General features: G+C 62.7%; 52 protein-coding genes and 3 pseudogenes. 23 read left to right on the top strand and 32 right to left on the bottom strand.

All coding sequences use genetic code 11. From position 1 onward, the window contains the following. From AQY21_RS16190 to AQY21_RS16130, 13 genes and pseudogenes are all read right to left on the bottom strand, one after another. A pseudogene (locus tag AQY21_RS16190) lies at positions 1-425 on the bottom strand (electron transfer flavoprotein subunit alpha/FixB family protein); the annotation flags it as partial. Next, positions 425-1,183, bottom strand: a complete 759-nt coding sequence (locus tag AQY21_RS16185) for an electron transfer flavoprotein subunit beta/FixA family protein (protein ID WP_058098646.1) — start codon at positions 1,181-1,183, stop codon at positions 425-427. The gene AQY21_RS16185 and the pseudogene AQY21_RS16190, both read right to left, overlap by 1 nt. A 244-nt stretch (positions 1,184-1,427) precedes the next feature. Then, positions 1,428-2,918 carry a class I adenylate-forming enzyme family protein gene (locus AQY21_RS16180; protein WP_058098645.1) on the bottom strand — a complete coding sequence of 497 codons (1,491 nt, stop codon included), beginning with the start codon at positions 2,916-2,918 and terminating at the stop codon, positions 1,428-1,430. 15 nt (positions 2,919-2,933) lie between these two features. Further along, on the bottom strand, positions 2,934-4,097 hold the full coding sequence (locus AQY21_RS16175) for an acyl-CoA dehydrogenase family protein (protein WP_058098644.1): 1,164 nt from the start codon (positions 4,095-4,097) through the stop codon (positions 2,934-2,936). 11 nt (positions 4,098-4,108) lie between these two features. After that, a complete protein-coding gene (locus tag AQY21_RS16170) occupies positions 4,109-4,822 on the bottom strand; it encodes an ABC transporter ATP-binding protein (RefSeq protein WP_058098643.1) in 714 nt (237 codons plus the stop codon). Next, positions 4,819-5,589: an ABC transporter ATP-binding protein gene (locus AQY21_RS16165; protein ID WP_058098642.1), complete on the bottom strand. Its 771-nt coding sequence runs from the start codon at positions 5,587-5,589 to the stop codon at positions 4,819-4,821. Before AQY21_RS16165 ends, AQY21_RS16170 begins: the two co-directional genes overlap by 4 nt. Then, the gene (locus AQY21_RS16160) at positions 5,586-7,439 is read right to left on the bottom strand and encodes an ABC transporter permease (RefSeq protein ID WP_058098641.1); all 1,854 of its coding nucleotides are present in this window, start codon (positions 7,437-7,439) and stop codon (positions 5,586-5,588) included. The genes AQY21_RS16165 and AQY21_RS16160 overlap by 4 nt, the downstream gene beginning before the upstream one ends. Before the next feature lie 137 nt (positions 7,440-7,576). Beyond that, on the bottom strand, positions 7,577-8,785 hold the full coding sequence (locus AQY21_RS16155; protein WP_058098640.1) for an ABC transporter substrate-binding protein: 1,209 nt from the start codon (positions 8,783-8,785) through the stop codon (positions 7,577-7,579). A 60-nt stretch (positions 8,786-8,845) separates the two neighbouring features. Beyond that, positions 8,846-9,655 carry a MaoC/PaaZ C-terminal domain-containing protein gene (locus AQY21_RS16150; protein ID WP_058098639.1) on the bottom strand — a complete coding sequence of 270 codons (810 nt, stop codon included), beginning with the start codon at positions 9,653-9,655 and terminating at the stop codon, positions 8,846-8,848. Continuing rightward, complete coding sequence (locus AQY21_RS16145; RefSeq protein WP_058098638.1) at positions 9,652-10,395, bottom strand: enoyl-CoA hydratase/isomerase family protein; 744 nt, start codon at positions 10,393-10,395, stop codon at positions 9,652-9,654. Before AQY21_RS16145 ends, AQY21_RS16150 begins: the two co-directional genes overlap by 4 nt. Further along, positions 10,388-11,785, bottom strand: a complete 1,398-nt coding sequence (locus tag AQY21_RS16140) for an amidase (RefSeq protein WP_058098652.1) — start codon at positions 11,783-11,785, stop codon at positions 10,388-10,390. Before AQY21_RS16140 ends, AQY21_RS16145 begins: the two co-directional genes overlap by 8 nt. Beyond that, a complete protein-coding gene (locus AQY21_RS16135; RefSeq protein WP_065169949.1) occupies positions 11,778-12,536 on the bottom strand; it encodes an SDR family NAD(P)-dependent oxidoreductase in 759 nt (252 codons plus the stop codon). The genes AQY21_RS16140 and AQY21_RS16135 overlap by 8 nt, the downstream gene beginning before the upstream one ends. Further along, positions 12,533-13,387, bottom strand: a complete 855-nt coding sequence (locus AQY21_RS16130; RefSeq protein WP_065169951.1) for an alpha/beta fold hydrolase — start codon at positions 13,385-13,387, stop codon at positions 12,533-12,535. The genes AQY21_RS16135 and AQY21_RS16130 overlap by 4 nt, the downstream gene beginning before the upstream one ends. Positions 13,388-13,450: 63 nt before the next feature. On the opposite strand from AQY21_RS16130, the gene AQY21_RS16125 reads away from it, so the two are divergent. Further along, the gene (locus AQY21_RS16125; RefSeq protein ID WP_082658149.1) at positions 13,451-14,155 is read left to right on the top strand and encodes a TetR/AcrR family transcriptional regulator; all 705 of its coding nucleotides are present in this window, start codon (positions 13,451-13,453) and stop codon (positions 14,153-14,155) included. A gap of 130 nt (positions 14,156-14,285) precedes the next feature. On the opposite strand, the pseudogene AQY21_RS29850 reads toward AQY21_RS16125, so the two are convergent. Continuing rightward, positions 14,286-14,794 (bottom strand): annotated as a pseudogene (locus tag AQY21_RS29850) (transposase); the annotation flags it as partial. 142 nt (positions 14,795-14,936) lie between these two features. Between AQY21_RS29850 and AQY21_RS16120 the strand changes: the two are divergent. The 5 genes from AQY21_RS16120 to AQY21_RS16100 all read left to right on the top strand — a co-directional run bounded on the left by AQY21_RS16120 (position 14,937) and on the right by AQY21_RS16100 (position 18,925). Further along, complete coding sequence (locus AQY21_RS16120) at positions 14,937-15,554, top strand: TetR/AcrR family transcriptional regulator (protein ID WP_082658148.1); 618 nt, start codon at positions 14,937-14,939, stop codon at positions 15,552-15,554. Positions 15,555-15,698: 144 nt separating this feature from the next. After that, on the top strand, positions 15,699-16,400 hold the full coding sequence (locus tag AQY21_RS16115) for an Asp/Glu racemase (RefSeq protein ID WP_152988258.1): 702 nt from the start codon (positions 15,699-15,701) through the stop codon (positions 16,398-16,400). Between the two features lie 10 nt (positions 16,401-16,410). Continuing rightward, positions 16,411-17,193: an alpha/beta fold hydrolase gene (locus AQY21_RS16110; RefSeq protein ID WP_058098633.1), complete on the top strand. Its 783-nt coding sequence runs from the start codon at positions 16,411-16,413 to the stop codon at positions 17,191-17,193. Positions 17,194-17,213: 20 nt separating this feature from the next. After that, positions 17,214-18,245 carry a hypothetical protein gene (locus AQY21_RS16105; protein ID WP_058098632.1) on the top strand — a complete coding sequence of 344 codons (1,032 nt, stop codon included), beginning with the start codon at positions 17,214-17,216 and terminating at the stop codon, positions 18,243-18,245. Positions 18,246-18,304: 59 nt separating this feature from the next. After that, positions 18,305-18,925 (top strand): isochorismatase family protein, encoded by a 621-nt coding sequence (locus AQY21_RS16100; RefSeq protein ID WP_058098631.1) that lies wholly within the window; start codon positions 18,305-18,307, stop codon positions 18,923-18,925. A 152-nt stretch (positions 18,926-19,077) separates the two neighbouring features. On the opposite strand, the gene AQY21_RS16095 is transcribed toward AQY21_RS16100, so the two are convergent. The 9 genes from AQY21_RS16095 to AQY21_RS16055 all read right to left on the bottom strand — a co-directional run bounded on the left by AQY21_RS16095 (position 19,078) and on the right by AQY21_RS16055 (position 27,598). After that, positions 19,078-20,439, bottom strand: a complete 1,362-nt coding sequence (locus AQY21_RS16095) for an MFS transporter (RefSeq protein WP_161906040.1) — start codon at positions 20,437-20,439, stop codon at positions 19,078-19,080. Positions 20,440-20,634: 195 nt separating this feature from the next. Beyond that, the gene (locus AQY21_RS16090; protein WP_058098629.1) at positions 20,635-21,690 is read right to left on the bottom strand and encodes a 2Fe-2S iron-sulfur cluster-binding protein; all 1,056 of its coding nucleotides are present in this window, start codon (positions 21,688-21,690) and stop codon (positions 20,635-20,637) included. 90 nt (positions 21,691-21,780) lie between these two features. Next, a complete protein-coding gene (locus AQY21_RS16085) occupies positions 21,781-22,851 on the bottom strand; it encodes an aromatic ring-hydroxylating dioxygenase subunit alpha (RefSeq protein ID WP_058098628.1) in 1,071 nt (356 codons plus the stop codon). A gap of 136 nt (positions 22,852-22,987) precedes the next feature. Then, the gene (locus tag AQY21_RS16080) at positions 22,988-23,440 is read right to left on the bottom strand and encodes a MarR family winged helix-turn-helix transcriptional regulator (RefSeq protein ID WP_058098627.1); all 453 of its coding nucleotides are present in this window, start codon (positions 23,438-23,440) and stop codon (positions 22,988-22,990) included. A 12-nt stretch (positions 23,441-23,452) separates the two neighbouring features. After that, entirely contained in the window at positions 23,453-23,896 is a 444-nt protein-coding gene (locus tag AQY21_RS16075; protein WP_058098626.1) for a MarR family winged helix-turn-helix transcriptional regulator, read from the bottom strand. Positions 23,897-24,063: 167 nt separating this feature from the next. Beyond that, complete coding sequence (locus AQY21_RS16070; protein ID WP_058098625.1) at positions 24,064-25,206, bottom strand: FAD-dependent monooxygenase; 1,143 nt, start codon at positions 25,204-25,206, stop codon at positions 24,064-24,066. Positions 25,207-26,135: 929 nt separating this feature from the next. Continuing rightward, on the bottom strand, positions 26,136-26,543 hold the full coding sequence (locus AQY21_RS16065; RefSeq protein WP_058098624.1) for a carboxymuconolactone decarboxylase family protein: 408 nt from the start codon (positions 26,541-26,543) through the stop codon (positions 26,136-26,138). Between the two features lie 51 nt (positions 26,544-26,594). Continuing rightward, positions 26,595-26,894, bottom strand: a complete 300-nt coding sequence (locus tag AQY21_RS16060; protein ID WP_058098623.1) for a DUF1330 domain-containing protein — start codon at positions 26,892-26,894, stop codon at positions 26,595-26,597. Next, positions 26,891-27,598 (bottom strand): GntR family transcriptional regulator, encoded by a 708-nt coding sequence (locus AQY21_RS16055; RefSeq protein ID WP_058098622.1) that lies wholly within the window; start codon positions 27,596-27,598, stop codon positions 26,891-26,893. Before AQY21_RS16055 ends, AQY21_RS16060 begins: the two co-directional genes overlap by 4 nt. 101 nt (positions 27,599-27,699) lie before the next feature. On the opposite strand from AQY21_RS16055, the gene AQY21_RS16050 reads away from it, so the two are divergent. The 9 genes from AQY21_RS16050 to AQY21_RS16010 all read left to right on the top strand — a co-directional run bounded on the left by AQY21_RS16050 (position 27,700) and on the right by AQY21_RS16010 (position 37,836). Beyond that, a complete protein-coding gene (locus AQY21_RS16050) occupies positions 27,700-28,302 on the top strand; it encodes an amino acid synthesis family protein (RefSeq protein WP_058098621.1) in 603 nt (200 codons plus the stop codon). Then, positions 28,277-29,980, top strand: a complete 1,704-nt coding sequence (locus tag AQY21_RS16045) for an alpha/beta fold hydrolase (RefSeq protein ID WP_238986806.1) — start codon at positions 28,277-28,279, stop codon at positions 29,978-29,980. The genes AQY21_RS16050 and AQY21_RS16045 overlap by 26 nt, the downstream gene beginning before the upstream one ends. Then, positions 29,977-31,014, top strand: coding sequence for an LLM class flavin-dependent oxidoreductase (locus AQY21_RS16040; RefSeq protein ID WP_058098619.1), 1,038 nt, complete (start codon positions 29,977-29,979; stop codon positions 31,012-31,014). Before AQY21_RS16045 ends, AQY21_RS16040 begins: the two co-directional genes overlap by 4 nt. After that, entirely contained in the window at positions 31,014-32,477 is a 1,464-nt protein-coding gene (locus tag AQY21_RS16035) for an aldehyde dehydrogenase (protein WP_058098651.1), read from the top strand. The genes AQY21_RS16040 and AQY21_RS16035 overlap by 1 nt, the downstream gene beginning before the upstream one ends. Before the next feature lie 61 nt (positions 32,478-32,538). Further along, positions 32,539-33,546 carry an ABC transporter substrate-binding protein gene (locus AQY21_RS16030; protein WP_058098650.1) on the top strand — a complete coding sequence of 336 codons (1,008 nt, stop codon included), beginning with the start codon at positions 32,539-32,541 and terminating at the stop codon, positions 33,544-33,546. Between the two features lie 112 nt (positions 33,547-33,658). After that, positions 33,659-34,450: an ABC transporter permease gene (locus AQY21_RS16025; RefSeq protein ID WP_203416541.1), complete on the top strand. Its 792-nt coding sequence runs from the start codon at positions 33,659-33,661 to the stop codon at positions 34,448-34,450. Beyond that, the gene (locus AQY21_RS16020; RefSeq protein WP_058098617.1) at positions 34,450-35,250 is read left to right on the top strand and encodes an ABC transporter permease; all 801 of its coding nucleotides are present in this window, start codon (positions 34,450-34,452) and stop codon (positions 35,248-35,250) included. The genes AQY21_RS16025 and AQY21_RS16020 overlap by 1 nt, the downstream gene beginning before the upstream one ends. Then, a complete protein-coding gene (locus AQY21_RS16015) occupies positions 35,247-36,335 on the top strand; it encodes an ABC transporter ATP-binding protein (protein ID WP_058098616.1) in 1,089 nt (362 codons plus the stop codon). The genes AQY21_RS16020 and AQY21_RS16015 overlap by 4 nt, the downstream gene beginning before the upstream one ends. Before the next feature lie 52 nt (positions 36,336-36,387). Next, positions 36,388-37,836, top strand: coding sequence for an NAD-dependent succinate-semialdehyde dehydrogenase (locus AQY21_RS16010; protein WP_058098615.1), 1,449 nt, complete (start codon positions 36,388-36,390; stop codon positions 37,834-37,836). 79 nt (positions 37,837-37,915) lie between these two features. Here the strand turns inward: AQY21_RS16010 and AQY21_RS27965 are convergent. The 3 genes and pseudogenes from AQY21_RS27965 to AQY21_RS15995 form a co-directional block, all read right to left on the bottom strand. Next, a pseudogene (locus AQY21_RS27965) lies at positions 37,916-38,143 on the bottom strand (transposase); the annotation flags it as partial. 271 nt (positions 38,144-38,414) lie between these two features. Further along, positions 38,415-38,990 carry a peroxidase-related enzyme gene (locus tag AQY21_RS16000; protein WP_058098613.1) on the bottom strand — a complete coding sequence of 192 codons (576 nt, stop codon included), beginning with the start codon at positions 38,988-38,990 and terminating at the stop codon, positions 38,415-38,417. 19 nt (positions 38,991-39,009) lie between these two features. After that, on the bottom strand, positions 39,010-39,942 hold the full coding sequence (locus AQY21_RS15995; RefSeq protein WP_058098649.1) for an MDR family oxidoreductase: 933 nt from the start codon (positions 39,940-39,942) through the stop codon (positions 39,010-39,012). A 201-nt stretch (positions 39,943-40,143) separates the two neighbouring features. Between AQY21_RS15995 and AQY21_RS30255 the strand changes: the two genes are divergently transcribed. The 6 genes from AQY21_RS30255 (at position 40,144) to AQY21_RS15965 (ending at position 47,887) form a co-directional block, all read left to right on the top strand. Further along, positions 40,144-40,479, top strand: a complete 336-nt coding sequence (locus AQY21_RS30255) for a hypothetical protein (RefSeq protein ID WP_152988257.1) — start codon at positions 40,144-40,146, stop codon at positions 40,477-40,479. A 343-nt stretch (positions 40,480-40,822) separates the two neighbouring features. After that, positions 40,823-41,464 carry a ceramidase domain-containing protein gene (locus tag AQY21_RS15985; protein ID WP_058098612.1) on the top strand — a complete coding sequence of 214 codons (642 nt, stop codon included), beginning with the start codon at positions 40,823-40,825 and terminating at the stop codon, positions 41,462-41,464. 183 nt (positions 41,465-41,647) lie between these two features. Continuing rightward, positions 41,648-41,830, top strand: a complete 183-nt coding sequence (locus AQY21_RS15980; RefSeq protein WP_152988256.1) for a hypothetical protein — start codon at positions 41,648-41,650, stop codon at positions 41,828-41,830. A gap of 19 nt (positions 41,831-41,849) precedes the next feature. After that, the gene (locus AQY21_RS15975) at positions 41,850-43,535 is read left to right on the top strand and encodes a recombinase family protein (RefSeq protein WP_058098611.1); all 1,686 of its coding nucleotides are present in this window, start codon (positions 41,850-41,852) and stop codon (positions 43,533-43,535) included. Between the two features lie 228 nt (positions 43,536-43,763). After that, a complete protein-coding gene (gene fic / locus AQY21_RS15970) occupies positions 43,764-44,888 on the top strand; it encodes a protein adenylyltransferase Fic (RefSeq protein ID WP_203416539.1) in 1,125 nt (374 codons plus the stop codon). 356 nt (positions 44,889-45,244) lie between these two features. Continuing rightward, positions 45,245-47,887: an AAA family ATPase gene (locus AQY21_RS15965; RefSeq protein WP_058098610.1), complete on the top strand. Its 2,643-nt coding sequence runs from the start codon at positions 45,245-45,247 to the stop codon at positions 47,885-47,887. Between the two features lie 70 nt (positions 47,888-47,957). Here the strand turns inward: AQY21_RS15965 and AQY21_RS15960 are convergent, their stop codons facing one another. The 5 genes from AQY21_RS15960 to AQY21_RS15940 all read right to left on the bottom strand — a co-directional run bounded on the left by AQY21_RS15960 (position 47,958) and on the right by AQY21_RS15940 (position 51,017). Beyond that, positions 47,958-48,125: a hypothetical protein gene (locus tag AQY21_RS15960; protein WP_203416537.1), complete on the bottom strand. Its 168-nt coding sequence runs from the start codon at positions 48,123-48,125 to the stop codon at positions 47,958-47,960. 119 nt (positions 48,126-48,244) lie between these two features. Then, the gene (locus AQY21_RS15955) at positions 48,245-49,459 is read right to left on the bottom strand and encodes an IS256 family transposase (RefSeq protein ID WP_058098608.1); all 1,215 of its coding nucleotides are present in this window, start codon (positions 49,457-49,459) and stop codon (positions 48,245-48,247) included. After that, entirely contained in the window at positions 49,404-49,985 is a 582-nt protein-coding gene (locus AQY21_RS30250) for a cation:proton antiporter (protein WP_203416535.1), read from the bottom strand. Before AQY21_RS30250 ends, AQY21_RS15955 begins: the two co-directional genes overlap by 56 nt. A gap of 48 nt (positions 49,986-50,033) precedes the next feature. Further along, positions 50,034-50,306 carry a co-chaperone YbbN gene (locus AQY21_RS15945; RefSeq protein ID WP_255374810.1) on the bottom strand — a complete coding sequence of 91 codons (273 nt, stop codon included), beginning with the start codon at positions 50,304-50,306 and terminating at the stop codon, positions 50,034-50,036. Between the two features lie 3 nt (positions 50,307-50,309). Beyond that, on the bottom strand, positions 50,310-51,017 hold the full coding sequence (locus tag AQY21_RS15940) for an IS6 family transposase (protein ID WP_058098606.1): 708 nt from the start codon (positions 51,015-51,017) through the stop codon (positions 50,310-50,312). Positions 51,018-51,189: 172 nt separating this feature from the next. Here AQY21_RS15940 and AQY21_RS15935 point away from each other — a divergent pair, with 172 nt between their 5' ends. Next, the gene (locus AQY21_RS15935) at positions 51,190-53,310 is read left to right on the top strand and encodes a UPF0149 family protein (protein WP_152988255.1); all 2,121 of its coding nucleotides are present in this window, start codon (positions 51,190-51,192) and stop codon (positions 53,308-53,310) included. A gap of 157 nt (positions 53,311-53,467) precedes the next feature. On the opposite strand, the gene AQY21_RS15930 is transcribed toward AQY21_RS15935, so the two are convergent. Beyond that, a complete protein-coding gene (locus AQY21_RS15930; protein WP_238986804.1) occupies positions 53,468-54,364 on the bottom strand; it encodes a LysR family transcriptional regulator in 897 nt (298 codons plus the stop codon). A 340-nt stretch (positions 54,365-54,704) separates the two neighbouring features. Between AQY21_RS15930 and AQY21_RS15925 the strand changes: the two genes are divergently transcribed. Then, the coding region (locus AQY21_RS15925) for a TetR/AcrR family transcriptional regulator (RefSeq protein ID WP_058098603.1) at positions 54,705-55,123 on the top strand (419 nt) is incomplete at its 3' end.

Raw genomic sequence — 55,123 nt, 5'->3', positions numbered from 1 at the left:
TTCGCGTCCCGCGACTTCACCACCTGGATGGCGTTGCCGGCATAGATCGGCCGCTCGAAGGTCTCGGCGTCGAGGATGGCCGAGACATCCGACAGCACCATCACGTCGAGCAGCGCCGCGACGCGGGGCATGACGTTCTTGGCATCGGTGGTCGCAGGCGCGGCGATGTGGTCGTAATCGCCGGCCAGGCCCACGATCAGCGCCGCGGTCGGCTCGGCCAGGCGGTGGCCGTAGAGCGGGGCCTCGGCCACCAGCACCTTCGCGACGCCGGCGATCTTCGCGGCCTCCTCGGCGGCGGCCTTGGCCTGCGCGCCGGCGCAGAGCACCGTGACATCGCCCAAGGCCTTGACCGCCTGCACCGCCTTCGCCGTCGCGTCGCGGTTCAGCGCCCCGTTCGTGACTTCCCCAAGCAGCAGAACAGCCATCAGATCACCCCCGCTTCTTTCAGCTTGCCCACCAGCTCGTCCACCGAGCCSACCTTGATGCCGGCCTTGCGGCCCTCGGGCTCGCGCACCGAGACCACCTCGAGCCGCGGCGCGACGTCGACGCCGTAATCGGCGGCGGTCTTTTCATCGAGCGGCTTCTTCTTGGCCTTCATGATGTTCGGCAGCGAGGCGTAGCGCGGCTCGTTGAGCCGCAGGTCGGCGGTGACCACCGCCGGCAGCGCGACCGCGATGGTCTGGAGGCCGCCGTCGACCTCGCGGGTGACTTTCGCTTTGCCGCCCTCGATCTCGACCTTGCTGGCGAAGGTGGCCTGCGCCCAGCCGAGCAGCGCCGCCAGCATCTGGCCGGTGGCGTTCATGTCGTTGTCGATGGCCTGCTTGCCGGCGATGATGAGCTCGGTGCCTTCCGCCTTGGCCACGGCGGCGAGGATCTTCACCACCGCCAGCGGCTCGATGTCGGTCTGCACGTCATCGGCGGCGACCACCAGGATCGCCCGGTCGGCGCCCATGGCGAGCGCGGTGCGCAGCGTCTCCTGGGCCTGCCTGACGCCGATGGAAACGGCGATGACCTCGGAGGCCACGCCCTTCTCCTTCAGCCGGATCGCCTCCTCGACCGCGATCTCGTCGAACGGGTTCATCGACATCTTCACATTCGCAAGATCGACGCCGGACCCGTCACCCTTCACACGGGCCTTCACGTTGTAGTCGATCACGCGCTTCACTGGCACGAGGACTTTCATGGTTGCTCCTGTTGTTTCATGGGCTGCTGCTCCCTGTGGTCGGCGGCTTCATCCGTGGAACCGCAGGCCAGCATACGCGTCTACTAGGATGACCCGATGGCAATCATCTCGGCGCTTCCTGGCAGTTCATAGAGTTCAGGCCTCAGGAGGTCACACCACGCGCTCCAGATCGTCGCGGCATCCACCTCGGCCAGCATGCAAACGATCTTTGCTCCCCTGTCGGAAAGGGCAAAGGCCGACATTCCTATAGCAGTGCGGTTTTGAGAATCTTTCCCGACGGGGCAATGGGCAGCGCATCCATGAAGGTCACGATGCGCGGTACCTTGTATTCGGCGATCCGCCCTGAGCAGTACGAGAGAACATCTTCTACCGAAAGCGAGGGATCCTCCTTCACGATCACCGCCTTCACTACCTGTCCATAAACTGGATCAGGGCTACCTACAACGGCCGCAGCAGCAATGCCGGGATGAGTCAGCAAAGCGTCCTCGACCTCGATGGGTGCGATCTTGGCACCACCACAAATGATCTGGTCCCGGGTCCGGCCAACAATGAAATAATAACCCTCAGCATCGCGCGATACCAGGTCGCCGGTACGGAACCACCCGTCGACGACCGAGTCGGAGGTGCGTTGAGGATCCCGGTAATATGCGCCGGAGAAGCTCGGGCCGCGAACCCAGAGTTCGCCCACTTCGTCGACGCCGGCATCCTGGCCCGTCTCGGTGACCACTCGGACTTGGGTCGGTGCAATCAGCCGACCGACTGAGCCTGCCGGCGGCTCGCCCTCCACACGCAAATCGAAGGAAAAGATCGGACGCACTTCAGTCATGGCATAGTAGGGCCGAACGACGAGGCCCAGCCGGTCGCGGCAATCGGCAATCACCTGTTCGTTCAGCGCGGCGCCCGAGGACGCGGCGAGCCGAAGAGAGGACATATCGTATCTACGCGCGTCCTTGAGTGCGACATCGGCCATCATGGCATACATGGTAGGCACGCCGAGAAAGACGGTCGGGCGCATCGTCTCAATAGCTTCAAGCGCGAGGCGTGGATGGAACTTGGCGGCCAGGAGAACCGTCGCACCGCTGAGCAGCGCCACATAGGTCGCAGCATGGAACCCGTAGCTGAACGACAGCGGCAATGTCACAAGCACTCTATCCTGTGGATTGATGCCCATCATGCCGCCATAGGCCAAGGCCGAGGCCAGTTCGTTTGCATGGCTTGCGGCGACCCCCTTGGGCGTCGAGGTCGTGCCGGAAGTATAGCACAGCAGCGCCAAATCATTGCCCGAGGCGGCTAACGGCGCCGTATGAACAGGAGCGCCTGCCGCCCTTGCGAGCAGGGCTTCGAGATCCTCTACCGGCAGCGGCGTTCGAAGCCCCTTATGCGCTTCGGTGACGGTCTCGGCAAGCTCGCCCGCCCGAATAATGGCGCGCGCTTCGCTGTGCTCCAAGATATAGCGGATCTCATGCGGCGCGAACTCCGCGTTTACCGGTACGATGGCCGCTCCGATCATTGCAAGCCCGAGATAGATCGAAAAGAACTCAGGCCGGTTCGGCGACAGAAGGGCTACACAGTCGCCTTTGGCGATCCCGGCATCGCTCAGAACCGAGGCAAGCCTACACCCCTGATCGACGAGTTCGCCATAGGTAACGATCCGATCCCCGAAAATGAAAGCAGGATGGTCGGGGTCTCGGGCGGCGTGCTGGAGAACCGGAGTAACAACATCGGTAAAACTCATTTCAATCTCCTCCGACTACATAAGCCCGAGCCGATCCGGCCCATCCGCTTTGATCATCTCTCGCGCGATGATGATGCGCTGTATCTCATTCGTGCCTTCGGTCAGGACATATATGGGCGCCTCGCGGTAAAGCCTTTCGATTGGAAATTCGGCGACATAACCATATCCGCCCAAGACCCGCATCGCCTCTTGCGTGATGGTCATCGTTGCCTCGGTCGCGAACAGCTTGGCCATCGAGGACAGCATGTCGGCGCGGCCATACTGCGCCTTGTGCCGCAGGGCTTCGCGGATCATCGCGCGGGCAGCGACAAGCTGCGTCGCCATATTCGCCAAATGGATCTGGACTGCCTGGTGATTGCAGATCGGCTGGCCAAAGGTTTCCCGGTCCTTGGAGTATTGCAGGGCGACCGCCAGCGCGTTGCGCGCCATTCCTACTGCGGTCCCCGCCATCGCCAGCCGACCTGTTTCCAAGATGGACAGAACCTGTGGCAGCCCCTGCCCCGCTAAGCCACCCAAAAGCGCCAACCGGTCCAGTTTCACCCCGTCAAAACGCAATTCGGCGGTATCGACATGCTTGAAACCCATCTTGTGGATCAGACGCGACACCTCGAAGCCCGGCGTTTCGGATTCCACGATAAACAGGCTGATCGGACCCTTACCGTCGGGTGCAGGCTGCCGAGCCAGAACCATGTGCAGCCTCGCACGCTGCCCGTTGGTAATAAATATCTTTTGCCCATTCAGCACGAAGCCGCCATCCTCCTGCGGCACGGCTTGTGTGCGTATCTGTTTCAGGTCCGATCCCGTCGAGGGTTCGGTCAGCACGATCGCACCCCGGCGCGATCCGTCGGCAAGTTCGGGCAGATAACGCTGTTTTTGTTCGTCGGTGCCATAAAGCGAGATCAGCCGCGCCACGGTGCAATGGCTGTTGAGAAAACTCGGCATGGCCGACCAACCCGCCCCCAGTTCTTCCATGATCGCGACATAATCCTCCAACGGCAGGTCAAGACCGCCATAGGCTTGGGGAACGACCATTCCGAACAGGCCAAGCTCAGCCATGGCATCGACAACATGTTGCGGGAAGTCGTCCTGTTCCTCCAGGCGCTGGACATTGGGCACGATCTCCCGCCGAACGAAATGGCGGACACCTTCGACGATTGCGGAAACTTCGGATTCGGACATGACTGATCTTCCTACATTGTCAGGTAAGCGCGGCACACCGCCTCATTGGCGGACAGTTCGGCCATGGTGCCTTCGAAGACGATATGGCCGCGATCAAGCACATAGGCACGGTCGGCCAAGGCAGCGGCAAAGGACAGGTTCTGCTCGGACAACAGAATCGTAAGACCCTTTGCCTTAAGTTCGAGGATCAGCTTTGCCAACCGCTCGACGATGACCGGCGCGACCCCTTCGGAAGGCTCGTCCAGAAGCACGAGATAGGGATTTCCCATCAGCGTACGGGCGATGGTCAGCATCTGTTGTTCGCCCCCGCTCATGTCCGAACCGGGCCGGTTCGGCATGGCCGCCAGATTGGGAAAGACATCAAGCAGCGTCTCCACCGTCCATTCGGCGGCGCCTTCGCGCGGCGGTTGCCGACCCAGATCCAGGTTCTCCAACACGGTCAGGTCGGAAAAGATGCGCCGGTCCTCGGGAACGAAACCCAGACCCCGACGCGCAATCTGATAGACCGGCAACTTTTCGATCGATTCGCCACGGAGCTTGACGGAGCCGGAACGGTTTTTCAGATGCCCCATCAGTGCCTTGAAAGTGGTAGATTTTCCGGCGCCGTTGCGGCCCATGATCGCCACCACCTCGTTCGGGCGGACCTGCAGGTTCATATCGAACAGGATTTGCGCCTGACCATAGGCTGCATTCAGCCCGGTCACTTCCAAAAGCGGGATGGTCATTGTGCGATCTCCGAGCTTTCCAGGAATGCGCCAGTGCCCAGATAAACCTCTTGCACCAACGGATTATCACGAATTTCCAAAGGCTTACCTTTGGCGATCAGCTTGCCGCGCGACATGACGACCACGACATCGGCATGTTCGAACACGACATCCACGCTATGTTCGGTAAACAGCACAGAAAGCCCGCGTTCCCGGACCAGGCTTGCGGTCAGGCGCATCAAGGAATTGCGCTCCTTGGGTGCCATGCCGGCCGTCGGTTCGTCCATCAGCAACAGTTTCGGGCGATTGGCCAGCGCCATGGCCAATTCCAGGCGCTTCACGTCGCCATAAGCCAGAAAGCAGCAGGCCCGTTCCGCCTGATCCTGCATTCCCACGGCCCCAAGCAGCGCGTCCGCCTCCGCTCTGTAGCTGCGCACCAGAGGAGTCCACAGCCCGGACAGACGGTCATGCACGGAATGGAGCACCATCTGCACATTCTCACGTACGGTCATCGAACCGAACGTCTGGGCGATCTGGAAGGTCCGCCCGACGCCCCGCCGCCAGATCTGGTTCGGCTTTTCGCGCGTGATGTCGTAGCCATCGAACACCACTGACCCGCTATCGGCACGAAGCTGGCCGTTCAGCATATTGAAGCAGGTGGACTTGCCCGCCCCGTTCGGGCCGATCAGCGCAACGATCTCTCCGGGTCCGACCGTGAAGGAAACATCCTGCACTGCCTTGACGGCAAAGAATGACTTGCTGATAGAATTGACTGCCAGTGTGCTCATTTCTCACCCTTTCCAAAGCGGTGCATGAACGCGCCCACGATCCCCTGCGGCATCCCCAGCACGAAAGCGATGATGAAAAGGCCCAGGATCAGGCGCCAGTAATCTGCAAGGTTTCGGATCAACTCGACCGCGACGATGTGATAGGCGAATGCCCCGATCAACGGACCGCTGATCGACTGAACGCCTCCCACCAACACCATCACCAAGGCATCAACTGTGGTTGAAACACCGAAATCATTCGGAAAAACCGACCCACGGTGATATGCCATCAGTGCACCAGCAAGTCCCGCAAACGCGCCCGAGACAATGAAAGCAGCCCATTGAATTCGCGCCACATTCATACCGATGGCGGCCGAACGCGGTGCAGAATCGCGACCTGCGCGAAAAGCAAATCCGAAAGGCGAATACAGTGCACGCCGCATGAGCCATGTGGAAACCGTCACCGCAAGAAGCGAAAGATAATAATACCCCGTGTGAGAATTCAGCCAGGCAGGCCGGCTGAGCCCGACGATGCCGTTATCGCCACCGGTAAAGGACACCATCTGGATCGAGAGCGTGAACAGGATCTGTGCAAAGGCCAGTGTCAGCATCGCAAGATATACCCCCTTCAGCCGTGTACAGAACCAACCGAAAAGCAGCCCGCCTGCCGCTCCGCTAAGAATTGCGGCCAGAATGCCTACACCCATCGGCAATCCCAGGCGGGTGGCCACCAGCGCGGCGGCATAGGAACCCAGGCCGAAATAGGCGGCATGCCCGAATGAGACGATGCCGCCCACAGACAGAAGGAAGTGCAGGCTGCCCGCAAAGATGGCGAGGATGAATACCTCGCTCATCACGACCTCGAGATAGGACGAGGCAACCATCGGCAGCAGCATAAGGACTGCGATCACAATCAGCGTGGCAAGTTTCATTCTCTTGCTGGGCAGGCGGAATGGCTGGTCGATCGACAGATCGCCCGGGCGTTGTGGGATGATCCGCCCGCCCATAAGGCCGTTGGGACGAAAGATCAGAACCAGAACCATAACGATAAAGATCAGGACCGAAACAGCCTGCGGAAAGAACAGCACGCCAAAGGCATTGATGACGCCAACCAGAACCGCGGCGAGGAACGCGCCCAGAATCGAGCCCATCCCGCCGATCACGACGATTACGAAGGCTTCGACAACGATATTGATATCCATCTGGAGATTAGCGGATTCCTTGGGGATTTGCAGTGCGCCCGCCAGCCCTGCAAGGAATGTTCCCAGAAAGAACACGACGGTGAACAAGGTCTTCTGGTTCACCCCCAGCGACGCAACCATCTCGCGATCCTGCGTCGCGGCTCGGATCAGCCGTCCCCAGCGTGTCCGATGCGTCAGCCACCACAGCAGGCCCAAGAAGATCGGTCCGACAAAGATCAGCGCCAGGCTGTATTGCGGGATGCGCTCACCAAATATCGACGCCGCGCCCTTCAAACCCGGCACCCTCGGCGCCAGAACCTCGTCTGGCCCCCAGAATTCATAAATGAGGTTCTGAAAAACCAGCACCAGCCCAAAGGTGACGAGGATCTGAAAGACCTCAGGCGCGCTATAGATACGGCGCAGGACTGTCATTTCGATCAGACAGCCGATCAGGCCGACGATCAGCGCAGACAGCAATACCCCACCCCAAAATCCCCAGGAGGTTGACGGCATTGCGCTGGTGATTGTCAACGCGACATAGGCACCCAGCATATAGAATGAACCGTGCGCAAAGTTAACGATCTTTGAAACGCCAAAGATCAGGGCAAGGCCGGATGCAACCAGAAAAAGAGTAGACGCATAGGATAAACCATTCAGAAGCTGTGCAAACAGCGTGGATATGTCATACATGACCTTGAATTCCCTGGGCTGTTATGGGCGCCATGCGTATCGGGCCACACTGGCCGCAATGATCGCAATTCCCGTCATTGTCCTACATGTTTGGCGAATTAGGCTTCCCACCCCGTCGGGAGTGGGGAGACACACATTCACTTCGTAGCTTCTTCGCTGCGAAGGGTCTTCACCACGTCGTCTGGCAGCTGGTAATCGGCTCCATTGTAGGCTTTCCAGTCGACCATCTTGCCCACACCGTCCTCCACCTTCAGCTTGCCGATGAAGAATGCAAAGGTTGACTGGTGATCCTGCCGGCGAAAGGTCAGCGTCCCCACGGGAGAGCCAAACTGGACGTTACGCGCGGCCGCAATCAACGCCTCGGTATCGGTACTGCCCGCCTTTTCGATGATGGCCTTGATCGCAAGCATTTCGGTATAGCCAATCAGAGATCCAACCTTCGGCAATTCGCCATAAGCATCCATATATGCCTCGCGAAAAGCGACATGTTCCGGCGTTTCGATCTGCTCAACGGGATAGCCGGTAACCGTCCAGCCCTCTGGCGCTTCATCGGCCAGCGGCTCGAGGTATTCGGGCAGACCGGTTAGGACCGAATACACCTCGCGGTCTTCGAACAGCCCGCGCATGTTTCCTTCTCGAGCGAATTTTGCCAGATCGGGGCCAAAGGTCGCGTTGAAGATGGCGTCCGGACGGGCGGCAATCATGGCTTGAACGGTCGCCCCGCCTTCGAGCTTGCCGAGCGTTGGCCATTGCTCGTTCACGAACTCGACATCAGGGCGCAGGCGCTGCAATTCTTCGCGAAAACCCGCTACGGCGGACTGCCCGAATTCATAGTTGGGAGCAATAGTTGCCCAACGCTTCGCCGGAAGCTCGGACGCCAGTTGCGCCAAGGCAATCACCTGAGAGCGATTGCTGTTGAACAGGCGAAAGGTATAGCGATTGCCCTTTTCCCAGACCAGCGTGTCGCTTTGCGGTTGACCAACAAGGAAGAATACCTTGTTGGCCTTGGCAAAATCGGCGACAGCTACCGCGACATGCGACAAATAGGTTCCGGTCAGCAACACGACGCCTTCGTTTGTGACCAGCTCCTGCGCGGCGCGCAGCGCCGCGTCTGGCTTGCCGGTATCATCGCGCGAAATCACTTCCAGCGGTTTTCCCAACACCCCGCCCTCATCGTTGATCTCCTTCACCGCCAGTTGCCAACCATTCCGGTAGGCATCGGTCGATTGCGGGTTGGTGGAATAGGAAGACATCTCGCCGATCTTGATGCTGTCGGCGGCGGCAAGACCACCGGACAGCCATGTCATGGCGGCGACGGCCAGCGCCTTTCTCAATCCGTGTTTCATCTTTGACCTCCTGATGGGGTGAGTTTAGTTCTGCGTCTTCCGGTTCTTTTGCCGGTTCTATTACTGCGTGAAGGCCGCGAAGCCGTCCTTCAGGACCGGACGGTCGTTTGCCATCATGTCAAAGGCAAAGCCCTCGGTCAGCGGCGCGGCCCGCAAGGTCAACAGATCGCCGGGTAGGACCGGCGCGCTAAGCTTGGCGGTAGCCTTGGCAAGATCAGCAGGATGGCGACCGAAGGTCGGTCCCAACATGCGCAATGCGATCCCCAAGGTGCAAAGCCCATGCAGGATGGGTCGGTCGAAGCCATAACCCTTGGCCACAGCTGGATCGACATGAACTGGGTGCAGATCCCCGGTCAACCGGTAAAGCACGGCCTGTTCTGGGCTGGTCTGATATTGTCCGACAGCGGCCAGTCCAGGGATGTCGCCTGCTTTTGCGGCAGCGGCCGGCGGGCCGCCCCAGTTCCCGATTCCGGGCAGGAAGATCGAATAGCTCGCGTCGAAGACAGGGCTGCTAACTGCGATCTCGACAATCGTCGCCTTTCCCTTGTCCGTTACGGATTTCACCAACCCATGTGTGCGAACGGCCGCACTGCGGGCGACCGGCGCGTGAACGACCACCTCTTGCGTGACATGCAGCGATTTCTTGCGGTCATAGACTCCAAGGTCGCCGCAGCGTTCCACGGCCCACAGCCCAAGTGCCGCGAACATTCCAGGCAGCGGACGCAGGTCGCGCTCGTAGACCAAGTCCAAGTCATCCGCCTTGGCACCACAAGCCAGCGCGTAAAGGATCGCATCGCGTTCAGTCCAGCGAACCTCAAATTCGCCAAGGTCATAGCCGATCAGTTGGTGAAAATCGGTCGGTCGAGTCATGTCTTTGGTTTCCTTGCAAGTCGCAGGGCGGTGCGGCGTTCGTCGGATGTCAGCAGTTCGGTCCTGCGGGCCTGCCAGTCCTCCGCAGCGAAATCCGGACGATGAAATGCCTTGACGAACGCCTTGCTGGTCCTTTGGGCCAGAGGCGGCAGCCTGGCCGCTCGCGAAGCCAGATCGGTAGCCATGGTCAATGCTTGACCGCTTTGCGCCGGATGGGTCGCGACTCCAGCGGCCAGGGCCTCGGTCTGATCCAGCTTGTCGGCCAGCAGCAGCAAACGCATCGCCGCCGCATGGCTAAACTTGGGCAGGATCTGAGCCAAACGTTGCGGGTTATACAGGATGCCCATCTTGACCGCCGGCAAAGCAAAAACTGCATCCGACGCGGCGACGCGAAAATCACAGGCCAGCGCAAGATCAAGCCCCGCCCCAATGCAGGCTCCCTGCACCGCAGCAACTGAAATCAGAGGGCTTTCCTCAAGCGCCCCCGTCAAGCGCGACATTTCGTCGTCGTAGTCCTGATCCGAACCGTCGCCCTCCAAGCCGCTGAAATCCGCGCCCGCCGAAAAGCTCGGCCCTTCACCGGCAACGACCAATGCGCGGATGCCATCCGTCTCGGCCTGTTGGATAGCGTGACACAGTTCGCTTATCAGGCTGCGTGACAGCGCATTGCGTCTCGCGGATCGTGCCATGGTCAGGACCCGCACCTCCGGCGTTGGCGTTTGCATGACCAACTCAGACATCGCCAGTCCTTTCCCGGTTCGCCTGCGCGTTGATGGTGGCGCGGAAATTCAGCGCCTCCTCAATCTCCTGGGACAGATCCAGAAGGGCCGCGTCCTGGCCAAATGCCGCGACGAGCTGCGCTGAAACCGGGCGACCTTCCGCAAGCCCACAAGGCAACGCGGCCGCTGGCGTTCCCGCCACGTTAAAGGGCGAGGTAAAGGGGAAAGCCCCCCATAGGCGCCCGACCGGCTGACCGTCGATTTCTTCGGGCCGTTCGCCGATGGGGAAGGCAGGCGAAGCAGTGGTGGGCAGCAGCAACATGTCGAACCGTTCGAACAAGGACGCGATGCGAGCCTGATACCGCCCATGCTGGGCGCGGGCCCGGTCTACCTGTTCAGGCACGAGCTTTCCTGCGGCCACGAGGCTTGCTACCTCGTAATCCGTCAGCTCCTCGCAGCAATAGTCCAGTAGATGGCCCCGTTCGCGCCATTCTTCGGCAAGGACCAATGGCCCGAATGCCTCATCCCAGCCTTTCAGATCCAGCCTGATCTCTTCCACCTCGTGGCCCAGTTCGACCAGCAGCCGCGCAACATGCGCTACCGCCGCGCTGATGCCTGGATGCACCGGACGATCATCGGTCGTGGGACAATAGCCAATCCGGTAGATGCGTCGCTTTGCAGCCCGGGCAAAGTCCCGTTCCGCCAGGACCGAGAGAAACAGGCGTGCGTCGGCGACATCGTTGGTCAGGGGGCCCGCGCAGCAAAAATCGCTCATCCCGCGAAAGCCGCCCTCGTCACGGCAAAGACCATAGGAGGGCTTGAAGCCGAACACCCCGCTCATTGCGGCAGGGATACGGATCGAGCCGCCCCCATCCGCCCCGAGGGCCAGCGGCACATAGCCCGCCGCCACCGTCACCGCCGCACCGCCGCTGGAGCCGCCGGGCGTGGTGGCCGTGTCCCAAGGGTTACGGGTAACCAGGGAAAGCCGGTTTTCGCTGGTCGCAGACTGACCGAACTCGGCAGTATTCGTCTTGCCGATGAACACCGCGCCGGCGGCACGCAGCCGCCGCACCACCCCGCTGTCCTCAAGAGCAAGGTTGCGACCGAACACGCGCGAGCCACGCGTGGTCACGCTGCCGGCAATGTCAAAGGTATCCTTGATCGATACCGGCACACCGGCCAAGGGCCGAGCCTCTCCGTCGCGCCAGTTCTCATCGGCTGTACGGGCCTGTTCGCGCGCCAATGCGTCCAAGGTCAACACCATGGCACCCAGCGTTTCGTCACAATCCTGCACACGGTCCAGCGCGGTCTTGACTACCTCCGACGGGGACAGCCTGCGGCTACGAAAATCAGCGATCAGGCTTGTTGCCGAGGCAAAAGCCTGAACCAGCGGCTGGGGGCGATCAAGCATGCGGATGCACTCCGCCGCTGACCCCATAAACCTCTCCGGTCACATAGCCGGCCTTTTCGCTGACCAAGAAGGAAACCAAGTGGGCGACATCTTCGGGCTGGCCAAGACGGTCGAGGAACGCCTTCTTCGCCAGGTAGCCGTCAAAGAAATCGTCCGGGTAAATGCGCCGCAGGAAGTCGTTATAGATCAGGCCGGGTGCGATTGCGTTGACGCGGATGCCGTGCTTGCCGTTTTCTGCCGCCGCGACACGGGTCAGCGCCATGACCCCCGCCTTGGCTGCCGAATAGGCCGCGCCGTGTTCGGTCGTCATTTCCCAGCCCGAGATGGAAGAGATATTGACGATCGACCCGGAATTGGCCGCGATCATGTGCGGCAGGGCATGACGGATGCAGCTGAACGTGCCGGTCAAGTCGATGTCGATGCATTTCTGCCAGGTCTCTAGCGACATTTCGGCCACCGGCTCGATCTTGGACCAACCGGCATTGTTAACCAGAACATCGATGCGTCCATAGCGGCCGGCGACCTGATTGAACACATCCTCAACTGCAGCGTGATCGCTGACATCCAGCCGATACCAGGGGCATTCCGTTCCTACGACCCGCGACAGCTCCTCCGACAGCTTGACCATCCGCCCTTCATGCAGGTCGGTGATGATGACACGCATGCCGTCGGCAGCCAGTTGTCGTGCGATGGCCGCTCCGATCCCTGCACCAGCAGCAGCAGTCACGATGGCGGTTTTAATGTCACTCATTCTGTTTCTCCCGAAAAACTAAGAGTGGTCAATGTGCTGTTGATTTCCAAAGCAAGAAGATCGGGCTGATCCACCGCCAGCAGATGGCCCGCTCCCGGAATTTCTGCATAGGATGCTTGCGGCATCGCCTCCCGCAGGATGTCCGCAGCCTTCTGCGGACAGAACACGTCTTCAACGCCATGGATGATATGAACCGGCACACGGATATCGGACAGCCGATCTGTCAGCGGATCATCGGCCAAGGCCACCATGGCCTTTGCCGCATTCACATAGCCCGCTCCATCGCCCACCGCCGCGATGCGCCGCGCGGCGATTCCGGCAATTCCGTCGCGTTTATGGAAAATCTGCGCGGCGGTATCGGCGGCCAGCCCTTCATGGAACGCAGCAGGATCGGACTGAAGTTGCGAAATGCGTTCCTTGAAGAAGGACGCAGCAGCCCTGCCAACCTTACTGGAGGTCCCGATCACGACGGCCTTGCGAACCAGATCTGGTCGCTGCAACGCGGCCGCGAGGACGATCACACCGCCCAGCGAAAAACCCACGCAAATGGCCGGGCCCGTGATCGCATCCAGAAATGCAGTCAGATCCGAAGCGAGCTGCGCGGTGGTGCCAACTCCCTCTCCTGCCGTCGTTCCACCGTGCCCACGGAGATCGGGAACGAAAGCCGCAAGCCCAGGGGGGAGGCGAGCGATGATCTCGTCCCAACTCCTCCCGTCCTCTGCCAAACCGTGAACGAAGACGACGGCCGGGCCGGTTCCTGCGTGGCGAAACGCGACCTCGATATCGCCCAGCAATACTTTCTCTTTCCCGGAAGGCGCTTGCGCAGCCCCCCTGGCAATCTGTGGTGCCATGGACATCATCCCTGCAGTTGACTGTTCCGCTATGGGCGGTTGTTCTTTTGATACTGGTTGAGTATGATCGGAACCAAGAAAAAAGCAATAGTGATGTCACTTTTTTTAAAGTGGCGAAAGGTGTTGATAATGCTGAGTAATGCACCAGAACCGAAGCTGCCCAGCCCAACGACCGCTAAGGGAAAGGCGACGTTGGCGCGCATTCTTGAGGCAGGCCGCGCCGTATTCGGCGAATCGGGATATGTCTCGATGAGGATGAGCGATCTTGCTGACAGGGCCGGCCTGTCAATGGGCGCGCTTTACCGCTACTTCGACAACAAGGATGACGTTTTCCTTGCGATCATCCACGGCATTCATAACCAGCTTTACGCCGCAAGCCGATCTGCTGGGCCGGGAACCTTCAAAGCTGATCCCTATGGTGCAATACTGGCATCAAACGTCGGCTACCTCGCGCATTATGCCGAGCACCGGAAGGTCATGCGCGCGTTTATCGAAGCCACGATGGTTGACGAACGCTACACCGCCATGTGGTGGTACATGCGCGAGCGCCATATTGTTCGCGTAACAACAGCATTGCAGCGCGACCATGGTCGAGCGGAAAGCAGCGGACTACCCGTGCGTCTTACGCTGGAGGCGCTTGCCTCGATGACCGAACAATCGGCCTATGTCTGGTATGCACATCCAAAGGCTTCGGAGCCGATTCTGCCTGTAGCCGATGCAGCCCGGATAGTCAGCGACATCTGGCATCGGACGCTCTTTTCTACTTGATCTGCAATCAGGACGTTAGCACCCTCCCGACATTACTGTGTCAGTCTCGTGGACGAAGGGCAGTCTAATTCAACCATAATGAGATCGTGCGGCTGAAGAACATCGGTAACTTATCCAGCGGGCGCCGCAGTCAGGGCCGCGGCCAAGCGGCTCGGCGAAGCTCGAAGGCTTCCAATTCCACGACAGTAGGGCCCGGCACCTTGGATGTGGGCTTCCGGCAGCCGGCCAAGATATCGCCAGCTATGATTGAAGATCGACAACGTCCATCTTGGCGGTAACGATCAGGGAATACATGAAGGCAGCGTTGTCGTTGCCCGCAAGGAACCGGCGAAGAGCCGGGATTTCCGATCAAGAGCTACACGCCGAAGGTGCTATTCGGCTGCATCGTTTGTCAAGCAAATGCTGCCGCCGCAAATGCTGCCGCCGTCGAAGAGCCAGAAGGCGATCCGGTGTTCCGCCTTGGGCATGTCGCCGCTCGCCTTGGCGACCGGATTGTCCTTCGACACTCGCTCGCGCTCAGGGCGTATCAGTCGCGCAATGCCTCGACCGGAGGTTGGGACAACTGGTGCCTGGCCACCTCTCGTTCGGCAGCTGTCCATTGATGCCGTGCTCAATGTCGAAGACCGCGTCGATCCGGGCTGGAGAATATTTCTTCAGGATAATAATAAATCCCCACCCGCCTTGAGATCACCCCTTCGGCATGTCACCTTAACCGAAATGGAAACCGCAGGTGGACAGAACAGTGGCAGAGCGACGCAAGCCGGGACGCCCTCGCGAAGGGATGGATTTGCGGGATCAGATACTCGATAGCGCAGAGCTCCACTTTGCCGAACATGGATTCTCGGGCGCGTCGTTGCGCGACATGGCCGCCGACGCGGGGGTCAACCAGGCCCTGATCCGCTATTACTTCGGCAGCAAGGAGGCCTTGTTCCAAGAGGTGTTCCGCCGCCGTGGCGGGGCGCTGTCGGGCCGCCGGCATGTGCTGCTGGACCAGCTTCTGGAGAAGGACGAAAACCCGACGGTTCCCGAAATCGTCCGGGCTTATCTAACGCCGCAATGGGACATGAAATACTCGGATCCCAATGGTGCAGCCTTCGTCCGCCTGCAAGCCCGCCTTCACGCAGAGCCCGAGGAATATGCCCTGCAGCTGCGACGCGAGGTCTATGACGCCTCGCTCAAGCGCTACATTCAGGCGCTGGAACAGGCGCTGCCCGCCATCCCGCGCGAGGTGATCTCGATCCGCATGGCCTTCCTCGTCGGCACCTATCTGTTCATGCTGAACGACCTGGGACGGCTGGGCGACATGACCGACGGCCAGCTTTACGACATGGGCAAGGTGCCGATGCTGGACCATCTGGTCGCCTTCCTGAGCGCCGGGCTGGAGGCACCGATCCCCTGATCATCGACAAAAATTCTACGACTGAATAATTCTTGTTGAATTATTCAGTCGTAGAATTATGCTGCGGCTCGACCCCTTCCCAACCGGAGCAGACCCATGACCCCCATCCGCATCGGCCAGATCGTTCCAAGTTCGAACATCACCATGGAGACCGAGATTCCGGCGCTTCTGAAAGCACGCGAGATGATCGCGCCCGAGCGTTTCACCTTTCATTCCTCGCGCATGCGGATGAAGCATGTGACGAAGGACGAGCTGTCGCGCATGGACGCCGACAGCGACCGCTGCGCGCTAGAGCTTTCGGACGCCAAGGTCGACGTGATGGGCTATGCCTGTCTGGTCGCGATCATGTCGATGGGCCTGGGCTATCACGCCGCCTCGCAGGAGCGGCTGACCAAGGTCGTGCGCGACAATGGCAGCGACGGCGCCGTGGTGAACTCGGCCGGGGCGCTGATCGCGGGGCTGAAGGCGCTTGGCGCCAAGAAGGTCGCGGTCGTCACCCCCTACATGAAACCCCTGACCGAGCTGGTCGTCGATTACATCCGCAACGAGGGCTTCGAGGTCGTCGATTACCGCGCGCTGGAGATTCAGGACAACCTGGCCGTCGCCGCGCATGACCCGATGAATCTGCCCGGCATCGTCGCCGGCATGGATACCGCCGATGCGGACGTGATCGTGCTTTCGGCCTGCGTGCAGATGCCCTCGCTGCCCGCCGTTTCCGTGGTCGAGGCGCAGGCGGGCAGGCCGGTGCTGACCGCCGCCATCGCCACCACCTGGTCGATGCTGCGCGCTCTGGACCTGCCGACCCGGGTGCCGGGCGGCGGTGCGCTGCTCTCGGGCGCTTACTGAGGAGGCTGCCATGACCCATGGCTACAACGTCCACGCCAACGGCATCCGCCATCACCTCCTGCACTACCCGGGGCCGGGGCCCGACCTGCTGCTGATCCCCGGCATCACCTCGCCCGCGATCACCTGGGGGTTTGTCGCCGAGCGTCTGGCCGAGCGTTACAATGTCCACGTCCTCGACGTGCGGGGCAGGGGACTCAGCGAGGCTGGCGACCTAGATTACTCGCTGGACGCGATGGCCGACGACGCCATCGCGCTGGTCGCGGCCTGCGGGCTGAACAAGCCGATCCTGATGGGCCATTCCATGGGCGCCCGCACTGCGATCCGCGCAGCGCGCAAGAACCCGGCCCCCTTCGCGGGTCTGATCCTGCTGGACCCGCCGGTCAGCGGGCCGGGACGGCGCGCCTATCCCAGCGCCTGGCCGTGGTATGGCGATTCGATCCGCATGGCGCAATGGGGCTGCTCGCCCGAGGATATGCGCCGGTTCTGCCCGACCTGGACCGACGAGCAGGTCGCGCTGCGCGCCGAATGGCTGCACACCTGCCAGTATACGGCGATCAAGACCGCCTATGACGGCTTTCACACCGACGACATCCACGCCGACCTGCCACATCTGAAGCTGCCAGTGCGGCTGGTCAAGGCCGGCGCCGCCCCGGTGATCGGCCCCGAGGACCTGGCCGAGTTCCAGGCGCTGGTGCCGCATCTGGAAACCCGCATCGTCGAGGGTGCGGGCCACATGATCCCCTGGGACGACCTCGAGGGTTTCCTCGCCGCCACCATGGATTTCCAGGCATAACCCCCAACAGGAAGACTGACATGGACCATACGAGTTTCACCGAGATCTGCCTGCATCAGTTGAAGATGTCGGGCGTGCGCAAGGACGAGCGCCTGATCGTTCTGACGCAGGGCACCGAGCGGCTGGACTATGCCGACGCCTTCATGGCCGCCGGCCAGCGTCTGGGTGCCAACATGTATCACATGCGCCTGCCCGCGCCGCTGCCGACAGATGGCTGGGCGGTGGGCCAGACCGGCCTTGCCGCCATGCCCGAGGCGGTCGAGGCGCTGAAGAATTGCGACATGCTGATCGACTGCATCTTTTTGCTGTTCAGCCCCGAGCAATTCGCCATCCAGGCCGCCGGCACCCGCATCCTGACCGCCGTTGAGCCGCCCGAGCTGCTGGCGCGGATGCTGCCCTATCCCGAACTGCGCGAGAAGGTCGAGATCGCGGCCGGCATCCTCGACCGCGCCAAGGTGATGCGCATCACCTCGGCCCATGGCACGGATGTGACCTACAAGCTGAACACCTATCCGACCGTGCCGGAATATGCCTGCACCGACACGCCCGGCCGCTGGGACCATTGGCCCTCGGGCTTCGTGTTCACGGGCGGTGACGACGACGGGGTCGATGGCACCATTGTCGTGGCGCCGGGCGACATCCTGCTGCCGCAGAACCTGATGGTGCGCGAACCGATCACTTATACCATCGAGAAGGGTTGGATCACCGACATCCGCGGCGGGCTCGAGGCGCAGATCGTCAAGTCCTACATGGAAAGCTTCAACGACAAGCGCGGCTACGGCATGAGCCATGTCGGCTGGGGGATGAATCCGAATGCGAAATGGCACAACTTCGTGCCCGGCACCTTCGAGGGCGGCATGGGCATGGAGCCGCGCAGCTTCTATGGCAACGTCATGTTCTCTACCGGCCCGAACAACGAACTGGGCGGACCGAACGACACGAATTGCCACCTAGACATCCCGATGCGCGACTGCTCGCTGTTTCTCGACGACGAGGCGATCGTGATCGACGGCGACATCGCCGTGAAGGATATCCAGCTGAACCGCGCTTGATCCGGTCGTGGGCAGCCTGGTCATGGGCTGCCCCTTTCTCTCTTTCCAAGGAACAGAACATGTCTCAGCAACAGGTCTATGAGGCCGCCGGTTTCGGCGGCGCGATCGAGCGGGGCACCCGCCCGGCCATTGTCGTGGTGGATTTCACCTATGGCTTCACCGATCCGCAATATCCGACGGCGGCCGACATGTCGGCCGAGATCGCGGCGACCCGCAAGCTGACCGACCTGGCCCGCGCCAAGGGGTTTCCGGTCATCTATACGGCTATAGCCTATACGCCCGGCCAACTGGACAAGACACCCTGGCTGAAAAAGGCCACGGGCATGTCGGCCTTCATGGCGGGCAGCCGGCTGGTTCAGATCGACGAGGCGACGGGCAAGCAGCCGGATGACGCGCTGGTGGTCAAGAAGGGCGCCTCGGCCTTCTTCGGCAGCGCGCTTGGCGGGCTCCTGGTGGGGGCGCGGACCGACACGGTGGTAGTCTGCGGCACGACCACCTCGGGCTGCGTCCGCGCGACGGTGGTCGATGCCGTGCAGTCCGGATTCAACGTGCTGGTGCCGCGCGACTGCTGCGCCGACCGCGCCGCAGCTCCGCACGAGGCGAACCTTTACGACATGCAGCAGAAATACGCCGATGTGACTGACAGCGACGATATCATGCGCTGGCTGGAGACGCTGTAGCCCGAGCATCACGCAAGAAAATGTAAGCGGCGGGGGTGAAAGCCCTCGCCGTTTTCATGCGGGCATCCCGCGAGACCCCGGCCGGCGCGAACGGAAAACGGGGCCGACCGCCGTCGCCCCCGTTACGCTTTGCCGGATCCTGCCGGGTCAGGTCATTTCACTGGGACCGCGACCGAGGTAGCGGTCCCGATCACGCCGGCGCGGCCGCGTTCGCGGACCCAGAGCGCGCCTAGGCCGGACAGAACCAGCGGCACGGCAAAGACCATCATCAGCACGGGCGTTTCCAACCCCATGCCGATCAGGATGCCGCCCGCCAGCGGCCCGGCGACCGCGCCAAGCCGACCGACACCCATGGCCCAACCGATCCCTGTCGAGCGGATCTCGACCGGATAGAGCACCGCCGACAGGCCATAGAAGCCGTTGAAGCCGCCATTGGTCAGGAATCCGGCGCAAAAGGCCAGCACCAGCGTCAGTACCAGCGAGGTGTTGACCCATCCGAAGACGGCAACCACAACCGCTCCCATGCACAGCGCCAGGAAGGTGACCTTCTGCAAGCCATAGCGCAGCCCGAGAAAGCCGATGGAAAGCGTGCCGAAAAAGCCGCCCAGATTGAACACGGCCCCGGCATAGATCGCGCTTTCCAGCGGCAGGCCGGCCTGGACGGACAGCTGCGTGATCCAGGACACCAGGAAATAGAAGGTCATGAAGACCAGAATGATCGAGGTCCAGAGCGCAAGCGTCGGGATGGTGCGCCCTTGGGCCAGCAGCGCAGCGACCGAGGCCCTTTCGGTCTTTTGCGGCTTGGGCGGCAGAGCCTTCAGTACAGGCTCGCCGAGGCGTTGCAGGATCCGGTTCAGCCGGGGCAGCGCGTCGCGGGGCTGGGCCGATTTGAGGAAGTCGATGGACTCGGGCAGCACCAGCAGCACGATCGGAAAGGCGATGGCCGAGACGATGCTCGCGCCGATCAGCATCCCGTGCCAGCCGTAAAGATGCATGAAATGCGCAGAGCTAAGACCGGTCATGACCGCGCCGAAAGGATAGCCCGACACGGCGATGGCGACGAACAATGCCTTCTTGCCCGCCGGCGCGAAATCGGCGGCGATGGCGGCCACGCAGGCCAGGAACGCGCCGACCGAGACGCCGATGACGCCGCGCAGAATGGCCAGTTCGGTTATGTTGCGAGCCTGACTTGACGCCAGCATCGACAGCGTGATGACGGCCAGCACGCACAGGATGACCGGCCGGCGGCCCAGTCGGTCGGCCAGGGGGGCGACCAGCAGCCCCCCGGCCGCCATTCCCGCCAGCGAGGCGCTGAAGACGACCCCCAGCGCCTCGGGGCTGAGTTGCCATTCCTGGCGCAACACCGGGGCGATATAGGACATGATCACGATGTCCATGCCGTCGATGGCATTGAGAAGAAAGCAGACCATGATTACGGCAACGCGCAACGGCGTCATGCGCCAGGGCGTCTGCGGGTCGGCGTTGTCGCCTGTCATTGGGTGGTGGTGGGACATTTTCATGCCTCCCTGTTGGAAATCAACTCTGTCGGGCGGGCGCAGGCAAGGGTTTTCCAAGGAAACCGCCGCCTCCGGGCGTCGGACCTCTGCCGGGTCCGCTTCTTGCTTTGGGGGATCGCGCGCAGGGCCCGCCCTGTCGGGCGGTCATCCGGGCGGATCGGTCAGGCGGCTCCGGCGCTGCGCCGGGGCCGGTCACAGGTCCAGTTCGATCGGCCCTTTCGGGCGCGAGCAGCAGAGCAGGATCTGGCCCGGGGGCAGCGGGTCGAGCGGTTCTTCGTCATATTCGACCTCGCCGTTCAGCAATCCGCATTGGCAACTGCCGCAAACCCCCGCCCGGCAACTGAAATCGGGCGAAAGGCCCTGCGCCTCGGCGAATTCCAGCAGATTCGCCGCACCATTCCAGGTCGAATCCAGTCCTGTGCGGCCGAAGCGCACCTCGACGCCCGACTGCTCTGCTGTCGGCCGGACCTGCGCCGAGTTGGCAGGCAGCGGACTGCCGAAAGATTCCTGCCGGATGTCGCTGTCCGCCAATCCAAGCCCGGTCAGGGCTGCGCGCATCGCGTCCATGAACCCGCCAGGACCGCACATGTAGACCCGGTAATCGTCCAAGGGCAGCCAGCCGCGCAGCATGTCACGATCCAGAATGCCGAGGTGTTGGCAGTTCCCGTGGGCGAGGTCATCCGCGCTTCCGGCGGCATAGGCGGTCAGGATGCGGATCCAGGGCCGCCCGCGGGCGATCCCGGCCACTTCCTGCTGGAAGTTGTGCTCGCTGGCATCGCTGCAGGCATGGATGAAATAGACCGGCCGGGGGGCGCCCTGCGCCAATTCATGCAGCATCGATAGCGCCGGGGTGATGCCGATGCCGCCACTCAGAAGGATGACGGGGCGGTTGTCCTCGGCCAGGACGAAGCTGCCCCGCGGCGCCAAGGCGCGCAACCTTGTGCCGACCTGCGCCTTGCTATGGAAATAGTCCGATCCTCCCTGGCCCTGTGGCTCGTGCTTCACGCTGATGCGATAGCGGCCGCGGTCCCGGGGTGAGGACGAGATCGTATAGGTCGCGACCGACCGCTGCGGAAGGCCCAGCCGGAAGGCCAGGTGCTGCCCCGCGCGGAAAGGCACGAAGCCCGTCGGATCGGTCGGCCTCAGGGTCAGCGAGACGACGTTCCGGCTTTGCTGCACCCGCTCGACGACCTCCAGCTCGATCTCGGCCGAGCGGGCGGCGCTTGCGGCCAGGCTTTCATAAGACATAGGTATTCCTCCCTGATCGGGCTTGCTGGCTGGCGCCTTTCCGGCCGGGCACGGGGCCGCCGGAAAGGCCGGGAAGACGGTCAAAGGATGTCAGTCGTGATAGACATAGGCGCCGTTCCCGGCCGCCGAGACATCATGGGTGCGTTCGCGTTCCAGCATTTCGGCAACGCGCTTGCGATAGACCATCGGGCCACGATCGATGGCGATACGGATCGGCCGCCGCCGCTGCGGACGGTTTTCCTCGGCGTGAACCGCCTCGAGGATGTCCTTGTCCTCGCCAAAGGCGATCTGGAACATCTGGTCGATCCTCTCCGAGGCCTCCTCGGTTTCGATGGCGGTGTTGCGCAGGTGCATCCAGCGGTCGATGGTATAGTTCTCGTTGACAGGGGTCATGAAATGCAGGGCAAAGACCCGATTGCCACGGTCACGCTCCTCCTCGGGGATCTGCATCTCGGCCGGAGCCGAGCCGAAGTCGATCACCGCTGTGCAGGGGGTGTAAAGATAATAATAGTGCCAGCGGTCCACGTTGCCGGTGAAGCCGCCGAAAGCCTTGAAGAAGCCAATGGGCTCGGCATCGCGAATCCAGCGCCACGCGACAATGGCCTCGCCTTCGGTCGCGACATGGACCGGCACGTTCTCGGATGCCGAATTGCCGAGCGTGGTCGGATGGACAAAGCTGACATGCGCCGGATCGACCAGGTTTTCGGCGACGTTCAGATAGTTCGAGCGGATGTGCAGCGCGCCGCCCTGATGGGCGTGCCAGGACGGGTCGTCGAATTGCGGCAGGGTGAAGATGGTAGCGGGGTCGGCGCGATCCGCATCGCCCATCCAGATCCAGACGATATCGTTGCGCTCCTCGACCGGATAGGCATCGACGAAGGCTGAAGGGGGGATCTTGTCCTGCCCAGGAACCCGGGTGCATTTGCCATCCGGCCCAAAGCGCAGCCCGTGATAGCCGCATTGCACTTCGTCCCCGATGCGCTTGCCTTTGGACAACGGCAGCAGGCGGTGGGGACAGCGATCATGCAGCGCGGCGATCTCGCCGTCTGTCCGCCGATACAGCAATACCGGCTCTCCCAGGATCTCGAAGCGGCGAAGCTTGTCGTCGATCTCGCTCGACCAGGCGGCGACATACCACGCGTTGCGGACCAGAGTCGTCATGCCATTCTCCCTTTGGCTTGCCCTGTGCTGGCAGATTGTTTGTAGACGAATTATTTTTGCATTCCGCCGCATCCGTCAAGAGAATTTTGACTACGAAGCTTTTTTGCGTCCCTTGGCCAGACTTTGGTCGGGCATCTCAGTCGTCTGCTGTCAGAATCTTGCGCAGCAAGGCCAGGAATTGACGGCGTTCATCCTCGGTCAGCGGAGCGAGAAGTGATTCGCCCGCGTTGATCGAGACCGGGATATGCGTGCGGGCGCAGGTTTCGCCGCATTCGGTCAGACAGATCACGCTGACGCGCTGGTCGGTCTCGCTGGTGGTCTTGATCACCAGCCCGTCCTTGACCAGCTTGCGCACGACGACGGTCATGGTCGCCGGGTCTATCGAGGTCAGCCGGCCAAGCTGGCTCAACATCATCGGGCCGTGCTTCAGCAGGGTGACCAGCGCCACGAACTGCGGCACCGACAGGTTACGTACTTGCACCGCCTGCGTGAACAGCTGTGCCGCCCGCTGGTGTACGCGGCGCACAAGTTGGGCCGGATGCGCGGCCGGATCATAGGCCTTGATGGCCGAAGGGTCGGGAGTCTTCATGCCGACGCCGCGTCAGGTGATCCTGGACAGCAGGCGGAGCAGTTCGCCGGCTTCATCGGCGGACAGGGGCGCCAACGTCTCCTGGGTGATGCGCTTCATCCGCGGCATCAGGCGCGTCACCAGCGCGCGGCCGGCCGGGGTAATCTCGATCAGATAGCGACGGCGGTCCACCTCGTCCTTGCGCATCGACACCAGTTCGCGCTGCAAAAGACGCGTGATGACGCCTTTGGTTGTGGCCGCATCCATCGCCACCATGCGCCCCAGTGCATTTTGCGAGATCGGGGCATCCTGTTCCAGCAGCCGGAACAGGATAGAGAACTGGGTCGCAGTCAGATCCTCTCCGATCAGCTCGAAAAATATCTGCGAATGCCGCTGATAGGCCTTGCGCAATACGAAGCCGATCTGGCGATCGAGATCATAGCCCTGCTCTGCAAGCGTGAGGCGCGCCTCATCCATGCCATGCCTTCCTTTCCTGCTCTCGATATTCCGGCTTCATCCCGGAACGTCAAGCAGCTGGCACCGCGCGGCCGGCTGCGGCGGCCAGCATAGGCAAGTTCGATCTTGTTTGCATACATCTAACTTTGGGTCGGGCGGCGGCAACGGTGCCACCGCCCAGGGAATCGCTAGCCCAGCGAGGCCGTGGTGGCGTCATAGGCATAGACCCAGGCCGGATCCTCGGGCTGCTTCAGCCAGGTATTGGCGTTCGAGATGGTCTGCACCCTGGTCGCCCGGTCGCGCCGCGTTGTCTCGTAAAGCTTGAAGGCGTCGCGATAGCTTTCCCGCCCCATCTCGGAAAGGCAGCGCGCCAGCACGGCCGCATCCTCGATCGCCATGCAGGCCCCCTGCGCCATGTGGGGGCGCATCGGATGGCAGGCGTCGCCCAACAAGACCATGCGGCCCTGGCTCCAGAGGTTCAGCGGATCGCGGTTCCAGAACGGCCATTTCGTGACCGTCTCGGTCGCATCGATCAGCGCATTGACGACCGGATGCGAGCTTCCAAAGATCGCGTCCATCTCTTCGCGCGAACTGTCGACAAAGCCGGCTTCATGCTCCCAGCTGTCAACCGGGACGCCGGTGACATAGTAATATTCGGTGGCATTGGCCTTGGTCGCATAGGCCATGATATGGCGCGACTGCTCCCACCACCACTTGACGCAAAGCTCGAATTCCAACCCCGAGGCGCGCAGCTTGTCCATGTTCAGCAGCGCCCGGTGCCCGATCCAACCGCTGTAGCGCGGCTTCTCCGGACCAAGCAATTTTTCCCGGATCAGCGAGTTCACGCCATCTGCGCCGATGACCAACCGTGTCCGAACCGTCGCGCCATTGGCAAATTGCATGACGACATGGTCTTCCTCCTCGCGAATGTCGGTCAGGCGGTGGTCGTAATGCAGCCGGTCCTGTGGCAGGGCGCGGATCTGTTCGGCGTGAAGGTCGCCGCGATGAATGGTGATATAAGGCGCGCCGTACTCCCTGACCGCATATTCACCCAGCGGAATCCGCGACAGATAGGCACCCGTCTTGCCGTCGCGCGAGAACCAGTGGTCAGGGTGAGCGCCGATGCCGCTCAGCCGATCCTCGAGGCCGATCCGGCGAAAGATCTTCATCACATTGGGGCCGATATGGATGCCTGCCCCGAGCCGGGTGAAGGCTGGCGCCTGTTCAAAGACGTGGACGGTAAAGCCCGCGTCCTCTAACAGCGCCGCTGCCGCCGCACCTCCAAGCCCCGCACCGATTACGGCGATATCCAGAACGTCGTCAACAGTCATCAGGTTCACTCCATATTTGTTAGTGTACAAATAAAAGTGGCACCCGAGGTCAGTCAAGAAAAATTGCTTGTGTGCATATGATTTTTCGAGATCTGCGGCAGAGGTTGATCACATCCTCTTGTTTGCCCGAGCACAGCGAATGCTCGGATCCCTCTGGGAGGACCACAAGCTGGCACCAGTCGGTGCCTATTGCTCGGACTATCAACACCGGCGAGGCAAGCCTGGTAATCGCTGACAGGTCGAATCGGCGCCTGCACACCTACGGCTGGCGCTTCTTAAGCCGGCGGAGTCCGCGGCCTGAGGCCCTGACTCGATACCGCAGATCGGGCACAGATCATTCCGACGACAGCAGCATCAGGGGCGAAGCGTGGAATGCAACGGCGCTGGCCAAGTTCAAGCCGTTGGTCTCAACGGCACCTTCACGGTGGCGAAATACCACACGGACGAATGATACCGCGACTTGGCCTGAACTGAATGGATCTCCATGTGTTCAAGCCGAAAAGGGCCTTACCGCGGTACGCCAATCGGGGATTACCGGTGACGACCCGCGCATGGCCCGAGCAGCGGCACCCTTGCGTTTGACCATCCTTTGGATCAGTCGGTCGCAGATCACCAACAGGGCGGTGCTGCAAATGGCATTGAAAAAGGCTGCAACCAAAGAGATGTCGACTTTGTATCAATGAAAGATCATGCATTCGCCTGTACGCTTAGGCGCAACCCCATCGTGCTTCCTTCGATCATGAGCGCGCCTTCTCGGACTTCGTCAACACCTACCTTGACGCGACGATACTGCCCGGGCGCCAAACCCATCGCCAACAATCAAAAATAAACACACCAAAGGAAGGAAGAGCAGAGTCATTATTCTTTATCAATCCACAGGAACTGGCGAGATACTCAGCTGCCGGCGGGAAGCAAGATGAAGCAGCATACTACTCGCCTGCATCCGGCTTGGGAAGGGCCGCTTCGGCAACCAGGATCTCATGTGCCGCCTTGAACGCGTCAAGGCCGGCCGGGATGCCGCAATAGGCCGTGGCGTGCAGCAACGTTGCGCGGATCTCGTCCACGGTGACGCCGTTGTTCAGCGCACCCCGCACATGCAACTTTATCTCAGGGGTGCGGCCAAGCGCGGTCAGCATAGCGAGGTTCAGCAGGCTGCGCGTCTTGCGGTCCAGGGTCGGATCGCCCCAGGCCCAGCCCCAGGCCCAAGCCGTGGTCGCCCGCTGAAACGACATCATGAAGTCGTCCGCCCGCTGCATCGAACTGTCGACATAGTCCGCGCCCAACACCTCGCGCCGGATCGGCAGGCCCTTGTCGAACAGTTCCTGATCTTCGGCCATCGCGCTATCCCTTCTCACTTGGTCATTCACCGGCTTCCAAGCCAACCCGCATCAGGACGACGGGTCTGAAGCGCCTTCCACGATCACGACATGCGCTTCGCATGCGCCATCGCGGCAAGCACGTGCTTCCTGATATTCCCGAGAGTAAAAGCAGTCGCGGGCACGGGCCAGATCGGGAAACCGGATCACGACATGGCGCTGGAGGACGGGACCTTCCAAGGTCTCGGATGCGCCGCCTCGGACCAGGAACTCTGCACCGAACTTCGCGAAAGCCGCAGGCGCCAGCGCCTGATACCCGGCATAGGCCGCCGGATCGTGAACAGTCACATGGGCGATCCAATATGCGCTCATTGCCCCGTCCTTCGAGCGCCCTCATTGGCCGCATGCAGCAGCTTGCTTGCGATTTCCGCGGCTTCGGTCAGGTGTTCGCGCACGGCTTCGCTTGCCCGGTCCGGATCTTGCGCGAAAATGGCCTCGGCAATGCGCTGCATCCGGGCCTGCCCCGATACATGCCGGTCGGTCGAGGCCAGTGTCAGCGCCCGAAGTCGAGAAATGCGGCCGTTGAGGCGCTGGACGATCTCCCAGGCGATGTGATGCCCGGCGGTGACGAAGATGACCTCGTAAAACCGCGTCGTCGCATCATAGAGCACCTGAGGATCGTCGGATAGAAAGGCTTCCTTGAGGCGCTGAAGCGCGGCCTGCAGATCGGCACGGGCAGACGCGTCGAGAAGCCTGGCGCAATCCGCCGCCGCCGCCGCCTCCAGCCGCAGGCGGATGTCATAGATCTGCCGGGCCTTGTCCCAGTCGAGGGTAGCAACGATCGGCCCTTGTCGGGGCTGGATCTCGACTAGGCCCTCGGCCTCCAGATAGCGGATCGCCTCGCGGATGACGGATCGCGAGACGCCCAGTTGATCGACCAGCGTCCGTTCGACGAGCCGGTAACCGGACGGAAAGCGCCCAGACATGATCGCGGCGCGCAAGCGCTCCACCGCAAGCTCGCGAAGCGTCTGGGGCACATGCTCGATGCGCAGGCTGGCGGGTTGTTCCTTTGTCATGGTGCGAGACTAGCGCAGCTGGAATGCCAATACAATCTCATATTGACATATGGCATGTTGGTATACCATCTTCCGATCATCGAATCGCTCTGGGGGCTGCCATGACAGCGGAAATCCGCAAGACCTTGCTGAATATCGAGACCACGCTGATCGAAGGCGGTCGCGCCGCGCCGCAGCCTTTGAAGCTGATCACTGCCGCCGCCGTGCTGAAGAACCCTTGGGCGGGGCGCGGTTATGTCGACGACCTCAAGCCGGAAATCCACGCCGTCGCCCCCATCCTCGGCGAGTTGCTGACCGATATGGTGATCGAGGCCGCCGGCGGCGGCGGCAAGGTCGAAGCCTATGGCAAGGCCGCCGTGGTCGGCCTCGATGGCGAGGTCGAGCATGCCAGCGCGCTGATCCACACGCTGCGCTTCGGCAACCATTACCGCAGCGCGGTGGGGGCGAAATCCTATCTCGCCTTCACCAACACCCGCGGCCCGGCGAACGCCCCGATCATGATCCCGCTGATGGACAAGAACGACGAGGGCCGCCGCTCGCATTATCTGACGATCCAGTTCGCGATCCCGGATGCCCCGGCCGCCGACGAGATCGTCGTCGCGCTTGGTGCCTCGATCGGCGGGCGCCCGCATCACCGCATCGGAGACCGCTATCAGGATCTGAAGGATCTGGGCCATGATGTCTCGAACCCTGCAGCTGTCTGACGGCGCCACCGTCCGGTTGGTCGAGGCCGGTCGCGGTGAGCCCTTGCTGCTGATCCATGGCGTCGGCATGCGTGCCGAGGCCTGGGAGCCGCAGATGGCCGCCCTGCCGGCGCATCACCATGTCATCGCGGTGGACATGCCGGGGCATGGCGCTTCGTCCCCGCTGCCGGTGGATGCACGCCTGCCCGATTTCGTCGCCTGGGCGGCGCGACTGGTCGAGGCGCTGGGACTTGGGCCGGTCAATCTTGCAGGCCACTCCATGGGCGCGCTGGTTTCGGCGGGCCTGGCGGTCGAGCGTCCCGACCTGGTCCGGCGCCTGGCACTGCTCAACGCGGTCCATCGCCGCTCGCCCGAGGCTCGCGCCGCCGTCCTGGCCCGCGCCGACGAGATCGCCCGCGGCGAAGGTGACAACGAAGCACCGCTGATCCGCTGGTTCGGCCCCAATCAGGTCGCCATCCGCAACAAGGTGGCGCACTGGCTGGACGGTATCGACCCGCAGGGTTACGCCACTGCTTACCGCGCCTTTGCCGAGGGCGATACGATCTATGCCGACCGACTGGCTGAAATCGCCTGCCCGACGCTGGTGCTGACCGGTGACGGCGACCGCAACTCCAGCGCGCAGATGAGCCACGAGATGGCCGATGCGATCCCCTTGGGCCGTGCGCTGATCGTCGCCGGGCACCGCCATATGGTGAACATGACGGCACCCTACATCGTGAACGATGCCCTGACAAACTGGCTCAGATGGGACGAAACCAATATGACGCCGTTCGATCCCCGCGCGCTGCGCGACGCCTTCGGCTGCTTCATGACGGGTGTGACGGTCGTGACCACCACGTCGGAAGACATACCGCTGGGTTTCACCGCCAACTCCTTTTCTTCGGTTTCGCTGGACCCCCCGCTCCTGCTGGTTTCGATCGCCAAGACCTCGCGCAACTTCGGGCATTTCGTGAATGCGGGCCATTTCGCGATCAACGTGCTGGCGGAAAGCCAGAAGGATGTCTCGGGCACTTTCGCCCGCCCGGTCGAGGATCGCTTTGCTACGGTGGAGTGGTCGCCCGGCCCGGCAGGGTCGCCGGTGCTCGCGGGCGTCTCGGCCTGGTTCGACTGCCGGCTTTCGCAACTGGTCGAAGCGGGCGATCACGCCATCCTGATCGGCGAGATCAAAGGCTTCGCCGCCTCGCAAGAGCCCGGCCTGGGATATTACCGCGGCGCCTATATCACGCCTGCGCAGACCGCTGCGCAACTGCCGACCGGCCCTGATGTGATGATAGCCGCCATCGTCGAGGCCTGGGGTGAAGTTCTGCTGGTCGAGGACGGACAGGGCGGGCTGGCGCTGCCCGAAGCTCGGGTCGGGCGCGAGGGCGTGCAAGCCGCCTTGACGCAGCTTTTACGCGATATCGCCCCCGACGCCGCGCCGGGCGAGATCTATGCCATCTACGACGGCGCGGCGCCCGGCCGCCAGCACATCGCCTTCCGCTGCCCGGCGACCTCGACCGATGCGCGGCAGGGACGCTTTGTCCCGCTGGAATCGGATCATCTGAAATCCGTCAGCGATCCAGCCACCCGGTCGATGCTGGATCGGCTGGCGGCGGAATCACGGCTTGGCAATTACGGCGTCTATTTCGGATCGCATATCGAAGGCCAGGTCACGCATAAACAGGGAGCAGGGGCATGAAATTCTCACTCTTCATCCATATGGAACGGGTGTCGCCCGACGAGGACCAGAAAAAGCTCTACGAAGAGATGCTGGAGCTTTGCCGGATCGCCGACGAAGGCGGAATGCATGCCATCTGGACGGGCGAACATCACGGGATGAACTTCACCATCTCTCCGAACCCGTTTCTGAACCTGGTCGACATCGCCCGGCAGACCAAGAACGTCCGTCTTGGAACCGGGACGGTGATCGCGCCCTTCTGGCATCCGATCCGGCTGGCCGGCGAGGCAGCGATGACCGATCTCATCACCGGAGGGCGGCTGGACCTGGGCATCGCGCGCGGCGCCTACAGCTTCGAATATGAGCGGATGTTGCCGGGGCTTGATGCCTGGGGCGCGGGCCAGCGGATGCGCGAGTTGATCCCCGCGATCCAGAAGCTCTGGCAGGGCGATTACGAACATCAGGGCGAATTCTGGCAATTTCCCAGGACCACATCCTCGCCCTTGCCGGTGCAGCAACCGCATCCGCCGATCTGGGTCGCGGCGCGCGATCCGAACAGCCATGAGTTTGCCGTCGAGCACGGCTGCAACGTCCAGGTCACGCCCCTGCATCAGGGCGACGAGGAAGTCGTCAGCCTGATGGAGCGTTTCAACGCCGCCTGCGAGAAGCATTCCGGCCGGCCCCGCCCGAAGATCATGGTCCTGCGCCATACCTATGTCGCCGACAGTGAGGAGGATGCGCAGCGCGGCGCCGAAGAGCTGAACATGTTCTACAACTATTTCGGTGCCTGGTTCAAAAACGAGAAGCCGATTTCGATGGGCCTGATCGAGACGATCACCCCCGCCGAGGCCGCGAAGCACCCCTTCTATTCGCCCGAGGCAATGCGCAAGAACCAGATCGTCGGCGAAGCGCCGGAGGTCATCGAGCGTATCAAATCCTACGAGGCGCTTGGCTATGACGAGTTCAGCTTCTGGATCGACAGCGGGATGAGCTTCGAGCGCAAGCGCGCTTCGCTGGAACGCTTCCTTGGCGACGTCATGCCGGCCTTCGCGTGATGGAACGGTTCCAGCATTATATCGACGGCGCCTTCGAGAGCGGCGCGGGCAGCTTCGACAGCATCGACCCCGCCACCGGCACGCCCTGGGCCAGAATGCCAGATGCCAGCGCGGCGGATGTGGACCGCGCCGTGCGTGCGGCGCATCGCGCCTTTCACGCGCCGGACTGGGCGGGGCTGACCGCCAGCGCGCGCGGCAAGCTGTTGCTGCGGCTGGCCGATCTGGTGGCCGAGGCGGCTCCGCGCCTTGCCGAGCTGGAAACCCGGGACACGGGGAAAATCATCCGCGAGACCAGCGCGCAGATCGCGTATGTGGCCGAGTATTATCGTTATTATGCCGGTCTGGCGGACAAGATCGAGGGCGCCCACCTGCCCATCGACAAGCCCGACATGGAGGTCTGGCTGCGGCGTGAGCCCGTCGGCGTCGTCGCCGCCATCGTGCCCTGGAACAGTCAGCTGTTCCTGTCGGCGGTCAAGCTGGGGCCGGCGCTGGCCGCCGGCTGCACGGTGGTGCTGAAAGCAAGCGAGGACGGCCCGGCGCCTCTGCTGGCATTCGCGCGGCTGGTCCAGCAGGCAGGCTTTCCGCCGGGGGTCGTCAATATCCTGACCGGCGGACCCGAGGCCGGCAAGGCGCTGACCACCCATCCGCTGGTGGCCCATATCGCCTTTACCGGCGGGCCCGAAACCGCGCGCCATATCGTGCGCGCTTCGGCCGAGAACCTGTCCCGCACCTCGCTGGAGCTGGGCGGCAAATCGCCCTTTATCGTCTTCGAGGACGCCGATCTGGACAGCGCCGCCAATGCCCAGGTCGCCGGCATCTTCGCCGCGACGGGTCAAAGCTGCGTCGCCGGCTCGCGCCTGCTGGTGCAGAACGGCATCAAGGACGAAATGCTGGCGCGGCTCCAGGCCAAGGCCGAGGCGGTGCGCATCGGCGCCCCGGGCGACATATCCACCGAGGTCGGGCCGCTTTGCACCCTGCGCCAGCGCGCCCGGATCGAGGACATCGTCGCGGCCTCGGTCACCATCGGGGCCAGGCTGATCACCGGCGGGCAGTCGCCAGAGGGCGAGGGCTTCTATTACCCGCCGACGATCCTTGATTGCAGCGCCGTGCCTGATGCGCCCTGCGTAACCCAAGAGCTGTTCGGCCCGGTGCTTTCCGTCGTCGGCTTCGACACCGAGGAAGACGCGCTGCGCATCGCCAACGGCACGCCCTATGGCCTGGCTTCGGGCGTCTTTACCCGCGACCTGACGCGGGCGCACCGGATGATCCGCGGCATCCGCGCCGGCGTGGTCTGGGTCAACACCTATCGCGCAGTCTCGCCCATCGCGCCCTTTGGGGGACATGGGCTGTCGGGGCATGGACGCGAGGGCGGGCTGGCGGCAGCGCTGGACTATACGACCGTCAAGACGGTGTGGCTGCGAACCTCGGACGATCCGATCCCCGACCCTTTCGTGATGCGCTGAACGAACCCGGACAAGCCGGGCAACAATCGCAACCAACCAACAGTGGAGACTGACAATGCAAATGAAATCGCTTCTCGCAGTCGCATTCGTCGCCATGGCGGCCAGTGCAGCCAACGCCCAGCAGATGGTCTTCACCTCCTGGGGCGGCACGACGCAGGATGCGCAGACGGAGTTCTGGGCCGCACCCTTTACTGAAAAAGCCGGCACAGCCGTCCTTCAGGACGGGCCGACCGATTACGGCAAGATCAAGGCCATGGTCGAGGCCGGCGCCGTCGCCTGGGACGTCGTCGACACCGAATTCGACTGGGCGCTTCAGGCCGGAAAGGCCGGGCTGCTCGAGCCGCTCGACTTCAATGTCATCGACAAAGCCAAGCTGGATCCGCGCTTCGTGTCGGATTACGCGGTGGGATCGTTCTATTATTCCTTCGTGATCGGCTGGAACCCGGCGAACTTCTCGGGCGACGCCCAGCCCGCAACCATGGCCGACTTGTTCGATACCGAGAAATTCCCCGGCAAGCGCACCTTCTACAAATGGTCCGCCCCGGGCGTGATCGAGGCGGCGCTGCTGGCCGACGGCCTGCCGGCCGACCAGCTGTATCCGCTGGACCTCGACCGCGCCTTCAAGAAGCTGGACACGATCAAGTCCAGCATCATCTGGTGGGAAGGCGGCGCGCAAAGCCAGCAGTTGCTGGCCTCGGGTGAGGCGCCGATCGGGCTGTTCTGGAACGGCCGCCTGGCCGCGCTGCAAGCGGATGGAATGCCGGTCGGCATCAGCTGGCAGGACAACATCACCGCCGCCGATGCCTTGGTCGTGCCCAAGGGCGCCAGGAACAAGGAGGCCGCGATGGCCTTCATCGCCGAGGCGACCAGCGCCAAGGCGCAGGCGGATTTCGCGACCAAGACCGGCTACGCCCCGATCAATCTCGACTCGCCGGAACTGATGGAGGCCGAACTGCGCGCCACCCTGCCGGACGCGCAGACCGCCAACCAGATCAATGCCGATATGGCCTATTGGGCCGAGCATCGCGATGAGATCGGCAACCGCTGGTATGCCTGGCAAGCGGAATGACCCGTCGCCCCGCCGCAGTCCGCTGTCGCGGGCTGCGCCATCCCGTCTCTTTCTGCTGAGGTGACAGATGCTGTCCTTCCTGACACCCGCCCGGCGAGGATCGGGTCTTGGCATGGCCATGCCCGCCCTGCTGCTGCTTCTGGCGTTCTTCGTGATCCCGGTCGCAGGGCTTCTGAGCCGTTCGGTCACCGAACCGGTGACGGGCCTGCAGAATTACGAGACCCTGCTCGGCTCGGCCACCTATCTGAGGATCTTCTTCAACACCTTCCTGGTTTCAGGCCTCGTGACCCTGATCACCGCGCTCATTGCCTTTCCGGTGGCCTGGGCGCTGGCGATCATGCCGTCCCGCGTCGCGGCCGTGGTCTTTGCCATCATCCTGCTGTCGATGTGGACCAACCTGTTGGCGCGAACCTATGCCTGGATGGTGCTGCTGCAACAGACCGGGCTGGTTAACCGGATCCTGATGGCCATCGGCATCATCGACCAGCCGATTCAGCTGACCAACAACCTGATCGGCGTCACCATCGGCATGGTCTATATCATGCTGCCGTTCATGATCCTGCCGCTTTACGGCGTGATCAAGAAGATCGACCCGGCGATCCTGCAGGCCGCCGCGCTTTGCGGCGCGACCAAGGGGCAGGCGTTACGGCGGGTGTTGCTGCCGCTGGCCACGCCCGGCATCGCCTCGGGGGCGCTGATGGTCTTCGTCATGTCGCTGGGCTATTTCGTCACCCCCTCGCTCTTGGGCGGCACCGCCAACATGATGCTGGCCGAACTGATCGTGCAGCAGGTGCAGAGCCTCTTGAACTGGGGCATGGGAGGCGCCGCCGCCTTCATCCTGCTGGTCGTCACCCTGGCGCTTTATGCCCTGCAACTGCGCCTGTTCGAAGGAAAGGCCCGCTGATGCTGATGAATTTCGACAAGCTGGGCGCCTGGCGCTGGATCCTGTCCGGTATCTGCGCGCTGATGGCGCTGTTCCTGCTGCTGCCGATCCTGTTCATCGTCGCGCTGTCCTTCGGCAATTCGCGCTGGCTGATCTTTCCGCCACCGGGATGGACGCTGAAATGGTATGGCGAGCTTTTCGCCGATCCGCGCTGGCTACAGGCCGCCTTCACCTCGGCCAAGATCGCCGTCATCGTCATGGTGCTCTCCGTCGCCATCGGCCTGATGGCCTCGCTGGCGCTGGTGCGCGGCCGGTTCCGCGGGCGCGAGGTGCTGCGCGGATTCTTCCTGACCCCGATGGTCCTGCCGGTGGTCATCATCGCCGTCGCGCTTTACGCCGCCTTCCTGCGGCTGGGTCTGAACGGCACGCTGGTGGGCTTCGTCATCGCGCATCTGATCGTCGCCCTGCCCTTCTCGATCATCACCATCTCGGGCGCGCTGGAAACCTTCGACCCCTCCATCGAGGACGCCGCGATCCTCTGCGGCGCCAGCCCCTGGGAGGCACGCTTCCGCGTCACCCTGCCGGCCATCAGCCACGGGTTGTTCTCGGCCGCCATCTTCTCGTTCCTGATCTCCTGGGACGAGGTGGTGCTGGCGATCTTCATGGCCTCTCCCACGCTGCAGACCCTGCCGGTCAAGGTCTGGACCACGCTGCGCCAGGACCTGACGCCGGTGATCGCCGCCGCCTCCACCCTTCTCGTCCTTCTGACCGTGGTCCTGATGATCGCGGCCGCCCTGATCCGCAAAGGCAAATCCCGATGACCAGCCCCCATCTGCACATCAACGGAATTCGCAAGACCTTCGGAGACGTCGTTGCCACCGACCATGTCGAGCTGGAAATCGGCGAAGGCGAGTTCATGACCTTCCTCGGCCCCTCGGGCTCGGGCAAGTCGACGACGCTCTACATCCTGGCCGGTTTCCAGGATCCGACGGCTGGCGACATCAGGCTGCGCGGCAAGTCCATTCTGCAAACGCCGTCCCACAAGCGCAACATCGGCATGGTCTTCCAGCGCTACACGCTGTTCCCGCATCTTTCGGTGGGCGAAAACGTGGCCTTTCCCCTGCGCGTGCGCCGCGCACCGCAAGCCGAGATCGCCGCCAAGGTCAAGCGCGCCCTGTCGCTGGTGCGCCTCGACGGGTTCGAGGACCGGATGCCCGCCAACATGTCCGGCGGCCAGCAGCAGCGTGTCGCCCTGGCCCGTGCCCTGGTCTACGATCCTCCGGTCCTGCTGATGGACGAGCCCTTGTCCGCGCTGGACAAGAAGCTGCGCGAGGAAATCCAGTATGAGATCCGCCGCATCCACCAGCAGACCGGCGTGACCATCCTCTACGTCACCCACGATCAGGAAGAGGCGCTGCGCCTGTCCGACCGCATCGCCGTCTTCAACCGCGGCAGGATCGAGCAGGTCGGCACCGGACCCGAGCTTTATGCCAGCCCCGCCACGCATTTCGTGGCCGATTTCATCGGCGACAGCGCCTTCCTGACCGGAGAGCTGGCCGAGGTGAAGGACGGCCGGGCCACGCTGCGTTTCACGGACGGCACGGTGCTGGCCGACGTGCCGATGCACGGCGTGGGCGCGCAGGGCGGCAAGGCCGAACTGATGCTGCGCCCCGAACGGATCGATCTGTCTGATACGGTGGGCCCGCCGGGCGCCTCGCTGCCCGTCACTGTCGAGGACGTGACTTTTCTCGGTAACAACAGCGCCGTGACTGCCCGCACCGGCTGGGGTGAGCCGCTGTATATCCGGCTGAACTTCGGCCATCCGATGATGGCCAGTGTTTCGCGTGGGGACAAGCTGCATGTGCGCTGGCAGCCTCAGGATGCGCATGTGTTTACCAAGGAATGAACGCATCACACCGCCGGATCTCACCTCGCACCAGCCAACAGCGGAAACCGCAATGATTGACCTGAACGATCCTTCGCTGCTGACCGGCAGCGCCTTCATCAACGGCTCATACGTCTCGGGCGACAAGGTTTTCAGCGTGACGAACCCAGCCACCGGCGAGGAACTGGCACAGGTAGCCGATCTGGGCATTGCCGAGCTTCGCCAGGCCATCGACGCCGCCTATGCCGCGCAGAAGCCCTGGGCCGCGCGCACCGGCAAGGATCGCGCAGCCCACCTGCGGCGCTGGCACGACCTGATCCTGGCCAACCAGGAGGATCTGGCCCGCATCCTGACCGCCGAGATGGGCAAGCCCCTGGCCGAGGCGCGGGGCGAGATCGCCTATGGCGCGTCCTATGTCGAATGGTTCGCCGAGGAGGCCAAGCGCGTCTATGGCGACACCATTCCCGGCCACATGCCCGACAAGCGGATCATCGTGCTGAAGCAGCCGGTGGGCGTTGTCGGCGCGATCACGCCCTGGAACTTCCCCAACGCCATGCTGGCGCGCAAGATCGCCCCGGCGCTGGCCGCGGGCTGCACCATGGTCGCCCGGCCCTCGGAACTGACGCCGCTTTCGGCGCTGGCGCTTGGCGTTCTGGCCGAGCGCGCGGGCATCCCGGCAGGGGTCCTGAACATCGTGCCCGGCCTCGATGCCGCCGGCATGGGGGCCGAGCTTTGCGCCAATCCCAGGGTCGCGAAGATCACCTTCACCGGCTCGACCCGCGTCGGCAAGATCCTGATGCGGCAGGGGGCGGACACGATCAAGAAGCTGTCGCTGGAACTGGGCGGCAACGCGCCGTTCATCGTCTTCGACGACGCCGACCTGGACGCGGCGGTCGAGGGCGCCATGGCCGCCAAGTTCCGCAATGCCGGCCAGACCTGCGTCTGCGCCAACCGCATCTATGCGCAGGTGGGGGTGCATGACGCCTTCGTCGAAAAGCTCGCGGCCCGCGTCGCAGCACTGGCGGTCGGCGACGGCCAGGCCGACGGTGTCGCGATCGGCCCGCTGATCAACGGCGCGGCCTTGGCCAAGGTCGAGGACCACATCGCCGACGCCCGCGCCCACGGCGCGACCATCGCCACCGGCGGCGCGCGCCATGCGCTTGGCGGCAGCTTCTTTCAGCCGACCGTGCTGTCCGGCATGACGCCCTCGATGAAGATCGCGCGCGAGGAGACCTTCGGCCCCGTCGCCCCGGTCTGGCGCTTCGAGAGCGAGGCCGAGGCGATAGCCCTGGCCAATGCCAGCGAATTCGGGCTGGCGGGCTATTTCTACGCCCGCGACCTGTCCCGCGTCTGGCGTGTGGCCGAGGCGCTGGAGGTCGGCATGGTCGGCGTGAACACCGGCCTGATCTCGACCGAGGTGGCGCCCTTCGGCGGCGTCAAGCAATCCGGCCTCGGCCGCGAGGGCAGCCGCTACGGCATCGAGGATTACTTGGAAATCAAATATATCTGCCTGTCGGTCTGAAAGGTTGATTGTGAGCCGACGTGAAAAAATCGCTCTGACGCAGATTTGGGACAATTCCGGCATGCCCAAGGGTCAGGATTCATAACCAGTAAATGACGGTTTCGGCGAGGGCGATGGCGGAGAGGAATGCCTTCGGACAGCGGTCATAGGGGGTTGCCACGCGCCTCCAGTCCTTGAGCCTGCCGAACATGATCTCGATACGATTTCGCCGCTTGTATCGGCACTTGTCGTATCTGACGGGTCTCTTGCGTTGCTTTCACCCGGGGATGCATGCGTATATCCCTTTCTCTTTCAATGCGTCTCGGAACCGGAGCAAAGAACAAGACGAGGATGCCAGTTTCGAGGGCGGGCAGGGCCAGAGACGAGGCACTCAGAAATGCGATGCCCCCCGGAAACCTGGCCCGCTGCATCGCGTAACCGACGAGGATCAGGAAGAAGAGCGGCCATAGCGAAGTCAGTATGTCGCTCATCCGGTCTCGGGTTCCTTGGTGTGGATCAGGCCGCCCGGATGGCCGGGCAGACCCAGGATCATGCAAGGCTCTGAATATCGCCTTCCGGAGTCCCGGCAGGAATGCGGTCTACCGCCCCATGCTGTAGAATTCATCATTGGGACGCATGCTGGTGACGTTCGCGAGCCGGTTCGACATGCCAAAGAAGGCCGAGATTGCCGCGATGTCCCACGCGTCCTCCTCGGTGAAACCGTGCGATTTCAATGCTTGCAGATCATCCTCACCCACCTCCTGCGCCCTTTGCGAGACCTTGACGGCAAAGTCGATCATCGCCTTCTGGCGCGGCGTGATACCTGCCTTGCGATAATTCACGGCGACCTGATCGGCGATCAGCGGGTTCTTGGCGCGGATGCGCAGGATGGCGCCATGAGCCACGACACAATACTGGCATTGGTTGAGATTGCTGGTCGCCACCACGATCATCTCGCGCTCAGCCTTGCTGAGATTGCCGGGCTTGTCCATCAGCGCGTCGTGATAGGCGAAGAACGCCCGGAACTCGTCTGGACGATGCGCAAGCGTCAGAAAGACGTTCGGGACAAAGCCCGACTTCTCCTGCACCGCCAAGATGCGGTCCCGGATGTCGTCGGGCATCTCTGCCATGGTTGGGACCGGAAAGCGGCTGATGGCGGGTTGGTCTTCGGTCATTTCATTTCTCCAGAGAGTATCAGAGATCATTGATCGGAACGATGACGCGACCACGCACGGCACCGGCGATGAGTTGTTCGGAAACGCCGATGGCATCTTCGATTGCGATGCGGTTTGTCATGGCGTCCAGCACGCTTGGGTCGAGATCCTGGCCAAGGCGCCGCCAGGCTTCGCGCCGTTCGGCGGGCGGGCACATGACACTGTCGATGCCCGCCAGCGTGACGCCGCGCAGGATGAAGGGCGCGACCGTGGCTGGGAAATCCATGCCGCCTGCAAGACCGCAGGCCGCGACCACGCCCCGGTATTGCATCGAGGCGCAGACATTGGCCAATACGCGCCCGCCCGCCACGTCTACGGCGCCCGCCCATTGCTCGCGGCCAAGCGGCTTGCCCGGTTCGCTGAAATCGGAGCGCGGCAGGATGCGTTTCGCGCCCAGACCGGTCAGATAGTCTGCCTCTTCGAGGCGGCCTGTCACCGCCACGACGTGATAGCCCAGTTTTGCCAGCACCGCGACTGCGACGCTGCCCACGCCCCCGGCGGCGCCCGTCACCAGCACCTCGCCGCTGTCGGGAGTGATGCCGTGGCGCTCCAGCGCCATCACGCACAGCATCGCGGTATAGCCCGCGGTACCGATGCTCATGGCCTGGGCGGGGGTGAAGGCGGGCTCCAGCGGGATCAGCCATTCGGCCTTCACCCGGGCCAGTTCGGCCAGCCCGCCCCAATGCACCTCGCCGACGCCCCAGCCGTTCAGCACGACCTTGTCGCCGGCCCGGAAGGCGGCGTTGTCCGAATGCTCCACCACGCCCGCGAAATCGATGCCGGGCACCATTGGAAAGCGCCTGACCACCGGCCCCTTGCCGGTGATCGCCAGCGCATCCTTGTAGTTCAAGGCTATTTCGAGGACGACAAGAACCCCGATCCCGCGAAGGTTCACTGGGTCACCAAGTTCCAGAACCTCCTGACGAACTCGAAGACCGAGCAGGCTGCCTACGACTTCAAGCAGGGTTTCTACACGCTCAATGCCAACCCCTCGTTCGACGAGGGTTCGTTCGACAAGATTATCGAAACCTGTGCCGCCATCGCAAACATCGGCAAGGGGCATAAAGGCTACGTCCTCGTAGGCGTTGCCGAGAACGCCGCGACGGCGGCTAGAGTGCAGGATGTGTTCGGAGTCCAATCTCTGACCTATGGCGGCTTCTACGTGACCGGCGTGGAGCACGAGGCTCAGCACTCCGGGAAGAACCTGGACCAAATGTTCCAGGACATCACCGACCGGATCAGTCGGTCTGCTCTGTCGGAGCCTCTGCGCTCCTACGTCAACTCCCATGTGAAGTGCGTCCAGTATTTCGACAAGACGATCTTCGTTTTCGAGGTTCTCGGCCAAGGAGACCCGTCCCACGTCGGCACGAGATGGCCGGAACGCCAAGGTACACAGGTGAAGGACGTAACCCCCGACCGGATGGGCGCTCTCTTCGACCGCTTCAAGTAAGTCGCCTGAAAGCGGTCCGGATCGTTGGGGCCGCTTCTACTTCAGGCCTTCCGCTTCGGCTTCCTCGGTGTCGCATCGGCCAGGCCTTGGCCGCAATGGATGGATGGCCCAAGAGCCGTCCCGGATCCGCTGCCGTTCGCTATTGGCGCAGCGAACGGCAGTTCCCCGCCGAGTGCGACGATCCACCTTCACAACAGCGGAGCACTTACCTTCCTTCGCCTGGGTCCGTATCCTGCACGGGGACGATGAGCCTGGATGGACGACAATGGATGATCACGGATATCGCCTCGCGGGCACTGCGCCCCGCATAGCTACATCCTGACCTTTGTTCGAAAGGCCTCCGATGACCTGGCTTTCCCCTGTCGACACCTATTGCGAACGGACCGGCCCGGATTACTGGTCCGAGCCGATCAATGCGCTGACCAACCTCGCGTTCCTGATCGCCGCCCTTGTCCTTTGGCCACGGCTACGTGGGCGGGAGATGGCGATGGGCCGGGTGCTGGCGGCGCTGTTCGTGATCGGCATCGGGTCGTGGCTGTTCCACACCCATGCCAACCGGCTGACCGGGCTGATGGATGTGCTGCCCATCGTCGCCTTCATCCTGCTCTATGTCTTCGCCGCCACCCGCGACTATTTCGGAGCGCGCCCCTGGCTCGCCGCCCTGGTGACGGCGGGCTTCATCCCCTATGCCGCCGCGACGGTGCCTCTGTTCTCGACGATCCCCGGCCTCGACTCCTCGGCCAGCTATGCGCCGGTGCCACTGCTGATCCTGATCTATGCGGCTCTGCTGCGCAAACGCCTGCCCGAGACGGCGCGCGGCCTCGCCATCGGCGCCGGGATCCTGATCGTCTCGCTGACCTTCCGCACGCTGGATCAGCCCCTGTGCGGCACCCTGCCCTTCGGCACGCATTTCCTGTGGCATGTCCTCAATGCGGTGATGCTCGGCTGGATGATCGAGGTCTGGCGCCGGCATAGGTTGCGCTGAACCCGGATTCCGGCAAGTCATTGTGCGACGCCGGAACCCGCTGCCCTACGCCACCCCGCCCTGTCGCACCCCGGCCCATGCCATTCGCCGCCGATTATTCCACAGCGATTTCCATTGCTTATGCGGATTTCGGCGCCGATGTTGGCGATTATGTCCTTGCCAGCTTCCCGAACCCAGGCCACGATGACGCGGAGCGAACGCGAGGCGCTGCTCGACGCCCTGCTGCTCGGCGAGCCGGAACTCGGCTTCACGCCCCGCGGCAATCCCGACCCGCGCCTCGTCAGACTGGTGCGCCTGCTGGGCAGACAGGCCGCCAGAGACAATTTCGAGGTGCAGAGCAAGACCAGGGAACCCGGCGCCTCCTGATCCGACAGGGAGTGCCGCCATGAAGGTTGCCGTCTACGCCCGTTATTCCTCCGACCAGCAGCGCGATGCGTCCATCGCCGATCAGTTCCGCATGTGCCGGCTGCGGGCCGAGAAGGAGGGCTGGCGGGTGGTGGAGGAATATTCCGACCATTCCATCTCCGGCTCCAGCATGATCCAGCGTCCCGGCCTCCAGGCGCTGATCCTGGATTCGACGCGCGGCCGCTTCGACCTGGTGCTGGCGGAGGCGTTGGACCGGATCAGCCGCGATCAGGAGGACATCGCCGGCATCTACAAGCGCATGCGCTATGCCGACGTGAGGATGTTCACCCTGTCCGAGGGCGAGATCAGCGAGTTGCATGTCGGGCTCAAGGGCACGATGAACGCGCTGTTCCTCAAGGATCTCGCCGACAAGACCCGGCGCGGGCAGCGCGGGCGCGTCGAGGCGGGCAAATCCGGTGGCGGCAACTCCTATGGCTATGACGTCGTCAAGAAGTTCGACAGCAACGGTGAACCGATCCGCGGCGACCGGACCATCAACCCGATCCAGGCTGAGGTCGTCCGCCGGATCTTCCGCGACTATGCCGCCGGCAAATCTGCCAAGACCATCGCCGTCGCCCTGAACAGGGACGGCATCCCCGCGCCGTCGGGCGGCGCCTGGGGCTTCAGCACCATCAACGGCAACCCGAAGCGTGGCAATGGTATCCTCAATAACGAGATGTATGTCGGCAGGATCGTCTGGAACCGCCAGCGCTTCGTCAAGGATCCCGATACCGGCAAGCGCCAGGCCCGGCTCAATCCGGAAGAGGACTGGGTGATCCAGGAGGTGCCGGAACTGCGCATCCTCGACGACCCGCTGTGGAACGCCGTGAAGGCGCGCCAGAAGGACAATGCCGTCGCACGGGACGCGCGCGGCGTCGCCGATGTCCGCACGGTGAACCATCGCCGCCGCCCCAAATACCTGTTCTCGGGGCTAACCAAGTGCGCCTGTTGCGGCGGCGGCTATTCGGCGATCTCGAAAGACCTGATCGGCTGCTCGACCGCGCGCAACAAGGGCACCTGCGATAACCGGATGAACATCCGTCGCGATGCGCTGGAATCGCGGGTGCTGAACGCACTGCGCACCCGCCTTGTCGATCCCGATCTCTTCGCCGAGTTCTGCGACGCCTATACGAGAGAGACCAATCGGCTGCGCATGGAAAGCGGCGCCGGAATCGACAAGGCCGAGGCCGAGTTGAAGCGGATCGCCCGCGAGGAGGAGAAGCTGATGGATCTCTACATGCGGGACGCCATCTCGATCGAGGCGGTGAAGGAGCGCGGCGACAAGCTGCGCGCCCGCAAGGCGGAGCTGCAGGACTTCCTCGCCACGACCGACGGGCCCCCGCCCCTGCTGCATCCGTCGATGGCGCTGCAATACCGGGCACGGGTCCAGCAGCTCTACGAGACGCTGCAAGGCGACGACGAGGCACAGCGCATCGAGGCGGCGGAGATCATCCGCTCGCTGATAGACCGGATCGTGCTGACGCCGGGAGAAGACCGGATCGAGATCGACGTTCAGGGCGATCTCGCTGGAATCCTTACGCTTTCGGCGCAACGCAAAAACCCCGCGGCGGATGCAGCGGGGTCGCAAGTAAAGATGGTTGCGGGGGCGCACAACCAACGATACTTGCGATTGGTCGAGCAGCAAATCCCGAAGCTTGCTGCATAGCATAACACACTGTTCTATATAGATCAATTTATTTGCCGGCCGTCCCCGTGACAGATTTCCACGCGATCTGGTTTGCTGCCGCCATTTGCTGATGCGTGCAACTGGCCTTTCCCGAATGCGCGTCAGGCTGCTGCCGTGCCACTTGCACCACAGGCCACGTGTCGATACATAGAATAAAAATCGACACGTAATCCCGGCCTGTCGATGACATCGACACGTCAGTCCCGCATGTCGATCAGAAAGCAGGTGATCGACATGACCTTCCGTCCGGACCGCCCGTTCAACGACCTCCCTGCCCTGCCGCCCGCACAGGACATAGAGACCAAGCCCGTGCTGAAGGCCTGCATCGAGGCACGGGCCGCTCTGGCGGAGCTGCGGGTCTCCGGGCGGATCATTCCCAACCAAGCGGTGCTGATCAACTCCATCCCCCTGCTCGAAGCCCAGGCGAGTTCTGAGATCGAGAACATCGTCACCACCACCGACCGACTGTTCCGCTTTGCCAATGATACGGGCGGTCAGGCCGACCCGGCGACCAAGGAGGCGCTGCGCTACCGCACGGCCCTGAACCGAGGTTTCGGGATGCTACAGCAGCGCCCACTCTCGACGGCCATCGCGGTCGAGGTCTGCCGTACCATCAAGGGCGTGGAACTCGACATTCGCAACACGCCTGGCACCGCCTTGATGAACGACGCCACCGGCACCGTGATCTACACCCCGCCGGAAGGCGAAGACCTGCTGCGCGCCAAGCTAGCCAACTGGGAGCGTTATATCCACGAGGCCGAGGACACCGATCCGCTGATCCGCCTCGCGGTGATGCATTATCAGTTCGAGGCCATCCACCCCTTCGTCGACGGCAACGGCCGCACGGGGCGGGTGCTGAACCTGCTCTATCTGGTGGACAAGGGATTACTGGATATCCCGGTGCTCTATCTCAGCCAGCACATCATTCAGAACAAGGCGCTCTACTATAGGTATCTGCTGGAGGTCACGACCCACGGGGCTTGGGAACAATGGCTGTTGTTCATGCTCGAAGCGGTCAGGGCGACAGCCCAATGGACGACGATGAGGATCCAGGCGATCCGCGACCTGCTGGAGCAGACCGCCGCGCGGATGCGCCAGAACCTGCCCAAGGTCTATTCCCGCGAACTGGCCGAACTGATCTTCGTGAACCCCTATTGCCGGATCAGCGATCTCGTCGATTCTGGTGTAGCCAAACGCCAGACAGCGGCGGTCTACCTCAAGGCGATGGTCTCTGAAGGACTGCTGGAGGAGGTGAAGGTCGGGCGCGAGAACCTCTACATCAATCCCGACCTGCTGGCACTTCTGTCGGAACGAGGTCAGGCAGAGGCCTGACCTCGTAGCAGTTGCATGCTCAGGCGGGTTCACGATCGAGAAGCTGCTCTAGGACCGTTCGCATGCACGGCCCGGCATCTACGGGCTGGATGATGTCCGGGAATGCTGCATGCTCGCCCCGCTGGCCGCGCGCCCACGCGGAATTTCTTCGCAAAGATGATGGCGCGTTCAACAGGCACCGCCTGACTGGCCAACTCCGAAATGCTGGTCGAACGCGTCCAGAACGGATGAATTCGCTTCCGATTGCCACAACTTACGCCCAGATGAACCACGCGATAAGATGGAGTCTGCGTGGCAGTGCCGCGACTCGCCGAGCAGAGTGCCGGCTTGGGGCTGGGAATCAGGAGGGGGAAGATATGGCCGCCGAGCCGATTGACGATATCATTGCCTGGTCGGCGAAACTGTCGCCGTGGCGGCAGGACTGCCTGCGCCGCCTCGCGATCTCAGCAGAGCTAAGCGAGGATGACCTCGGCGAGTTGATGGCCCTCGTCAAATCGTCGGGCGGATTACCGCTTGAAAAAGCTCCTCCTGCGCCGATGCCGTTCGAGAAATCGCATTTCGGTGGTGGCAAGCAGCAGCCGGTCGTTCTCAAAGGGATTGCGAACGTCGAGAATGTGAATCGGCTTGTGCCAAAGGCCGCTCTCACCTTCTGCCCAGACAAGTTGACAGTGATCTACGGGCGCAACGGCAGCGGAAAGAGCGGCTTCGTGCGAATCCTTCGCACGGCATGCCGAACTCGCGTCGAGAACCCAGCCAAGCTTCGCGTCCTTGCCGACGTCTATGGAAGCGAATCCGGGGCCCAGTCGGCGGACATCCTCATCGATGCGGGCGGAACCGAGACGACGGTCGCGTGGACACCGGGAACGGCGGCAGCGCCGGCGCTGATGCAGGTCGCGGTGTTCGACAGCGCGTCAGCCCAGCTTTACGTCGACGGTGGCAATCAGATTCGGTTTTTGCCGTTCGGCCTTGCCCTTCCGCATCGGCTCAACAGCACCTGCCTAACGCTGAAGGAACGCCTCGAAAGCGAGCGCGCAAAGGCCGTGGGCGACAAGGTCGCTCTCACCGCGATCGCATTCAATTCCGTCCGCAACACCGCAGCGCAGGCGTTCGCTGGATCGATCACAAAAGCCACAACCACCGACGCCATTGAAAAAGCGACGATCTTCTCGCCGGCGGATCAGGCGCGCCTCGACGAGGTGACGCGCGTCCTAGCCGCGGGTGCCGCGGCCGCCGCCGACATATCAGCGTTAGCCATTTGGTCCGAGGCTCTCGCCAAGGAAACGGAAACAGCGCTTGCCGCCCTCAGCGACACGGCATTAACCGCCTTTGCTGCTCTCAAGGGCACGGCGGTTTCCACCCGCGAAGCTGCCGAAGTGGCCGCCGGGGCTATATTCACCGACGAGCCATTGCCCGGCGTCGGCAGCGAAACCTGGCGCGTCATGTGGAAAGCCGCCAGGGATTATTCGCTCAAGGAGGCTTATCAGGACTCCGACTTCCCGGTCGTGGAGAACGGCGATGCGGCGGCGGCCTGCGTGCTATGCCAACAACCGCTGGAGCCAGGGGCAGCTGACCGCATGCTCCGGTTCCGTGCTTACATGGACGACGCCCTCGACACCGCAGCGACCGCAGCGGAAAAGGCGGTTGCCGATGCAAAGGCGGAACTCGCCGAGTTCAAGCTGTTCCACGCTGCCGACTATACGGATCGAACCGAGCAGGTGCGCCAGCGCAACGCTGAGCTCGCGGACACTCTTACCGCCTTTGGCGTGGCCATTGTTGCGCGGCGGGCGGCCGCGCTCACGCGACTTGCGGGTGAGGACGGCGTGCCCCCCGCCGCCCTTGTCTCTCCACTCGACGCACTTAAGGCGTTCACGACGACGCTCCGCGAGGAAAAGGACGCCCTGACAAAGGCCACCGATGGCGACGAGCGGGCGAAGCTGGCCGACGAAAAGGCCGAGTTGGAAGACCGCAAGGTCTTGGCGCCGCATCGTGCGAAGCTGCTCACACGGCGCGAATTGCTCGTCTCCGACGCGGCCTATGCAGCGGCGCTTGTCGAGGTGCAGACGACGGGCATCACCAAGCGCGCCAACGAGCTTGTCGATACCCATCTCACCACTGCGGTCGTCGACCGGTTCAAAGCGGAACGCGATCACCTCGACATCACACACTTGAATATCGGCCTCACCCGCAAGAGCAGCCAAACCAAGGCTGAGTTCGATGTCGACCCGCAAACGAAGCTGACCAAGGTCACCTCCGAAATCCTCAGCGAAGGCGAGCAGCGCGCGCTCGCACTCGCCGGCTTCTTGACTGAAGTGGCGCTGACCGATAGTTCGGGAGCGGTCGTAATCGACGATCCCGTGTCCTCACTCGATCGAGAGCGCTGCGCGCGCGTCGCGCAACGGCTCGCTGACGAAAGCCTCAACCGTCAGGTAATCGTGTTCACGCACGACATCATCTTTTTCAACGAACTGTGCCAAGCCGCCGATGGGCGCGGCATCGAGCCGGTCACGGTCGCGCTATTCAGCGACAAGAAGGTGGCGGGGCGCATCGACGCGAGCGGAGTCAGCTGGAAAGGCGCAAGGGTCAGCAAGCGGCTCGGGCGCATCAAGGATGCTTTCGCACCACTCACAAAGCTCCATGCGACCAGTCCCGCCGACTATGAGATGGCGGTCAAGAACCTCTATGGTCGGCTTCGCGACACCTATGAGCGGATCGTGGAGGAAATCATCTTTTGCGACATCGTTCAGCGCGGCGTCGATGCCGTCCAGACGCAGAAGCTGCGCATGGTGCATCTCTCACACGCTCTGGCGATCCGTTTCCACGAGGGCATGACGAAGGCCAACACGCACAGTCACGATAATCCGGCCGCTGAGACTGTTGCCGTTCCTGAGCCAGGCGAGTTCTTAGCGGACATCGCTTTCGTGGAAGAGTTGATAAAGGATCTGAAGGCCGAAAGTCAGGCGACCGAAGCTGCCAGGCCCCAGATGAAGGCCAAGGCTTAGCGGCTCAGGTGCGCCACATTTGTCCGATCGCTGGCAGGCCGGCAAACCCAAGATCAACTCGGTACCGATGTCATCCGCCGCGCTCGAGGTCGACGATATTGGCGAGCCCGGCTGATGCGAGCGGCGCCGCGAGGGCGCGAATGCTGCGGTGGTGCGTGAAGAGCAGGACCTGATTAGCCTTACCGAAGTCGGCGAGCAGGTCGAGCGTCGCTTTGCTTCGGTCATCGTCGAAATGCACGAGAATATCATCAGCCACGAACGGCAGGGGTTCGGTCGCGCCTGCGTAGTTTTCGAGGCTAGCCGGGAGTATCCGAAACTCTGTGTATCTGACCGGGCCCATGCGGTTTTCAGATACGGTCAGGCGTCGAAACGCCCTGCGAACATTATGGCCAGCTGATTGCGGGCCGCAACCCATTCCCGGACGGCGCGGCCGCCCTTCTCGAAGTTGCGGATGGCCAGGAAGATCAGCTTCGTGGCAGCCTCCTCGGTCGGGAATGAGCCCTTGGTTTTCAGCGTTTTCCTCAGCACCCTGTTCAGTGATTCCACTGCGTTGGTGGTGTAGATGATCTTCCGGATCGCGGCACTGAATGCATAGAACGGCGTGACCTCGGCCCATGCCCGGCGCCAGGCCGGGGCGATGGACGGGTATTTCCCGCCCCATTTATCTTCGAAGGCGTCCAGTTGGCGGGCGGCCTCCTCGGCGGTCGGGGCCTCGTAAATCGGGCGCAGGTCGGCGGCCACGGCCTTGCGGTCCTTCCAACTGCAGAAATTCATCGAATGCCGGATCAGGTGAACGATGCAGGTCTGGACCGTCGTCTCGGGAAAGGCTGCGGTGATGGCCTCGGGAAAACCCTTCAGCCCGTCGACGACAGCGATCAGGATGTCCTGGACCCCGCGGTTGCGCAGCTCATTCATCACCGACAGCCAGAACTTGGCGCGCTCATTGTCGGCGATCCAGAGCCCCAGAACCTCGCGATCCCCGTCCCGGGTAACGCCCAAGGCGATGTAAACGGCCTTGTTCTTGACCATCCGGCTGTCAGCATCGCGGATCTTCACCCGCAAAGCGTCAAAGATCACAATGGGATACATCCGGTCCAACGCCCGGTGTTGCCATTCCCGGACCTCGTCCAGCACGGCATCGGTGACGCGGCTGATCAGGTCGGCCGAGACCCGCAGCCCGTAAAGATCCTCCAGATGCGCCTGGATGTCGCGCACCGACAGCCCGGCGGCATAGAGCCCGATGATCTTGTCGTCGACCCCGTCGATCCGGGTCTGGCCCTTCTTCACCAGCTCCGGTTCGAAGCTGCCGGCCCGGTCTCGGGGCACCGAAAGCGGCACCTCGCCGTCCGAGCCCTTCACCCGCTTCGTCGCAACCCCGTTCCGGCGGTTCGCCTGTTCGGCTGGCGGCTCAGCACCGGCCTCATAGCCCAGATGTGCTGTCAGTTCGGCGCCGAGCATCCGCTCCATCAGCCGGACCTTCAGTTCCTTCATCAGACCGGCATCGCCAAGCAGATCCTCAGGCCGCTTGCAGCCCTTCAGCAGTTCGTCCAGCAGTTCGTTCGAAATCGTCATCGTCCTTGCTCCTCTCAGGAAGCATGGACCAGATCACCGATACACAGAAGATCGGACACTCTCGACCGAGATCGCCATCCGACCCGCCGGAGACCCAAGCGCATTCGCCCCCGCAAGCACCTTGAGGCACATGGCTGTGGATGACATCGCAACGGCCCCGCCGATGAGGATTGCGGAAACTGATGCGAGATCGAAGACCAAACTCGCTACCAACGAAACCGTTATCGTCGTGACTGAAACCTGTACAGCCCCAAGACCGAAGACATGCTTCCTGAGGTGTTACGAGCTTCTCGAAGGAGAATTCCAGACCAAGCGCGAACAGCAGGAGTACGACTCCGATTTCGCCAATACTGCTCAGGGCAGCGCTCTCCGCAATCAGGCCGAGGCCAGCGGGTCCAATGACTATACCGGCAAGAATGTAACCGACGATGCTAGGCACGCCAATCCGTGAACATATCGTCACGAGTACGAACGCGGCGCAAACCAACAAGGCCGCACTTTCGGCAAATCCAGTCACGCCATGCATGTTCTTCTCCTGATATCATGTCGCAGGAAAGGCCAATACCTGTATTCTCTAAACGTGCGACCGCGCCCACTGCGCTATCTGCGCGGCAGGCATTACACCGCTCGTCCTCGCGATTTCCTTGCCGCCTCTGAAAAGGATCATGGTCGGAATGCCGCGGATGCCGTAGCGCCCCGCGATCTGCTGTTCGGCTTCGGTATCGAGCTTGCCGAGGCGGACATGGGGTTCGAGCGAACGCGCCGCCGCCTCGAACTGCGGTGCCATGACCTTGCATGGTGCTGTCAGACTAATGCAAACTCGTCTCAGCGTACGCCAGAATGTCAACCTTCAGGCCGTGCCGAGTTTCCGCCACTCGGCGAGAGCGGCGGTGCGGCTGGCCTTGAAATGAGCTCGTTTCGAGAGGCTGCGATCCTGATTGAAGTGGTTGGAGACGGACGAATGCACGGCGACGAACTTCTGCAAACTTCGCATGCGGCGGAAGCGTAACATCGCCCGCTCTCGTCGTCGGAACGGAAGGTGTGAGTTCTCAGCGCGATTGTTCGCGTGCCGCCCGCACTCCTGTTTGTCCTCGACCCTCATCTCACGCAGCGCAGCGCCGTAGGTACGGAGGCGATCCGTGACGATCGTCTCCGGCGAGCCATAACGGCGCATCAGCTTGCGCAGAAACCGCATCGCAGCCCGGCGGTCACGGGTCTTCGTCACCACGGATTCGAGCACCTCGCCCTCATGATCAACGGCGCGCCAAAGATAGTGCGTGCGGCCGTTGATCTTCACGAAGACCTCGTCCAGGTGCCATCGCCACTGCCGGCCGGTCCGTAGACGTGAGGCTCGCTGGCGCCTAATCTCAGCGGCGAACAATGGACCGAAGCGGTTCCACCAGAAGCGGACGGTCTCGTGGCTGACGTCGATCCCACGCTCGTGCAGCAGGTCCTCGACGTTGCGGAGCGACAGCGGGAAGCGAACGTAGAGCATGACAGCCAGTCGGATGATCTCCGGTGACGTCTTGAAGTAGCGGAAAGGCGATCGCTGGGTCATACTGGCAGGCTATGGCGGCCCCTGCCCTCCCGGCAACCGGTTCTTCTGACAGCTCCGTCGGACCTGTTCTGGGCCAATAAGTGCCGCTCTCAGTGCTCGCGTCGGTGACAATCCCACGGACAGCGAATAGGCTGCGAAAAATGGAAGGGCGTGATTCAGAAAGTAGGGATACGTGTCGGAAGGACCGATCGAGACAGCATTGGCGGAACTGTCGCGGCTGCAGGACGATGATAGCGCGCGCGGCGAGATTCTCGACCGCGCAAGCTTTACGATGCTGCATCGGCCTGCATTGGGTGGGCGTCTGGTCGCGAAGCTCTGCGCCACGGAGGAGAGTGCCCCGGAGCTGGAGCCACTCACCGTATTGCTGGCATCGGCACTGGGTGCCGCACGTATCGCTAGGGAGAACCGAAAGAAGCGAGGTGATACCTTTCTAGAGGCCGTGGCGGATGCGGTCGAACTGGCTTCTGGCCAGGGGCGCCTGAGCCCCTTCCACCGCCTGCTCCTTGCAAGCGCATGGACCACGAACGGACTGCCCGCACCCACATCTCTGGAGGTTTCTGCCGCCGATATGATGCTCGCAGCGCCCAGTCCTGCCCCGCAGGATCGTGTCGCGGCGGAGGCGGCGCTGGAAGATCTGTTCCGCAGTCTGATCGAGCAGACCGAAGGCGATGCGCTCGCGCTGCATGCAGCGCTGACCGAGACGTTCCCGGCAATGCCGTCGGCAATGCGTCAGCATGTCATTGCATGGTCGGTTGGACGATCGGAGCCGATCCACGCGAAGCTGGCATGTTTCTGGCTGCTCGATCCGTCAGCGCAGATCCGCGCTGCGGCTGCACGGGCGCTGAGCGAACGCGCCACCGCCGGCACGCTGTCGGAAGAGGTTGCAGGCAAGATGGTGATCCTGCGCAGCTGGATGCCTCAGGACGAGGCCCGCGCCTCGGTGGACAAGGCATTGAAACTCGCCAAGCGGTCGGGTCTGGCTACCGGCGCGTCAGCCAAGCCGTGGACTATCCATTCGGTCATGGCCACACTGCCCGATGGCGGCGGCGCGCAAAGCCTCATGATCGCGCTGCAGTCGGGCGGCAGCCGCAAGACCGCGATGCTGCTCTTCAAGCAGGGCTACGGGGTCAAGGACGCCTACACCGTGCCCTGCAAATCGGCGAACGAACAGAAGGCGCTGTTAAGCCGCATCAGCCAGGAGACCGGCGCGGTCAAGGTGCCCCTCTCCTGGCTCGAAGGCAGCCTCGCCATGGCGCTGGCCGATGGCCTTGCAGCAGGGTTGCCCCCGGCCGCGGGGCTCATCGAGGTGGCGGAACTTTGCGGCCTCGATAAGCTGCGGCCGGAAGCGGTCACGACCGAGGCCTTGATCGCGGCGCTGCCCGTCGCGGAACGCATACGCGGTCTCTCGGCTCAGGCGCGAGGCAAGCTGATCAATGCCAGCGAGGGCTGGTGGGATCGCCATGAGATCGTCCAGAGCTGGTTCGAGGAAGGTGATCATGCGCATGAGGTGCTCGAGGGCCGCCACAACCCGCGCGCGCTGGACGCGGCGCTCTGGCGATGGCTCGAGACCCGGCGCGACTTCTGGGCGCGGCTTGTCGCGCGGGCGGCAGATGTGCTGGCCGCAAGCGACCACCCGGACGCCGCCAGCTTCACGGCCACGGCAATGGCGCTCCTCGAAGGACGCGATCTGAAGAAGATCCCGGTCATGGCCGATGTCCACGACCAGACAATCGAGGCGTGGGTGTTCGACGATCCGGACGTGGATCAGGATGCCACGCTTGAGGAATGGGTGGAAGAGGCGGAGGCAGATTCGCCAAAGTCGGAGCGGAAGGGCGAACTGGCGCGCCTCGTGAAAGGCTCGGCGATCACGGCGGACTGGATCGACGGGTTCCTGATGTCGGTCACCATCGCGCCGAAGGTGATCGCGCCGAACAGGTGGCTACCCGAGATCCTCGGCAGCGCCATTGGCAACCTCACGTCGGATAGTATCCAGCGCTTCGCCGATCTGATCCTGATGCGCGCGAACGCCTGCGTGGACCAAGCGAAAGAGGCTGCGGAGTTTTCAGCGGCGATGTCCGGGCGAAGCGAGATGGCCATGCGGGACTGGGCGGCCGGGTTCAGTTATGCCTGTGGGCATTTCCGATCATCCTGGCCCGCGAAGTCGACCGGCCCGGATGATCGGGCGATGATGCAGCGCGTTGCCGATGCGATGGCCACGGGCTTCAGCGGTGCCGAGGTGAAGGCGCTCAGCCAGTGGATAGCCGCGCGCCATGATCGAAACTGCGGTTCCTGAAGCCCGCGACTTCCGCCGAATTTCGTTCGGTGGGGGGAACGCAGGAGTTCTTGTGCCACGCATCCTGCGGAGCTGAGGCTTCCCGTCGGCGCTGAAAGTGGTGCTGTATGAGAGGAATCGCAACGGAGGCACACATTTGGAAAGCGACGATGTCCCCTCAGGCGTTCGGTTGTAATGTTGACGAGGTTTTCCCCATCGCTCGAGCCATGCTCAACAGGCGCCTGCAGGCCGGATTATCGTTTCTATCCGACCAGACCATGCTGAAGGGCAGCACTTCATCCGCCAGTTGCCGGAATGCGATCCCCGGAAACTGCCCAACGGTGGTGGCTTCGCTTGTCAGCGTTAGCCCCCGACCGACGGCTACCAGCGACAGGATATTGTCGCGGCCCACCTGCTGGGATTGAATGTCAGGGTGATGACCGAGACCCGCAAGGTGAGCAACCAGATAGTCGTGGATCTCCTGGCCCGGTGCGACATCGCTCACGATGAAGCGTTCACCTGTCAGATCAGGCCATTCGAGTTCGGCTTTGGCGGCCAAGGGATGGCCAGCAGGCAGCACCACGAAGACCCGTTCGCACCAGAGATGCTCCGTTTCGCAGCCATCCCAGGGTGCCGTTCCGGTTATGAAAGCGATGTCCAGATCCAACTGCCGGACGGCAGCGACGTGCTCGGACGGATTTCCATCTATAAGATCGACCTGAACGGTCGGATGGCGCGTCCCGAACCGTCGCAGGAGGTTAAACAGAAATCCCGACGCCAGCGAGGAAAATATCCCGACCTTGAGCAGTCCCTGGTCAGCCCGACCGACTGCGGCAACCTTGGTCACGCCGATGTCGATCTGCCGAAGAGCATGCCGGGCGCTGCGCAGAAACTCCTGCCCGGCGACCGTCAGCCGCACCCCGCCCGAATGTCGTATGAATAGTGAGGCACCCAATTCATCCTCAAGGTCGCGGATCTGGCGGCTGACCGACGATTCATTGATGGCGAGCGCGATTGCTGCCTTGCGGAAACTTCCTTGGTCCGCCGCTGCAAGGAAATGCCGCAGCTGGCGCAACCGGATTGTGTTCTTACCGGCGCTGCCCTCGACAATACGCGCGAGGACGGAGCTACCAGATGGGGCGTCCCTGTTCCGGCGCGCAGGCATGACGCATCATCCCGAACCGCAGTCGGCTTCTGGCCGGCGTTCGGTCGCGGCCTGCCGGCGAAGGCGACGGCGCGTGCCACAAGAGAGGCGCGCACCATGATGCCCAGATTCGGACGCGACCATCTCCCCTCCTCTCCGCCTCAAACTGAATGTCATTCAGTTCTTGGAATGGTGCTGCTTGACAACGGGTCCGTCAACGAAAAAAATAAATCACATTCAGTTTTCACGCACAGTTGCAGCAGGGATCCCGATGGCTCGGCCCAGGAAGGAGCAGGAACTTGATATTCCTCGCCGCGCGGTCGAGGAAACGATCCGCCTGCTGGCACAGCAGGGCGACTTCGGTGTTCCACTGACGGCGGTGGCACAAGCCGTGGGATGCACGGCGCCGGCCCTTTACGGCCATTTCCGTAACAAGAATGCTTTGCTGCGCGCGGCACGTGATGAAGGCTTTGGACGGCTCTACAATGAGAAGTTCGCGGTTTTCGAACAGATGCGAGGCGATCCGTTCGGCTATTTGCGCGATGGCAGCTATGCCTATGCGCGCTTCGCCCTGGAGAACCCCACTCTGTACCGGCTGATGTTCTCACCGCCCCCGAAGCTTGGGGTGAGCGATGATCCGTGGTCAAGCGAAGCCGGTCGTCAGGTCCTGAGTCTGCTGCTGACAGGCCT

Origin of the sequence: Paracoccus sp. MKU1, from assembly GCF_001447385.1 — a bacterium.
Classification (GTDB): Bacteria; Pseudomonadota; Alphaproteobacteria; order Rhodobacterales; family Rhodobacteraceae; genus Paracoccus.
Note: the sequence above shows the minus strand (reverse complement) of the source record. Positions and strands in the feature narration are given on the sequence as shown.

Bases quoted from the DNA above. Each gene is read 5' to 3' on its own strand.
- AQY21_RS16000 (WP_058098613.1), bottom strand. From the start codon at position 38,990: ATGACCGAAGACCAACCCGCCATCAGCCGCTTTCCGGTCCCAACCATG.
- AQY21_RS16115 (WP_152988258.1), top strand. From the start codon at position 15,699: ATGGAGACCGAGATTCCGGCGCTTCTGAAAGCACGCGAGATGATCGCG.
- AQY21_RS16015 (WP_058098616.1), top strand. From the start codon at position 35,247: ATGACCAGCCCCCATCTGCACATCAACGGAATTCGCAAGACCTTCGGA.
- AQY21_RS16060 (WP_058098623.1), bottom strand. From the start codon at position 26,894: ATGAGCGCATATTGGATCGCCCATGTGACTGTTCACGATCCGGCGGCC.
- AQY21_RS15940 (WP_058098606.1), bottom strand. From the start codon at position 51,017: ATGACCCAGCGATCGCCTTTCCGCTACTTCAAGACGTCACCGGAGATC.
- AQY21_RS16100 (WP_058098631.1), top strand. From the start codon at position 18,305: ATGTCTCAGCAACAGGTCTATGAGGCCGCCGGTTTCGGCGGCGCGATC.
- AQY21_RS16170 (WP_058098643.1), bottom strand. From the start codon at position 4,822: ATGACCATCCCGCTTTTGGAAGTGACCGGGCTGAATGCAGCCTATGGT.
- AQY21_RS16180 (WP_058098645.1), bottom strand. From the start codon at position 2,918: ATGAGTTTTACCGATGTTGTTACTCCGGTTCTCCAGCACGCCGCCCGA.
- AQY21_RS16120 (WP_082658148.1), top strand. From the start codon at position 14,937: ATGGATTTGCGGGATCAGATACTCGATAGCGCAGAGCTCCACTTTGCC.
- AQY21_RS16020 (WP_058098617.1), top strand. From the start codon at position 34,450: ATGCTGATGAATTTCGACAAGCTGGGCGCCTGGCGCTGGATCCTGTCC.
- AQY21_RS16155 (WP_058098640.1), bottom strand. From the start codon at position 8,785: ATGAAACACGGATTGAGAAAGGCGCTGGCCGTCGCCGCCATGACATGG.
- AQY21_RS16090 (WP_058098629.1), bottom strand. From the start codon at position 21,690: ATGTCTTATGAAAGCCTGGCCGCAAGCGCCGCCCGCTCGGCCGAGATC.
- AQY21_RS30250 (WP_203416535.1), bottom strand. From the start codon at position 49,985: ATGCATGGCGTGACTGGATTTGCCGAAAGTGCGGCCTTGTTGGTTTGC.
- AQY21_RS16010 (WP_058098615.1), top strand. From the start codon at position 36,388: ATGATTGACCTGAACGATCCTTCGCTGCTGACCGGCAGCGCCTTCATC.
- AQY21_RS16055 (WP_058098622.1), bottom strand. From the start codon at position 27,598: ATGACAAAGGAACAACCCGCCAGCCTGCGCATCGAGCATGTGCCCCAG.
- AQY21_RS16085 (WP_058098628.1), bottom strand. From the start codon at position 22,851: ATGACGACTCTGGTCCGCAACGCGTGGTATGTCGCCGCCTGGTCGAGC.
- AQY21_RS16095 (WP_161906040.1), bottom strand. From the start codon at position 20,439: ATGTCCCACCACCACCCAATGACAGGCGACAACGCCGACCCGCAGACG.
- AQY21_RS15965 (WP_058098610.1), top strand. From the start codon at position 45,245: ATGGCCGCCGAGCCGATTGACGATATCATTGCCTGGTCGGCGAAACTG.
- AQY21_RS16080 (WP_058098627.1), bottom strand. From the start codon at position 23,440: ATGAAGACTCCCGACCCTTCGGCCATCAAGGCCTATGATCCGGCCGCG.
- AQY21_RS16050 (WP_058098621.1), top strand. From the start codon at position 27,700: ATGACAGCGGAAATCCGCAAGACCTTGCTGAATATCGAGACCACGCTG.
- AQY21_RS16070 (WP_058098625.1), bottom strand. From the start codon at position 25,206: ATGACTGTTGACGACGTTCTGGATATCGCCGTAATCGGTGCGGGGCTT.
- AQY21_RS16150 (WP_058098639.1), bottom strand. From the start codon at position 9,655: ATGACTCGACCGACCGATTTTCACCAACTGATCGGCTATGACCTTGGC.
- AQY21_RS16175 (WP_058098644.1), bottom strand. From the start codon at position 4,097: ATGTCCGAATCCGAAGTTTCCGCAATCGTCGAAGGTGTCCGCCATTTC.
- AQY21_RS15975 (WP_058098611.1), top strand. From the start codon at position 41,850: ATGAAGGTTGCCGTCTACGCCCGTTATTCCTCCGACCAGCAGCGCGAT.
- fic (WP_203416539.1), top strand. From the start codon at position 43,764: ATGTCGATCAGAAAGCAGGTGATCGACATGACCTTCCGTCCGGACCGC.
- AQY21_RS16140 (WP_058098652.1), bottom strand. From the start codon at position 11,785: ATGCTTGATCGCCCCCAGCCGCTGGTTCAGGCTTTTGCCTCGGCAACA.
- AQY21_RS16065 (WP_058098624.1), bottom strand. From the start codon at position 26,543: ATGGCCGAAGATCAGGAACTGTTCGACAAGGGCCTGCCGATCCGGCGC.
- AQY21_RS16035 (WP_058098651.1), top strand. From the start codon at position 31,014: ATGGAACGGTTCCAGCATTATATCGACGGCGCCTTCGAGAGCGGCGCG.
- AQY21_RS16110 (WP_058098633.1), top strand. From the start codon at position 16,411: ATGACCCATGGCTACAACGTCCACGCCAACGGCATCCGCCATCACCTC.
- AQY21_RS15955 (WP_058098608.1), bottom strand. From the start codon at position 49,459: ATGACGATTTCGAACGAACTGCTGGACGAACTGCTGAAGGGCTGCAAG.
- AQY21_RS15980 (WP_152988256.1), top strand. From the start codon at position 41,648: ATGACGCGGAGCGAACGCGAGGCGCTGCTCGACGCCCTGCTGCTCGGC.
- AQY21_RS16030 (WP_058098650.1), top strand. From the start codon at position 32,539: ATGAAATCGCTTCTCGCAGTCGCATTCGTCGCCATGGCGGCCAGTGCA.
- AQY21_RS16135 (WP_065169949.1), bottom strand. From the start codon at position 12,536: ATGAGTGACATTAAAACCGCCATCGTGACTGCTGCTGCTGGTGCAGGG.
- AQY21_RS15985 (WP_058098612.1), top strand. From the start codon at position 40,823: ATGACCTGGCTTTCCCCTGTCGACACCTATTGCGAACGGACCGGCCCG.
- AQY21_RS16040 (WP_058098619.1), top strand. From the start codon at position 29,977: ATGAAATTCTCACTCTTCATCCATATGGAACGGGTGTCGCCCGACGAG.
- AQY21_RS16105 (WP_058098632.1), top strand. From the start codon at position 17,214: ATGGACCATACGAGTTTCACCGAGATCTGCCTGCATCAGTTGAAGATG.
- AQY21_RS16165 (WP_058098642.1), bottom strand. From the start codon at position 5,589: ATGAGCACACTGGCAGTCAATTCTATCAGCAAGTCATTCTTTGCCGTC.
- AQY21_RS16145 (WP_058098638.1), bottom strand. From the start codon at position 10,395: ATGTCTGAGTTGGTCATGCAAACGCCAACGCCGGAGGTGCGGGTCCTG.
- AQY21_RS16130 (WP_065169951.1), bottom strand. From the start codon at position 13,387: ATGGCACCACAGATTGCCAGGGGGGCTGCGCAAGCGCCTTCCGGGAAA.
- AQY21_RS16075 (WP_058098626.1), bottom strand. From the start codon at position 23,896: ATGGATGAGGCGCGCCTCACGCTTGCAGAGCAGGGCTATGATCTCGAT.
- AQY21_RS16125 (WP_082658149.1), top strand. From the start codon at position 13,451: ATGATCGGAACCAAGAAAAAAGCAATAGTGATGTCACTTTTTTTAAAG.
- AQY21_RS16045 (WP_238986806.1), top strand. From the start codon at position 28,277: ATGTCTCGAACCCTGCAGCTGTCTGACGGCGCCACCGTCCGGTTGGTC.
- AQY21_RS16025 (WP_203416541.1), top strand. From the start codon at position 33,659: ATGGCCATGCCCGCCCTGCTGCTGCTTCTGGCGTTCTTCGTGATCCCG.
- AQY21_RS16160 (WP_058098641.1), bottom strand. From the start codon at position 7,439: ATGTATGACATATCCACGCTGTTTGCACAGCTTCTGAATGGTTTATCC.